The following is a 57671-nucleotide window of genomic DNA, read 5'->3' as shown; positions in this document are numbered from 1 at the left end:
TCCGGCTGCGGTTTCAATTGGGGAACCGCAGTTTCCGATCTGTATAAACTCATATGGACTTTCAGGTTCTTGCACTAAATGAATAGCTTCATTCCAAATGTTGATATAATCGGAATAGGCGATATAATTATTTTCACCATCAATACGACATAGCATAGCATATTTCCCTTTGATCTTTCGCGGAAAAATCGCGGCACCTTTATTTGCAATTTCTCCATGGATGGGCTTGACTGTAAAATGATAAAAATCCTTAGTTGTCAATAGTTTTGGTAAAATACTAAATCCGTCATATGCAGTATAAGTTGCATAATAAATAACCTCTCCCTTCGGTGTTATAAAACGAACAAATCTCGCATCTTCAATCCCCCTTTTTTCAGTATCAGAAATTGGAAAAATAACCCTTTCAGATATTGAAGTATCCAAAGAGAAAGTCATCTCATAATGCGATGAAGCGAGCCATATCGCTTGCTTCAATATACTATCATTATCCTCTGTATGCTCTATTTCAGCACGTATTCCCTCCACATATCTCTTCAGCTCCTCATATGTAAATGTTTCTGTTAGATTTTCGCTAAGCTTTTGCATAGCCGTCGCATCTTTTGGATGCAACTCAACCAATTTAGAAATGAAGCTATTCTTATTATACCGATGATTCTTAATATTGATAGGCTTGTCCAACAATGTTCCCACAACATCTAGATGAATATTATTTTCCGTATCAATATAACCAGAGCGGAATACGATCGAAGATACATGCCCCTCACCGGTTGCTCTAAAACTGATAATAACCCTCTTCTCCCCTTTATAAAGCTCGCTCTGATCTGGATGCTCAACAATAGATGGATTAAACAAAGCTGCCGATTCTATGGAATATTCCATCGTAAAATAAGAACCAATTAATAATTTGGCTGTCATCGATATTTTATCCGTCGGCATTTCTAATCTTTCCAATAGATGTCTTATGCGATCAAAATTACGCTCAAACACCTTCACAATACTGCGGTGTCGCTGAGAATAACTTCGCAAAACCTGTCCAAAAACTTCCTTTTGTTTTTCATCCGATAATTGTAGTACCCGACGAATTACTTTAATGGAACGTTCATCACCTAGTGAAAAAAAACGAGCAAGGACACGTTTGGTATCAGGCCTAAAATAAATATCTTTCCGATTAACTTGAACGGGTTTATACATACATATCAACAATAAAAGTGACTAATAAATTCTTTTTATAAAACACATCAATGATCACATTGTTATACAATTTAAGCACAAAAGATTATTAACAGTTATAAAAATCTTATTTTTAATTATTTAGAAGTACTTTCTACAGAGAAATATCATTCAAATTATAACGATTGTATGGTAAGTATAAAACACGTATTCGCTAAAAAACGGACCATTTATAAGCAATTTCGCAAAAAATTAATCCAGTTCAAATGTGCTATTTTATCTAAAGCATCCTCACTATATCCCCTTTGTGACAATATATCAAAAACCAACTGCATATCAGCAATAGTTTTCAGGTCATATGGACATTGTTCTTTACCAAAAGCGCCGTCAAGATCACTTCCTACACCGACATGATTTGTATTACCGGCCAATTGACAGATATGGTCAATATGATTGGCCATTACCTCTAATGAACAATTCATTGTCTTAGGTTCAGATACGCCTCTTACCCATCTGGGAACCATCATCCAGGCATCTAAAGCCACCCCAATTACTGCTTTTTTCGAAATCAAGATTTTGATCATATCATCGCTAAATTGTCTATTATGGTTGACAAGTGCGCGACAGTTGTTGTGACTAGCCCATATTGGACCATTAAATCTATCCATAGCATCCCAAAAAGCATCATCATTAAGATGAGTTGCATCTAAAATAACATTAAGGCGTTCCATCTCCCTTAATAACGCTATTCCCTTTGCATTTAGTCTCCCATTTGAGTCCGTACCATTCGCATACCTTCCTGGTCCATAATGAGCTGGCCCAACCGCACGTAATCCCTGCTCATAAGCATATTCGAGATAAGATAAATCAATTAAAGAATCGGCTCCCTCTAAACTTAGCAGAAAACCGATTGGTTTATTTGATTTATTGGTCTCATCATTCCAAAGAATGATATGCTCTTCTAAATCCGTTTTAGTTTTGATCATGCGCATATGCCCATCCTTTTCCATTGCTCTATACCAAGCTAATTGCCCTTGTGTTTGTGCCCAAGCTTGTTCTGGAGAATACCAACCAGGCAAAGAACTTCCCTTCTCCACGTATCTTGCAATTTGAGTAGCGACAACTAGGCCAATATTCCCCCTTTTCAGTTCACCAAAAGAGACTGTTGCATTTCCACGATCAGGTTTATCGTCCATCCCCTGCTCTCTACTATTTAGTTCAGCAATCGGAAGTCTTAAATCCCGATTCCATTCCATTGCATTCATACTAAGATCTAAATGCGCATCAAAAATCAATCTTTGTTTTTTCATCCTTTAGAAATTAATCTTTCTATCTCTAGCGGTAACATACCAATAATTATCGACCTCTCCATCAGTGATGACCACCAATTTTTCGTACAATGCCACAGTTGGACATATATGCTTTGGTACAGCATAGAAAGCTGCACCTATTTCGTATACTTGTGCATTTGGAACCTTTACGACCATATGTTCTTCACTTTGGCTTACGACTTCAAGATCGGGTTGATCTAAAAATTTGACACGCGGTAAAGCTGATTCACTTGCGACAGCTTTATATCCCAAATCCAAACAAATATGATGCTGATCAACAATACTTATAACACGGGTTAACAGTAATGCCGCATAATCAAAAGGTTGCTCTTTTAGAGTTTCTCCATAACCATAGTCCCAAAATACAAACGTTCCTGGACTACAAATCACATCAGTTCTATCTGCGTGAAAAGTAAAAGAAGGTGAACCTCCGATAATCATCCTTGATATTGAGCTACATAATTGGTTTAATAATAAATGTGCTTTACTTAATAATGCATATGATATAGCACTTTGTTCTTCTCTGATTTTGAGATCAGGGTCATGGATATGACCATCATATCCATGTACCCCCATCAAACGAAGCCCTGGAAGTGACAGTATGGTCACGGCTAACTTCTCGACCTCTTCCAATGCTACCCCCGTCCTATTCATCCCAATATTTACATCAATATACACATCCATAGAGCAGTCTGCTAAAACACATGCCCTATTTAATGCCCGAGCGCTCTCATTATGATCGATTAAGCACGAATAATTGGTTTTACCATAATGTTTTTTGAGCTTAATCAGACGCTCAATCTTAGGACCTGTTGGCTGATAAGCCAATAGGACGTCTTTAGCTCCTACATCTCCCAAAATTTCAGCTTCAGCTATAGTAGCACATTTAAATTGATTTATACCCGCTTTCCTTAAAGCAATACAGACATCTGTCGATTTATTTGTTTTGACATGTGGACGAATCCGGCTACAATCGCCCCCTACCATCTCAATAGCTTTTTGAATATTATCGACAACCCGCTCTTCATAAACCAGGAGTGCGGGAGAGTCTACTTCAGAAACATCATTTAATTCATACCAATGCTTAATCATACTGTTTCATGTAATTCAAACAAAGCTTCTATTTCTACAGGAATATTATCCGGAAGTGATCCAAATCCAACCGCACTACGCGTTCCTATTCCATTCTCAGTTCCCCAAACAGCAGCAAACAATTCACTGCAACCATTAATAATAGCTGGATGTGCTTCAAAATCAGAAGTACAATTGACCATTCCCAACACCTTGATTACACGTTTTATACGATTAAGGCTACCTAGATTAGTTTTTATAGTAGAAAGCATTGTTAATCCGACCTGTCTTGCGGCAAGTTTACCTTCCTCAGGATTAATGCTTGCTCCTATTCGACCGATAATTAATGATGCATCATCTTGTACAGGCCCATGACCAGATAAATAGAGATATTTACCATCAATTACAAAAGGTTTATAAACACCCTTAGGTGCAGGTGCCGGAGGTAATGTTAAACCTAATTTTTCAAATTGTTCATCTGCGTTATAATTCATAATATGTTATATATTTTATGTTATTCAAATTATTATTTAAGGTAATTAAATTTTAAGTAATGATCATATCCAACGCTAGGACAGCAAGTAAACCGACAACAGATACTATAGCTTCCATGATTGACCATGATAAAAGCGTATCCTTAACACTCAACCCAAAGTATTCTTTAAATAGCCAAAAACCAGCATCGTTAACATGTGAAAACATCAAACTGCCTGCTCCAATTGCGAGAACCATCAAACTTGGATGAATATGCCCACCTGTAGCTAGTGGCAATAACACACCAGCCGCTGTTAACGCAGCCACTGTTGCTGAACCGATACATCCTCGTATCACAGCAGTTATTAACCACGCTAAAACCAATGGATGAATGGGTAAAGTCTGTAAATAATTAGCGAGTGCCAAACTGACCCCACTATCTTCCATTACTTGTTTGAATACACCTGAGCCTGCAATAATAAATAAAATCATTGCTATATCTCTCACAGCTCCATCAAAGATCTCCATAATTGACTTGATACTTCGCCCCTGTTTTATGCCCAAGCTATATCCTGCAAATAAAATAGCCAGTAACATAACGAGGGTTGGATTTGAAATGAATTTCACCCAAGACAATAATTTTTCATTATCCGTATCAATTACATATGGAAGAACAGTACCGATAATCAATAAAAAAACCGGAAATAGCGAGGCTAAAAAACTAATCCATGCACTGGGCACACTATAATCACTACCTACTTCAGTACCAACCGGTTTAAAAAACAGCTCGTGCTTTGGTCTTATATTTCGTAGTGTCATTCCAAAAATAGGACCTCCTATAATTATTGCAGGAGTTGCAATTAGCAGCCCGTAAATCAATGTTACTCCCATATCGGCATGAAATAATGCCACTAGTGCCACAGGAGAAGGATGCGGGGGTATGAATCCATGTGTCACTGATAATGCGGCAAGCATAGGAAGACCAATATATACGGCAGGAAGTTTATAGCGATAGGATATTGAAAATATCAGTGGCACTAACAGGACAAATCCTACTCCATAAAAAAGAGGGATTCCGACTATAAAACCAGTCAACATCAAACCCCATTGGATATACTTCTCTCCCATTAATCGTACCATGACTGCCGCTATACGCTCGGCGGCTCCAGTATCTGCAACAATTTTCCCAAGCATAGCACCTAGTACCAAAATTAACATGAGGCTTCCCATTACTGAGCCAATACCTTTTTCAATAGCGAGAATAAGACGCTCCAAAGGCATGCCTAGCAAAATTCCAGAAATAACAGAAACTATTAAAAAAGATAGAAAAGCATTTATTTTTGCCTGTGTAATAAGAACAATTAGCAAAAACAAGCTTAATACAATGACGGTCAAGATCATTAGAGCAAGTTTAGGTCTATCCCAAAAGCATGTTTGCTTCAGAATATTGGTTCAATAAATCATTTTTTTCAATAATGAAGTTAGTGAACTAAACTCATAACTCCTAAAAAATATAAAAATAAAATCCTTTCAAACCTCTTCCCCAGTACAATAATGAAAAACTATATCAATCGTAATTTATTACAAGAAACCATTAATTTAATATATGTTGATGATTATTTTTATATCATAAAATTTATGACAAAAAGAACAATAGCTATTTTAAAACGAATAAGAAGGATGAAAAATAATTATCCGACAAAATTGAATGACAAATATTAGTGATTGAAACGCTTATTTGCATATCCATCTACAATTATACGAAGTTTATCACCTAGACTTGGATGTATATGAAAATAACCAGAAGGTTTACCTTTAACACGATAACTATTTAGTTTTTCATTCACACGCTTACTTCTAATATTATGTAAATTTCGATCGATGGCGGGATTTAAAACAACATAATTATCTTCAAAGTTAAAAATATACACTTGATCTATCCTAAAATATAAAGCTATATTAATATGTAAAAAGTGACACTCTGCTAATACTATTTCCGGATTTTCATCACCAAAGATAAACGGAATATCCAATCCGGAATCTAACAAACAGTAATCAAAGCCATCACCGTAAACATAAATTACGATATTAAAATTAACATCTCCAATGGGTTCAACTTCCAACTCTTCTGTAGAATTAATTAACTTCTCAACCCTTTTAATCAATTCGTCATTTGGATTTTCCTCACACTTTGGCCCTTCATTTTCTTTTATTGGAAGCTTTCTAAAATCATCTAAACTAAACTGATCTCCAGCTTTACCATAACTTTGATTATAGGCAAAAACCATCGCATTTTTAAAAATAGACTGAAAACCTTTTATAAAATGTAAAACAATAACACCAGCAATCAATACAGTGACTCCAGACAATATTATATAAACAGTATCTATCAAACCCCACTTATCCTCACTAGTAAATTCATTATAGCCAGGTCCAAATAAAAGAAAATATATACAAAATACACTAACCATAGGCAAATAGGGTAACAATTTCACCAAAGCATAATCAACATTTTCATTTTGTAGATATTCAAAAAAGAATATGGGAGAAACAAAAAATGTCGTTACAAGAGTTAATGAACTTATTACAAGCAAAGAGTAAAGAATATAAGTCCCATTTATAGAAGCTTTATCTAAAGCATTTACAATTATGAGTTTATGATATTGAAGAAAAACAACACTGATAACGACAACGAGTATACATAGCAGAATGTACAATACTATAGATCTTAGTCCAAGATTATTTTGAAATAACTTTCGCATAAGCTTTGATTTTATTGGTTATATAAATTTATTAATTTTTTATTTAAAAATCAAATATTAAACATGAACACAGCAATCTTACATGATAGTCAAAAAAAACAAAATAAAAATTAACTACTTAAGAGATATTTTTTTGATCTGTAGTTTTTAAAAAGTAATGCTTAATGTTACAGGCTGCAAACCCTAATAAATTATCAATGTAAATAGTATATTCAATTCTTATTGAAAGTATTCAAGAATCTGCTACTAAATGTTAAAAGCTCAAAAAATCTATTTTTAAATGCAGTAGGATATCTCTATATTATAAATTAATTTAATCTAACATTAAAACAATAAATAAAAACAACAACACCAAAGATTAACCACAAATCAAATGCATAAAAAAGGTCAGAACTAAAACTTCTGACTCACCTCTATGTTGCAATACAAAGTAAAACAATTTACCTTTAAACATTATTACTAATTTTATAGATAAAAAAACTCGCTAATATTAATAACACCAGTCTTTCCATCAATACCAATTAAATAATTCTGAGGAATTGCTTTGATACCCTATAGTTTTGATGCCTCATTATTGCATCCTTTCAAATCCGACACTTGAAGAAAAATTAAAAGCATTTTTTTTAAACTCCTCCCTTATGATTAAAGCCAATTCACCTCAAGTACTTTATAAAAGCACCACCATAACAAATATGAATAAATAGCTATAACCATATGTAATACCCAATAACAAATCGCCATTTCTATTAAGATTTTGTGTTTACGACATTTGTACCATTCAAAAATACAAATAAGAGAAGGATTAGTAACGAAAGGATAAGGATGGAAATAAAAGACAAAATAGTACTTCGAAAGAATAATCGTCTCCAACAAATTATATTTGTAACAATAGCTATCTCTTGCTGTATACCAGCACTCATCTCACCTCCTATAGCACTCCTACTAGGAATAATTATTGCCCAAACAGTTGGGCATCCTTACCTCCATCTCAATCAAAAAGTAACACATATTTTATTACAGGCTTCTGTGGTGGGCTTAGGTTTTGGCATGCAAGTAGACAAAGCGCTAGAAACAGGAAAAACAAGTTTTCTATTTACGTTGACCTTCCTCTCATTTACATTAATTATTGGTTATCTCCTTGGTAAACTTTTGAAAATAGAAAATAAAACATCTTTCCTAATAGCTGTCGGCACAGCTATTTGTGGTGGAAGCGCAATAGCGGCTATTTCCCCTGTTATCAGAGTACAAGAAAAACAACTTTCTATTGCATTAGGGACTATATTTACCCTTAATGCTGCTGCACTGTTTATATTTCCTGCAGTTGGACATGCGCTTGATCTTTCTCAACTTCAATTCGGAATATGGAGTGCTATCGCTATTCATGACACCAGCTCGGTAGTCGGCGCTGCCAATAAATATGGTCCTGAGGCATTAGCAATAGCAACAACAGCTAAATTAGGTAGAGCATTATGGATCATACCTGTTGCTTTTTTAGCAGCTTATTTGTTTAAAACCAATGATCCAAAAGTAAAAATTCCGTGGTTTATAGGACTTTTTGTAGTAGCCATGTTGGCAAATAGTTATATACCAAGCATCCATAACTATCAGCATATCATTACTTCTTTTGCAAAAACAGGTTTAACACTAACTCTTTTTCTAATAGGTTGTGGACTAAGCCGTAAACTCATTATCGAGATGGGTATCAAACCATTACTTCAAGGAATAATACTTTGGGTCATCATTTCCCTGCTTTCTTTAGGGGCTGTACTTTACTTTTTTTAATTTTTCCCATCATAAATGAAGAGAACAGTAAATCTAAATTTCTTAAAAAGGAACGCAGAAGATTATGTACGGTATAAGCATTATTCAACTCTTTTCATTTATCGAAACAGCCTAAACCGATTCTTATCGATTATGCTTTTACCTGCCATTCCATTATTCAGTCAGTTCCCTTATACTGCTCAAAATCTTCACATATACCCATCGATACTATACAAATTATTGTCTAGTATTTTCGCGACATTTAGAAGATAAATAATTGTAAATTTTGATAAATACCATCTTTAGTTTAGTAAAACTTTTACATCAAAATAATCCGTAAAACAATTTAAAAATAACATATTAAATTAAAACCATTTACAGATCAATATGTTATATATTTAAAGGATAGCAGTTATCATTTATTTAAAGCTATACCAAATCAGTCAACAACGAAAAACATCAATATTTAATTTTAAAGCTATGAGCAACACTGACTTAGATTCTGTACAAATGCCAGAGGGTTATCTTGAAAAAGTATACCTTTCGGCGCTAGAAATTGCACGAAGAGAAGGATTTATAGAAGGCGAACGACACCTAAGAGAAGCCTTAACGCAATTTCCGGAATACATCGATCAAGTATTAAGGAGGCTAAAACAGACTTGCTCCCTATAAACTGGAAATAAACTTTTAAAGAATTTAATTCCTAGTTGTAAACAGTAAAATTCATTCACTATGCGCGCTATTTGGACGGGAGCTATAGGATTTGGGCTCGTTAATATTCCAGTAAAATTATACAGTGCTACGGAAAGTAGCAGTCTAGATCTGGATATGCTCGATCGTAAAGACCAAGCTAATATTAAATTTAAAAGAGTAAACGAAAAAACCGGAAAAGAAGTTGTTTGGGAAAACATTGTGAAAGGATATTTTCTTAAAGATCATTATGTCATCTTAGAAGATGCTGACTTTGAAGAAGCGAGTCCAGAAAAAACAAAGATTATTGGCTTACATGCTTTTGTACAACTCAACGAAGTTGATAGCATCTATTTTGACACTCCTTATTATCTTGAACCTCAAAAAGGTGGCGAAAAAGCGTATCAATTACTCACAAAAGCACTTGAAAAGAGTAAAACTGCTGGACTTGGATCATTCGTCATGCGCAATGTTGAACACCTTGCCATAGTCAGACCCTACAAGGGCACATTATTGCTTAATAAGATCCGATATGAGCAAGAGATTAGGGCTATTTCTGAGTTAAAGTTACCCACTACAATCAAAATTCAGAAGAATGAAATGGATATGGCTCTTCAACTCATAAAACAACATAGCAAACCATTTGACATCAGTAAATACAAGAATGAATATACTGAAGATCTGCTAAAAATAATCAAACAAAAAGATAAAGGAAAAAGAGCAACAATCAGAAAAATTAGTATAGACAATACGAAGGCCAGCGATCTACTCGCCAAGCTAAAAGCAAGTCTCGCATAAATGACCATATTTTACGAAAAGAACTTTTGAATAAAAAATACATGTTATCTCAGCGTAAGAAACGTCTTATCAATAAATCATAATTTCACAAGCATTCTCAATCATCTATAAAAGACAATTTCTAGAATTAGGTAAAAAAGACTTATCTTACATCTGTTTATTGTTTGTGAATCAACAGGCCATAATTTTGGATTAAAGATCAAGCATCAAGCATTTTAAATAGATATTTTTAGGATTTACCCCAATTGATTTATTAAACATGATACATCTTGAATCTAGTTTTCATGAGATTACAGATACCATAGGCGGTACACATGACATCTTTAAAACTCTTTACTTCCCCACGGAAAAAAAAGCCAAAGCAACAATACTCATATTGCACGGCATGCAGGAACATAGTGGACGTTATGATGATTTTGCAAGATTTCTCGCAACAAACGGCTTTTTAGTAATGACCTATGATCATCTGGGACATGGTCGCTCCGTTAAAAATAAAGATGCATTAGGATTTATACAACGCGAAAACCCGGGAGTTAGATTAGTAGACGATGGTATTGAGATGGCAAAATTAATTGCAAAACAGTATCCCGATCTACCACATTTTATTATAGGACATTCTATGGGTTCTTTTATTACCCGTTGTGTTTTACAAGAAATTGGTGATCTATTCCATGGAGCCGTACTCATCGGTACAGGTACAATGGATAAATCCGCTGTTGTAGGAGAAAGACTACTCGCTTTATTGAACAAAATGTTTCCTAAAACCAGATCAAGTTTTATTAACTATTCATTTGGTGCATTTAATAATAAAAAATTTAAAAATGAACCTAACCAAAAAAATAGCAACTGGTTGAGTTTAGCAAAAGAAAACCGTGACCATTTTTTAGCTGATACACTATGTGGAATTCCATTTTCCAACAACGCTTTTTATGCGACTGCATATGTTGCCAATCGTGGTTCCGGTCCAAACTGGACGGATGGCATTCCAAATCAACTTCCATTTCTATTAGAAAGCGGTGAAGAAGATCCTATAGGTAATTTTGGAAAAGGTGTTATTAAGACCGCTGAAGATCTTATTGATCACGGCAATCTGGATGTAAAATACCATCTGCATCCGATGATGCGTCATGAACTTCTCAATGAATCGATCAAAGAAAAGGTATATATCGAAATCTTACAATGGCTTGAAAGTAAATTGCCTTTTGAATCGATCTCTTTGACTGAGCATCCTTAAGTCTCAAAAAATAAGGATCACTATATTTAGCGATCCTTATTTGATTAGAGCTTCACTTATTTTTGATTTCTCACAAATGCTGTGAATTTATCTTTGTAATCCAAGAAAGTAAACTCTTCTAACAAGGTTGCATAATTACGTTTATCTATACAATTCGGATACAGCTTTTGTGCTGCAGATAGCTTTCCCTGATCCCAACTTAGTTCTTTGAGAATTCTTTTAATCGAAGCAACAGGAAAAGCGACCTTTCCACTTACAGTTCCGAGTACTTTAAGTTTATCGTCATCAAATCCATTCTGTCTCATTGCTTTAATCAGATCATTCAGCTCAACCTCAGTCATTCTCTCCAGATAATCACGATCGACAGGTTGATTTTTTATAAAATCCATCAATTTATTTTTACTATCTCCAAAAGCAAGTTGATCAGTTAAGTTCATATAGTTTCTTTTTTCCGGGCAATTAGGATAGGCCATTTTTGCAAAAGCAATCTTACCCTCATCCCAAGAAAACTTCTTAAGTACCTCTCTGATTTGATTCACCGAAAATGCAACCTGAGGAGCAGTCATACCAGCTATTTTCAATTTGTCATTATCGAATCCAGCTTGATCTATCGTTTTCAAAAAAGCATTAAACTCTGCATTCGTCATGTGTTCTCCATAATAATCATCACCACCAGATCCTGGATCAAACTCTCCCTCAATCATTTGCTTAGGGCGACCGTAAATAAATACATGTGCTGTACGCGAGTCAGGCATATCCTCTTCTGCAGGAAATAAAGCATACAAAGTCAAACTACGAGTTCTGTTACTTCTGGAAGCATTAGCCAAATAAGTCAAATCCAAAAAAGAACCTTCTTCATTAACCATTGAAATACCCCTTTTTAAAAGTGTCGATTTTTCTCTTCCGACAAAATCAACCTGAATATCGTAGCTATGGTCTTTCATCCGCTCCACTCTGATTTGTTTCGTGGGCCGTTCGTTATACTGAATTCCATTGATGTATAAGTAGAATGCTTCCTGATCCGAAAATACAGTTACATTTCCTCCTCGACTACTTCGATTTTGACCGTGAACAAGGCAAAAGCAAAACAAAAAAACAGCAATTAAATAAGATTTCTTTAACATAAAAAAGGATTGATGGTGTCTATATTCGACAGACATAAATATAAAAGGATTAACGCAAGTAACAATTTATTTTAATAGAGATGATTGATTGGCATTCTTATTAAAAATGCTTTATTTAAAAATTTCATTCATTTAGATCTCTCGTCATCTTTAATAATCAATATATTATACAACTAAATTTCCCCATTAATGAGATATAGTGAAATTTAATCTTTATATTCATTTAGTGATAAGAAATATATCATTATAAACCAATATAAAATCCTATTAATATATGACACAAGTAGTCAAAATTATCTTGTTTATTATTTTTTGTCAGGTAACTGCGCAAGCACAAGAAGTGACCATTTATGGCAATATTTATGGAAAAAATCCTATTCCGAAATATATTTATCGGTTATATGAAGGTAGCAAATTAGATCAGCAGCAAATTGTCAATAAGCGTTTTAGCTTTAAACTAAAAAAAGAAATAACGAAAGATATTTCGGGTTCAGAAACTTTTATCGTTTCTGATTCGATTTATAAAGATTTTAATGCATTAAATATAGCTTTTAGCAATGGGGACATTAATCCCAATAGAGATTTAATCTCCGTAATTATTGATCGTAAAAATATAAACTGCAGTATCGATAATGACACAAAAATTATATATGTTAAAAATTCGATTTTAAATGAGAAGATGCAAAAAATCGTAGCAATAAATAGGGAATTTGGCGATCCGCTATTACAAACTGATAATAGCCGTCAAGAAGAATGGGATCGTAACAAACTAGCGCAATATTTAATTATTTTGAATAATTATCCTCAATCATTGGTATCCTATGAGATGTTATTATCTATGATAGCTAACCCCTCGTTTTACTATGTAAATTCGGGGCATGTATACAAAAATCGAGAACAAATTTTAAACACGGTTTTACGCATCGATACTGCAACTATTGGAAGTAAAAAAGCAACCTTACTCTATAATGCCTATGACAACATGGTTTTAACCTATAGTGATAAGAAAAACGCTCTATTTCCTTTAATCACATTAACATCGCAAAATAATAAGGTTAAAAGTCTAAAAGAAGTTAGTGGTAATTCAAACTATCTAGTTATTGATTTTTGGCACACTGCATGTGGCCCTTGTAGACAGCAACATCCCGAATTCTCAAGAATATCAAAAGCATATGCAGATCAAAGTCAATTAAAGTTTATAAGCATATCGATGGACAGTAAAATGCAGGATTGGAGATTATATTTACAAAACCACAATTTTAACTTTATCAATTATTGGTTAGATTCAAAGCAATACCCGGCTTTCCAAGTTGAAGCCGGCATAGTGTCATACCCTCGTTATATTCTAGTCGATATGAGAACCAATCGGATTGTGAATGGTAATATCAAAATAGAACATCTAACAACATTATTAGAAAATATACTTAAAGAAAACTCATAAACATTTCAAAATACTAATAAGTCATGGTCAAGAGCTATTAAAAAAATGCTTCCATGTTTTTTGTAATTTCATTTTTAATGAAATAAAACACTTTGTTTCATTATATTTGACATAAAGTAATAAAAATCATTTATCATGAAACACTTTATATTGATGAGCGATGTGATTGGAAGCGGTCAAAAAAATCAAGCATTGTTGATGCAAAACTTTAAAGAAACAGTAAGCAAAATCAATCATGATTATGAAAACAGTCTATTATCTCCGCTTACCATCACACTTGGCGATGAATTTCAGGGACTAACAAAGGATTTAGAAACAGCATTAAATATCATTATTGCACTAGAAGAAGAAATTATCATACAAGGGTTTGATTTTCAATTACGCTACGTGCTTATTTACGGTGATATTGAAACCAACATTAATAAGAGAATTGCCTATGAAATGTTAGGTGAAGGATTACGCGATGCACGATACAAACTCAACAGTATGAAGACCAATTCTCAAAGATTTTACATACAGATCGGAGATATTAATTTAGACTCTCTTCTAAACAATACATTTCTTATCTTCGAAAATATCATTGACAAATGGAATCCCGAGAAAGATTATAATTTAATCTCTGCATTTATTAAATTTAATGATTATAAGATTGTTGCTGAAAAAATAAATAAAACAAGATCGCAGATTTGGAAACGTGAGAAAACTTTAAATATTTCATCTTATGAAGCAACTAAAACAATTTTAAAATCAATAAGTAAACTGCCCCATGCACTTCGTTTATAAAATAATAATCATTCTTTTTTCAGAAGTCCTTCTTAGTCTTCTATTTTGGCTTTTCACGCCTAAATCGGTCAACAACAAAAAGTTTGATCCTAAATCTACAGTAAAAGGTATTTTGGAACGTTTATTTATGACTTATAGTTTATGTCAAGGTTTTCCACATGTGCTCACACTCTTTGGCGCTTTAAAATTAGGAACGAGACTTAAACGCGCGGATAAAGAAGACACTCCTGAAAACATCAAAAAAGAAGCGGCTTATAATGACTATTATCTGATCGGAAATTTAATTTCTGTAGCCTTAAGCATATTCTATTATACATTATTTAAGTAAAATTGATCATTGCACTGCCATCCAAATCTAAAGAAAAAATTAGACAGTTGTCAGAGAACTTCCTTTGCTAACATGATGATAGGCATTTATATAAGCTTTTGGTGATTGCCCAACCACACTTTTAAAAGCCCGGTTAAAATTTGTCAAGCTATTAAATCCCACTTGATATGCAACGCCAGATATACGGTCCTTATGTTTTCCTGTCAATAAGCTTTTGCAGGCATCATTAATTCTGATCTCATTAAGAAAGGTAACAAAAGTATTTCCGGTATGTTTTTTAAAATAACGGCAAAAAGCCTGAGGTGTCATATGTGCCTCATTTGCAACATCCTCTAAAGTAATCTGACTATTAAAGTTTTGCATGATATAATTGATAATAGCATCAAATCGCACTCCTTCATTCGCATTAAGATCAGACGAATACACATCGTTGCTTAATGGTAATAAATGAGGTGACATTTCTTTCAATTGGTTCAATAAGACAAGTAACTGTAACAGTACATCCACACCACTAGCATTATGAAGTCGGAGCATTAGATTTGCAATATCGGCTGTATACCTGCCTGGTATCTGAAAACCTTGCTTATTCTGATTTAAAAACGAACGTAACACATACATCTCTGGCAATTGGAATAGACCTGATAATATCCCCGAAAGATTAAAGTATAATGAACATGCCTTTACTTTTAACCGATCTTTCATTTTGAAATATTCCGGATTAGATTTAAATACATGAGGGACATTTGTTCCAATTAGAAAAATATCTCCTGAACGAAAACTATGCATATTATTTCCAACTAGCAAAGTTCCTTCACCTTGTTCAACCCAAGTAATTTCATATTCATTATGATGATGCATATGCTGATAAAAATGTGGCAATTCAACCCTTTCCGATAGCATACTCTTACCATCAGGTATTAGCAAAGTAAATGGAAGTACTTTCATATTAATTGATCTTATTGGTGGTTTAGTTGGTGATTAAATTCCCTATTTACAATCACATGTTGCACATTTTCCCTCCTTATAATTTCTATCGACTTATAGCGCCACTAAACTAAAGAATAAAAAAATGTATTGACAACGCTAAAAATAGCACTAAAAAATATGCGACATGTTTAATATATATCGTTGTTAAATAATGAACATATTTTCATCCATCAAAAACCACAATTCCGCTTTCATAAATAGAAATCAGAATTTAAGCAATCTTTCCCACATATCCATTATTAAATCTGTTGCGGTACTCGCTCGGACTGCACTTAAATCTTTTTTTAAAGGCAGTAGCAAAATATTGAGAACTAGTAAAACCACAAGAATAACCAAGGTTGGCCACATGTTCTTCCTCCTGATCAATCAGCATTTTTGCCGCAGCTTCCAATCTGATATTAATTAAATAATTGACAGGAGTCATATTTGTTAAATGCTTACAATATTTTGATAGACTCGTTTTTCCAAGTCCACAGTGTTCAGCCATATCTTCAAGTGTCCATGATTTTTCAAAATCAGTACGCAAGTGGTTTAAAAAGATTTCAACAGTTCTTAGATTGTGTGTTAACGATTGGTCAAACTCAATATCCCCCTTTTTAAAGAGACTTAAGATCTCTAGCAATAAGCTGTTGATTAAGATATTGAGCCTAGATTGCGGAATTTCTATTTCCGCATGATCCAGACACTTCCCTATCTCGATAAAACATTCTTGTATTTTCTTATCCGATTGCCAAACCCTAACATCATTCTCACGTAAGATCTTTGTCAGATATTCTAAATCTTCTTTTGAAAGAATGATCCAGTCAGGCCACTTCCATTCTTGATGAGGTTGCCTCACACCAACATCAATAATAATCCAGTATTGCTTACCTATCGTTACGATCGGATTACCGACCTTATGTAATTGCCACGGTTTAGTTATGGTTAAGCTACCGGGGTGAAGATGAACAGTCTCACTTTCAGTAGAAAAATATAAACTACCAGACTCCATAAACGAAAATTCTATTCCTTCATTCCGATGCCAGTCCAACCCCCAGTTCTGATCAGTTTTAGCATCCCAATAACCCATACTATAAATTCCCGGCAAAATAGCATCCGGTAATTCCTGTCCTGGATAATCAAATCGACTAAGACCTTTCATCTGCACGGCCCCGTTTTCCGAAGCATGAATTAACGGTTCACAACGATCAGGCTGATAGTAATCATAAAAATTCTTTATTTGCGTTTTTCTCATAAATTAATCCAATTGGCATCGATCTTCTAAATTTAATCATCATTTGACTATCATTCCAAAAATGCGACGATAATATTACACATCGACACGTAAAAACAATTTAAGGAATACGAATAAGGGGTGTCTATTAAAAATAATAGACACCCCTTATTAAAGATTTATGAATAAAAATAGACTAACCCAATCCAATCAATTTTCTATTGTAAGCTTCATCACTCCCTGTTGAAGCAAAATCGTCAAAAGCCTTATCTGTAACGTGAATGATGTGATCGGCAATAAATTTAGCACCTTCTATTGCACCATCCTCAGGATGTTTCAGTGCACATTCCCACTCCATCACAGCCCATCCTTTATAATCATAAGCTGCCAGTTTACTGAATATCGATTTAAAGTCTACCTGTCCATCACCAAGCGAACGAAAACGGCCTGCGCGGTCTATCCAATTGGAATATCCGCCGTATACACCTTGCTTACCTGTTGGATTAAACTCGGCATCTTTGACATGAAACATCTTAATCCGTTCATGATAATGATCGATATAAGACAGGTAATCCATTGCTTGTAAAACAAAGTGCGAAGGATCATACAATAAACAGGCTCTCGCATGGTTATTTACCTTTTCAAGAAAACGCTCATAACTTACCCCATCATGTAAATCTTCTCCAGGATGGATTTCATAACAAAGATCAATCCCGTAATCCTCGTAAACATTTAAGATTGGAAGCCAACGCTTTGCCAATTCATTAAAACCGGTTTCAACTAATCCATTAGGACGCTGAGGCCAAGGATAAACCGTATGCCATAAAAGAGCACCACTGAAGGTCGCAACGGCATCTAAACCCATATGCTGAGAAGCTTTAGCAGCATATTTCACCTGCTCTACTGCCCATTCTGTTCTTGCCTTAGGATTTTTATGATACTTTTCGGGAGCAAAACCATCAAACTGATCATCATATACCGGATGTACTGCAACCAATTGTCCTTGGAGATGTGTACTCAACTCTGTTACTTCGAGTCCATAGCTATTGACAATCCCTTTTATCTCTTGTGCATAATCCTTGCTTTCAGCAGCAAGTTGCAGGTCAAAATAAGAAGTTGCCCAAGTTGGTATCTGTACGCCTTTAAATCCAATCTTTTGCGCCCACTGACAAATGGATTCTAAATTATCAAATGGAGGATTTTCTCCCAAAAATTGCGCTAAAAATATACCAGGTCCTTTAAGTGTTTGCATTTCTAATTATTTATTTCAAAAACAGTCCATTTTTCATTACTATCACCACTTTTAATAACCGTATCAATAAAAGCCATTCCTCTGATACCCTCATCGACTGAAGGAAAATCTAATAAATCTGAAGGATTCTCACCATCCAATCGCGCCGATAAAGTCAACGAGAAACTACGATACAAATTTGCGAACGCTTCAAGATATCCCTCTGGATGTCCGGCAGGTGTTCTGCAATTAAATTTCGCAATATCAGAAAGAAAACCATTTGTTCCTGCCCGATACGTTTGGGTGGGTTCTGTATGCCATTTTACAAGTAAAGTGTTGGGCTCCATCTGAGCCCATTCAATTCCGCCTTTTTCACCATATATACGAATCTTTAATGCATTTTCTTCACCTGCAGCGACCTGAGAAGCCATAAGTACACCAGCGGCACCATTGTCAAATTTCAACAAAACATTTCCATCATCTTCCAATCTTCGTCCCTCTACCATCGTATTCAGATCTGCACAAAGATGTGATATTTTCAAACCAGAAATATACTCCGCTAAATGTGCTGCATGGGTACCGATATCACCCATAGCTCCACTTTTCCCTGATTTTGTCGGGTCAGTTCGCCAAGCGGCACCTGCATTACCTTCACGTTCGGTGAGCGTACTTAGCCATCCTTGCGGATATTCCACATATATTTTACGGATTTTACCAAAAGCATTATCTTCAACCATCTGCTTAGCCTGCTTTACCATAGGGTATCCAGAATAAGTATGTGTCAACATCAGAAGCAAGCCCGTTTCTTCTACCTTCTTTTTCAACTGTAGAGCTTCGTCTAGACTAAAAGTTATCGGTTTTTCAATAACGACATGGAAGCCATTATCCAATGCCAACATAGCAGGGGCGAAATGCGCAAAATTAGGTGTCACGATTGTCACAAAATCCATACGTTCATCAGCAGGTAATTGCCGCTCCTTCTCAATCATTTCTTCAAAATTGAGATAAGTTCGGTTTTCAGGAAGAAATAACGCTTTTCCGCTCTCCTTAGCTATTTCAGGATTAATACTTAAAGCTCCGCAAACGACCTCTACTAATCCGTCCATATGAGCCGCAATTCGATGTATTGCACCGATGAAAGCATCCTTGCCTCCACCGACCATTCCCATTCGTAGTTTTCTATTCATTTTATTGGTTTAATATTTTTTGATGTATTGATACTATTTCTACTTTTAATTTTCAATAGATACTATTTTACCCCAGGTTTATTTTCATTTCTGAAAGACAATTTTTCACAGCCTCTACAAAGTAAATGATGGTTTTGATTGATTAAACAAACTAATAAAAATAAAGATACCGCTAAACAGCATGTAATTAATTCATTATATTAATAGAAAACAGGCAAATATTAACCTAAATAAATTTCAACAAATAAGTTACAAACCTAAAGATGGGCTTTAAATAAGTTTGAACGCATTATTGCAACACGATCTCACAAGAATGTTCATATAACATTAGTTTGGGGTAATATTGAGTCAGATTCTCCAGTTTGATCTGATTAAATTTGATTAAACCAGTGATTTATAAAAGTCACCAATTATAAACAAGCAAACCAATTGCGTATCACACGCAAGTACTAACAACTCGTAAATATGTATCGAAGACCTATTTATTCTATGCTCGTGATCTTCGCTTGTATATATATGATACAGGCATGCCATAGACCGTCATCAAATCAGATGAGTGAAGAACCTATACCTGACAGTATCAGCTATAATTTTCATGTCAGACCTATTCTTTCCGATAAATGCTTTGCTTGTCATGGTCCCGATGCAAATAAACGCGATGCAGATTTACGCCTCGATATACCTGAAGAAGCCTATAAAGCATTAAAGAGTAATGCCGCAGCGCACGGTATTGTACCATTTGAACCAAAAAATTCTGAAGTATTTTTGAGAATCTCATCAAAAGACACATCTTATATAATGCCACCCATAGCTACAAACCTCACTTTAACCGCAACAGAAATCGCTATTATTGAGAAGTGGATCAAACAAGGTGCTAAATATGAAAAACATTGGGCCTTCACAGCACCCAAAAAGCCTGCGATTCCCAAAGTAAAAAACACAACATGGGTAAAAAATGAAATCGATTATTTTGTACTTGATAAACTGGAACATAAAAAAATAGCACCAAATCCCGAAGCCGACAAAGAACGATTACTTAGAAGAGTTAGTTTGGATATTACGGGGCTACCTCCATCATTGCAGATGATGGATAAATTTATGGCAGACAACAGTCCCAATGCCTACGAAAAGGTAATAGAAACCCTACTGGCAAGCACTGCTTATGGAGAACGGATGGCTTTACACTGGATGGATGTTTCCAGATATGCAGATTCGCACGGTTACCAAGACGACAATTACCGTAGCCAGTGGCCATGGAGAGACTGGGTTATTCACGCTTTTAACAACAATACTCCTTATAATAAATTTATCAGCTGGCAACTCGCGGGCGACCTGATGCCTCAATCCTCTAAAGAACAGGTTTTAGCAACAGCTTTTAACCGAAACCATAAAATAACAGAAGAAGGTGGTGTAATCGATGAAGAATACCGTGTAGAGTATGTAAAAGATCGAACAAATACACTTGGAAAAGCAATCTTAGGAATCACCTTAGAGTGTGCACAGTGTCATGATCATAAATATGATCCCTTCTCACAAAAAGAATATTTTCAAATGACCGCTTTCTTCAATAATGTCAAAGAAGTGGGACTCGAATCAACGGTTGGTGGGCCGGAGACATTCGCTAAAAAACCATTCATGGAAATCAGTAATGCTGATGTCCAAGACATCCTAAAGTTTGTCAACAAACAAGATACCAATAAGTTGATCGTATCTGTGATGGGTGATCAAGACACCCTCCGTAAAACCTACGTACTCAACAGAGGTGTGTATGATGCCCACGGAGAAGTCGTACAGGCAAGCACACCTAAGTCAGTATTGGGATTTAGTGAAAAATACCCTAAAAACAGACTTGGTTTAACACAGTGGTTATTTGATAAACAAAATCCATTGACCTCCCGTGTATTTGTTAATCAGGTATGGCAGGAATATTTTGGAAGAGGCCTGGTCAAAACATCAGGAGATTTTGGAATGCAGGGAGAATTACCTTCACATCCAGAATTATTAGATTGGCTAGCAGTTGATTTTATGAATAACGGTTGGAACATTAAGCGGCTGGTTAAGCAGATCGTCCTCTCAGCAACATATAGACAATCTGCGGTAGTAGATCCTGACAAATTCAACGTTGACCCCGACAACATTTTTCTTGCTCGTGCTCCCCGTTACCGTATTCCGGCAGAACATGTCCGTGATGTCGTCTTATCCAGTAGCGGATTGTTGGTTCCAACCATCGGTGGTCCAAGTGTCAAACCCTATCAGCCGGCAGGGCTATGGGAAGCGGCCACATCAGGTCGTGGATTATTGGCCTCATACCGACAAGACCATCAGGCAAGTTTATACCGACGAGGATTATACACATTCATAAAAAGAACGGTACCTCCTCCAGTGATGGCCATTTTCGATGCCAGTAATAGAGATCAGTGTGAAGTTAAGCGGCTTAATACCAACACTCCTCTTCAAGCACTTGCGATGTTGAATGATCCAACCGTACTTGAAGCTTCTCGCGTACTGGCCGCTCGCTTACTACAAGACAAAGGAACTCCGGAGACCAAAATAATAACCGCATTTCGTCGCATAGTCTGCCGTAAACCCAAGGAACAAGAAATAAAACGGTTAACAACTTATTATGCCGACCAGTTAAATACATTCAAACAAAAAGCAAATGGTGATAAAGTCTTGGCTGTGGGAGAGTTTCCTATAGATCAGAAAGTCAATAAGACACAACTTGCTGCGTTAATGGGCGTAATTACCATTATATACAATTTAGAAGAAACCATTACAAAATCCTAAATTATGGACAAAAATATTTTAGAACATGGTCTTAATTTCAATAGACGTCGATTCCTTTCAAAGCTAAGTTTAGGCTTAGGCAGTGTAGCATTAGGGTCTTTGCTCATTCCCGATCTATTTGAAGGAGGCTTTGAGCAAGCAGGACTTCCATCGGGTATTCCAGATTTTGCTCCTAAAGCAAAGCGTGTAATTTACCTCTTTCAGAATGGGGCTCCATCACAACTCGAATCTTTCGATTATAAACCCAAACTCAGAGAAATGATGGGTCAAGAGCTTCCTGAATCCATACGGGGAGCACAAAGGCTTACAGGTATGACTGCCAATCAGGCGTCATTCCCTTTAGTAGGTTCCTACTATGATTTCAAACAATACGGAGAGTCGCGTGCATGGATCAGCGATTTATTTCCACATACAGCAAAAGTTGTTGACGATATCTGTATCATTAAATCTATGTTCACAGAAGCGATCAATCATGATCCCGCACTGACATTTTTTCAAAGTGGTGCACAACAAGGAAACAGACCCAGTATGGGTGCTTGGCTTAGTTATGGTCTAGGAAGTGAAAATAAAAACCTCCCGGCGTACACCGTATTATTATCACGCGGAAAAGGTAATGGTCAGGGTGTCTACTCCAAGTTGTGGAGCAACGGTTTTCTAGACTCGACCCATCAGGGCGTACAGTTCAGCAGTGGTGAAGATCCGGTGCTTTATCTAAAAGACCCTGATGGCTTAAATCGCTTCGAACGCAGAAAAATGCTTGATCAATTAGCTGAAATGAATGATCTCTCCTATCAGGAATTTGGTGATCCAGAGATCAATGCCAAAGTACAGCAATATGAAATGGCCTACCGGATGCAGACCGCGGTTCCAGAAGTCACCGATCTTTCTAAAGAACCCGATGATATCATCAAACTGTATGGTGCAGATTGCCTTAATCCCGGTACTTTTGCGGCCAATTGCCTACTCGCAAGAAAACTTAGTGAAAACGGAGTCCGTTTTGTTCAACTTTATCATCAAGGATGGGATCAACATGGTAACCTCCCCTCAGAAATGGCAGGTCAGGCAAAAGATGTAGACCAAGCATCGGCAGCATTAATTACAGATCTCAAACAAAGAGGTCTATTGGATGAAACACTCGTCATCTGGGGAGGAGAATTTGGACGGACCAATTACAGCCAAGGCGCCATGACCAAAGATAATTATGGGCGTGATCATCATCCCCGTTGCTTCAGTATATGGATGGCAGGTGGCGGAGTCAAACCAGGAATAGTATACGGTGAATCCGATGAACTAGGATATAATATCATCAAAAATCCTGTTCATGTGCATGACTTTCATGCCACAATCCTACATCAGCTCGGATTAAACCATGAAAAACTCACCTATAAACATCTAGGCAGACGTTATAGATTAACCGATGTAGCAGGAAAAGTAATCAATGACATTTTAGTATAACCTTATTTTTTATGGAAAGAAGATCATTTATCAAAAATACAGCAACCTTATCTGCTAGTTTCTTCATTATGAGGGACCTGATGGCCAAACCAAAAGGTCCAATATACGGCCATCATAACATGCGCTACACACTTGATAACAAATGGGGACAATTAAATCCGCTCAAAAACCCAGTAAATGACTGCCATGAAATGGTCCAAGATAAAAAAGGACGTATTATACTATTAACCAATGAAACTAAAAATAATATCTTAATTTATAACAAATCGGGTAAATTATTAAGCTCCTGGGGCCATGATTTTCCAGGTGCACATGGATTGACCATCGCCAATGAAGGCAAACAAGAATCGCTATTTATTACAGATACCGATAGACATCAGGTTTTTAAAACCACATTATATGGCAACATATTAAAAACCATCGATTGTCCTATGGAAACCGGTTTATATCAAAAAAAAGAAGAATTTGTGCCGACTGAAGTCGCTGTTGCAGACAATGGCGATTTCTATATTGCCGATGGTTATGGCTTGCAGTATGTCTTTCATTATAATGCTGACGGAAAGCTACAGGGCTACTTTGGAGGAAGAGGAAAAGAAGTAAAACATTTGGACAATGCTCATGGGGTTTGCGTAGATAAAAGAAGTGGAAATCCGACCTTACTGGTTACTGACCGTACACGCAACTGCTTTAAACGTTTTGATATGAACGGCAATCTCCTAGAAGTCATCGCATTACCAGGAGCATGCATCTGCCGGCCAGTCATCAAAAATGAAAATCTTTATGCTGCTGTTTTAAGATCTCCTGATCTCAATAAAGCAGACAGTGGTTTCGTCACGATTCTAGACAAAAACAATAAGGTAATATCCAATATTGGAGGTACCGTCCCAGTATATAGCAATGGCACCTTACAGCCCATGGCCCAAGAATTACAAATATTACATAACCCACATGATGTTTGCATCGATGACGACGAAAATATCTACGTAGCACAATGGGCATCAGGAAAAGTATATCCCTATAAATTTACACGAGTCTAATTTTTATATGAAAATTACCTTCAAAGGATTTACAGAACATGCACTATTTGCGCTAAATATTTTTATCATCTTTTTATTAATATTTGGAAAACAGATCTCGGTACCACTATGGCTTCAATCATTTGGAAGAATGCATCCCATGCTACTACATTTTCCAATTGTGCTATTGCTATTGGCGATGCTGCTTGAAATTTTTCGTTACAATAAATCCTATGCAACATTAACCCTATATCACAAATTTACATCGGGACTACTGCTAAGTGGTATTTTCCTAGCAACTGTAACTGTTATTATGGGTTTATTACTATCACAAGAAGATGGTTACAGCGGAAGTACTTTACAGTGGCACAAATGGACCGGCGTAAGTCTTGTCTTTATATCTTCTTTCATTTATTGGATACGGGAAAAATCATGGTACAATTCTCCACTTTCAAAGATGTTTGCCGTGCTCACCATTATTTCACTTCTTCTTACGGGGCATTATGGAGCCATATTGACCCATGGCGAAAATTTCGTGCTCGCTCCTGTCACACCCGCCCCAGAAAAAGTCTCAATAGAGAAAGCGATGATCTATCAAGACGTGATTCTACCTATTTTTACAGCCAAATGCGCCAGTTGCCACAATATGGAAAAAGCAAAAGGAAGCTTAAACCTCACTGACGCAGCATCTATGCTAAAAGGTGGCAAAAATGGAAAACTATTTGTTCCCGGCAATCCCCAAATCAGTTTATTATTGCAACGCCTCCATCTTCCAGTTGAAGATGAAAAACGAATGCCCCCAAAAGGAAAGCCCGAGCTTACTGCCACAGAAATAGCTGTGCTTACCCTCTGGATAAAAGGAAATGCACAATTGGATAAAAAAGTAATCGATTTACCACAGCAAGATTCTTTACGCATACTGGCTTCTACAACGTTAGGCCCATCACCTTCAATGGTACAACAATATGATTTTGCAGCGGCATCAGAGGCAACGGTCAAAAAACTAAATAATGATTATCGGGTTATTTCCATCCTCGATAAAGGCTCCCCTGCTCTGTCTGTTAATATCTATAACAAAACGATTTACAAACCAGAAGCCCTAAAAGAATTGACAGAAATAAAAAGACAGATTGTATCTCTCAACTTAAACGGATTACCTGTGCAGGACGAAGACCTAAAAACGATCAGCACATTTGAAAATTTACGCAAACTGAATCTCAACTTCACAGCTATTAAAGGCGACGGACTGAAGCATTTACTTCCATTAAAACAGTTAAATACCCTATCTCTATCTGGTACAGCAGTAAATTTCAATACCGTGAAGCAACTTCTTGCTATGAAAAACCTAAAAGAGCTATCATTATGGCGAACTGATATAAAGGAAAATGAAATTGGCCAATTGAAACAATTAGCAAAAGGAATTCGCATTATTACAGGCTTTAAAGACGACGGAAAGAGTCCCATAAAGCTAAACCAGCCACATTTAAGTACAACCGTTTCTATTTTCAAAAATAGAATACCATTACAGATTAAACACCCCATCAACGGTGTAGAGATCAGGTATACAACCGATGGAACCGAACCCGATAGTTTAAAGTCACCTCTTTACGACAAAGAAATTGAAATTAAAGAGTCCATTACATTAAAAACTAAAGCATATAAAACCGGATGGTACGGTAGTGATGTCTTGACTTTTAACTTTTATCAAAGTCGCTACAGTCCCGACAGCATTGCATTTATAGTAGCGCCAAGTGAAAAATATAAAGGTGACGGACCGAAGACGTTGACAGATTTACAACTCGGCAGCTTTGACATCCAGAATGGCAAATGGATCGGTTACAATGAAAACATGGCACTAATGCTATTTTTCAAAGAACAGCTACCCCTCAAATCTATATCGATCAACATGATGAAAAAAATCCAAACACATATCCTTCCCCCACAGGAACTTGAAGTATGGGGTGGTACTAACGAAAAAAACATGCGCTTATTGCAACGTGTAAAAAATCCAATGCCACAAAAAGATGAAGCAGATGCATTTATCAAGATGGAAGTAAAATTTAAATCGCAACCAATCTCCTGCATCAAAATTGTAGGTAAAAACTTCAAAAAACTACCAGAATGGCACGCCGGAAAAGGACAACCAGCTTGGATATTTATGGATGAAATACTTTTAAACTAATCAATTTAACCTAACTATATGCATCAAATTCAAACATCTAAACTATTTTGGGCAAGTTGTCTCGCTCTTTTAGTCACTTCGCTTTCTTTCGGTATCCGTGCGGGTATGATGGATCAACTCGGCATTGATTTTCAATTAAATGCCACACAGTTGGGAACCATCACAGCTACAGCTTTTTGGGGATTTCCACTTGCCATCGTGATCGGTGGTTTTGTGGTTGACATCATCGGCATGAAACGCCTTTTGGTGATGGCTTTCCTTTTCCATTTGACAGGTATTGTATTGACCATCTTTGCACAAGGGTATTGGACTTTATTTTTCTCCACCCTATTAATTGGTATTGCAAATGGTACGGTTGAAGCCGCTTGTAATCCATTAGTGGCCGCCTTATATCCGCAAGAAAAAACAACTAGGCTCAACTATTTCCATCTCTGGTTTCCTGGAGGTGTTGTGATAGGTACTTTATTGGTCACGCTATTTGTCTATCTAGGTATCGGATGGCAGTTCCAAGTTGGGATGATGTTAATTCCAACGGTCATTTATGGCTATATTTTTTCAAAGCTGGATTTCCCGGTTACAGAACGGGTATCCTCAGGATATTCCACTACAGACATGTACAAAGCAGTAGGCTCTCCTTTATTTCTATTCCTATTTCTATGTATGTTTATGACCGCTATTACAGAACTATTTACCGGTCAATGGATTAGTTTACTGCTTAAAAATGTAACCGACAACGCCATTTTATTACTTACTATCACCACCGGAATTATGGTAATAGGCCGAGCTTTTGCAAAACCAATTGTTCAAAAACTTGCCCCTCAAGGTGTACTCCTTTTTTCAGCAATCTTTGCCGCAGCAGGTTTATATATGCTTGGTAGCTTTACAGGTAACGCTGTTTTCTTTGCAGCAATTATTTTTGGTATCGGTGTTTGTTACTTCTGGCCAACTATGATCGGTTTTGTTGCCGAAAATATTCCACAGTCTGGGGCTTTGGGTTTAAATCTTATCGGTGGAGCTGGCATGTTTGCCGTTTCCATCTATACGATGATCATGGGCAGCTATTATGACGGATTAATCATCAAGCATCTACCCATTGGCTCCAATCTCGACCTGTATAGTTCAGCAACAGAAGGAACAGCAGAAGCTTTGGCATACACAACAGCTAAAAACCTAGCTGGCCCCGAAGTATTACAGATCACATTAATCCTTCCTATCCTATTGATCTTTGCTTTTGGAGGATTATACCTTTACATGAAAAACAAGAAAGAGGTGGTGCCTATAGGCAGTGTAGTGAATTAAAAAGTTGAATAAAACGCAAAGACTATACTATCAATAGCCCTTACATTTTATCAATTTAAAGCTAAGATATAGCTGATCATCGTTTCATATAAAACGTCATATACTTAAAAAAACAATTCATAGTTGACCATACATGACCGTATTTAATGACAACATTTCCGGTCGTTTCATCTTGTTTTACGTTTATTTTATTTATATATTTGAGTTAAACCGAACGGCATAACAAACTGGTTTCTACAGTACTATTTGTTCCTCGTTTATACAATTAAACCTAATTATAAAACCATAATGAAGCATCTAAAAAGCATTATATGTTTAATTACAATAGGCATATTGCTATCAAATGTATCTCCATCGGCTGGTCAAAGCAAAAAGAAAACAGTCAAAAAACCTCTAGTTGTATTTGTAACGGGCGACCACGAATACAGTGGCGAAGAAACCCTGCCTATGCTAGCTGCCGAACTTGAGAAAAACTATGGCATGCGAACTTTGGTACTAAAAGCAAGTCCTGACTATAATTCAGAAGAAAATATCCCGGGACTAGAAGCACTAAAAGATGCCGATCTTGCTATATTCTACCTTCGTTGGAGACGATTACCTGCCGATCAAGTTAAACATATCGACGATTATTTAAAATCCGGAAAGCCAGTTATTGGTTTCAGAACCAGCACACATGCTTTTAATTATCCCAGTGGACATCCCTTAGAGAAATGGAATGCTTTTGGTGAATTTGCTTTAGGAGGTCCTCCAGGATGGGGCAAAGGTGGTCATACCCATTACGGTCATAATTCCAGTACCGAAGTATCCATTATTCCCACACAAAGTAAAAATCCGATCTTAACAGGAGTAGATCCAAAATTTCATGTACGCTCCTGGTTGTATCATGTAGTACCCGATTATCCTTCAAAAGGATCAACTTGGTTATTAATGGGGACAGCTGTAGATCCAGATAAAAAAGCAGTTGAAAACCCTGTGGCTTGGACCTGGCAAACCGCTGCCGGAGGAAAAGTTTTCACCACGACACTCGGTCATCCAGATGATTTTAATGTAGCAAGTTTTCAGCGGTTACTGATTAATGCCATACATTGGACGTTAGGAAAACCTGTGCCTAAAAAATGGGCAGGAAAAATAAATATCAATGTTCCGTACAGACAATAATAGCATCAATACACACGATATATTTTATCCGAAACATTATATACCCTATGGAATTATCAATACATAACTGGATGCGATCCGAAACAATAGAAACAACAATTCGCAGAGCCTCCAGTTTAGGCTATACTAAAATTGAAATTGCTGGCAGTCCAGAACATTATGACACTAAAGAGGTCAGAAAACTTTTAAAACAATATGGATTATCCTGCTGGGGCTCTGTCACATTGATGTTAGGAGATCGAAATTTACTGGCTAAAGATGAAGCTCAGCGCTCCAAATCCATACAATATGTCAAAGATGTGGCGCGCATGGTTAAGGAACTCGATGGTCACATTATCTCTGTGGTGCCCGGTACGGTGGGTAAAATCATACCCGATGGCAGACCCGAAGAAGAATGGCAATGGGCCATTGACTCATTACAAGACGTATATCACTACACACAGTCATCAGGCGTATTGATCGGTATTGAACCAATCAATAGATTTGAAACCTATTTCGTTAACAGAGGTGATCAAGCACTAGCACTTGCTGCGGCCGTAGGTCCCGATTGCGGTGTGTGTCTTGACACCTTTCATATGAACATCGAAGAAGATGATCTCTATGAAGCAATCAAACGAGCCAAAGGAAAACTTGTTGGCTTTCATGTTGCCGACAACAATAGGATGGCTCCGGGAATGGGCACGCTGAATTGGAGTAAAATACTTGAAACACTCGATCAGATTGGTTATAACGAAGTGCTGTCTGTAGAATTTTGTTCTCCTTTGGACCGCACTCCTGCAAACCCTTACCCCAATTCTATTGATGAGCATCCCGAAAACCTCTCTCCGGAACAAAAGAAATTTCTTGAAGACCATGGTAGTGCATCAGTTTCGGAAGACTTTTATACAATGCTCACTCAGAAATCATTCGAAACTTTGTCCAAACTTATTAAGTAGCTGTCATAAAAAATGTTGTAAACTACAACATCCGAACAGGAGTCAAAAATATAAAATGAGTTTTTCGCAACACCAGCAACAATGCAATTGAATAACTCATCGAACTTGATATCACAGACTAAGGAGCAATCAATATTAAAATTCGGTAAAATAGCTTTATTTACCATATTATAAACAATAGTAACAATGAAGATAACAAACGTAGAAGCATTCTGGCTTCGATGTCCTATACCAAAAGAAAAACAGCATTTTTCAGATTACGGTCTGCTAACCAATTTCGACATGACACTCGTAGTCATTACCACTGAAGATGGTCTTCAAGGTTTCGGAGAGGCAAAAGCAGCTGTCGGATCATCTGGAGTATGCGCATCCATAGTAAGCTGCATTGAAAATGAATTAAAACCCATTTTAATTGGTAAAAATGCAAAAAATATAAACCGTCTTTGGGAGGAGATGTACAACGGCACACGCGATCATTATGCACTCACGAGAGGTCGAAGATTCCCCATCCTTGGTCGAAGAGGATTGACTGTAGCCGCAATGAGCGGTATCGACACCGCTCTGTGGGATTTAAAAGGTAAAGCGTTGGGAGTACCTGTTATGGACCTTCTTGGCGGAGCCTGTCGTGAACAAATGCCTGCGTATGCCAGTGGTGGCTGGGCTCCGGTTGATCACATAGGCGAGCAGCTCAATAGTTATGTCGCTAAAGGATTTAATGCCGTAAAAATGCGTGTCGGTATCATGGATCAAACTGTCCAAAACAGTATTGACCGTGTCAAAGCCGCAAGAAAAGCACTCGGCCCTCACATTAAGCTCATGACAGATGCACACGGTACCTTTAGTGTACCTGAAGCAAAACAGTTTTGTCGAGGAGTAGAAGATTGTAATTTGTACTGGTTTGAAGAACCCATTAATCCCGACAATAGACACGGTACAGCAGAAGTCCGCGCTTCCACTACAATTCCCATAGCTGCAGGAGAAAGTGAATTTACAAGCTTTGACATCCGCGATTTACTTGAAGTCAGAGCGCTAGATGTTTTACAGCCCGATGCAGCGATTATTGGAGGCATTTCCGAAAACATGCGCGTAGGACACCTAGCAAGTGTTTATCAATTAGAACTTGCTCCGCACTGTTGGGGTTCTGCTTTCTCATTTATGGCAGGGCTCCATGTCGCATTTGCGTCCCAAGCGGCAACAATCATTGAGTTTTCACTTGGAGGCAATCCTATGATGTATGATCTGGTCCAAGAGCAGATTACAGTTACTGATGGCGTCATCGCGGCACCAGTAGCACCAGGGCTGGGACTAACACCCAACTGGAATTTTATTCATGAGTTTAAACAGAAAATCTAACTAACAAAATAAATCAATAGATATGGCACGGGCAATCAAAATCAACCACGTTACACTTATCGTAGATAATCTTGAAAAGGCAGCAGCATTTTATCAAAACGAACTGGGTCTGGAACCCCTTGCTGCCTTTAGATTTGATTACCCTGTGATGTTTTTTAAATTTAATGATGAGCAACAGCTTCATCTCTCGGAATGGGAAGATACGCCTTCATTTCGCGGACATATTTGCGTTCAAGTAGATGATTTTAACAAGATTTTTTTTCGCATGAAAGAACTCCAGCTGATCGATATTACACCCTGGGGGAAAGTAAGAAAATTACCAGATGGTGCCATGCAGCTTTTTCTACGTGACCCAGCAGGCAATCTCGTCGAAATATCATCCGCACCGGGCAGTGAAATTGATCCACTTATTCTAGAAGACGATCTCTATGAAGAAGGTATCTATATTTCCAATAGAAATGATTTCAGGGGATACAAATCTGATGAAGCTACCTTATATCATAAATAAACGCCAATAAAGAGTACTGCGGAATCCCATCATATGACAATCAAAAAAAACGTTTTATTACTGGAAACTATAGCTGAAGAAGCCTTAGTCATGCTGCAAGATCAAGTTAATGTACTGACAGGCTACGACAGTATTTCATTGCAGAAAGCAATTGACAAATACACCATAAACGCCATCATTACCCGTGGAAAGGGTCAGATCAACAAGGCACTATTGGATGCTTGTCCCGCCCTACAGGCGGTCGCCCGATGTGGCGTAGGACTTGATAATATTGATGTACATGAAGCAACTGCTCGCAATATCAGCATCATACATGCTCCTGCATCCAATGCTTCAACAATTGCAGAACATACACTAGCCCTCATGCTTATGCTCACACGCAACCTGTACGAGTCCATTCAGCAAGTAAAAAATAACAACTGGAACTGGCGTAACCAATATAACGGAGATGAGCTCCATGGAAAGACCCTTGGTATTATCGGTCTGGGCAATATAGGTCAACGTGTGGCTAAACTAGCTGATGCATTTGGTATGAAGGTCATATATTCAAGCCGATCTACCAAAGATGTTCCTTATCGACAGGTTACACAAACAGAACTCCTGCAACAGGCCGATATTGTCAGTCTCCATCTCCCCTATACTACTGTTATCGGAACCTTATTGGGTGCGCAGGAGCTCAATCTGATGAAACCTACGGCTTTACTCATTAACACAGCCCGAGGAGCATTGATCGATCATGAAGCACTTGTAAAGGCACTAAATACAAACAGCCTTGCAGGTTTTGCTGCCGATGTATTACCAGAAGAACCTCCAAAGCATCCGAACGCACTTGTCGATCATCGACATACACTCATTACTCCGCACTCCGGTAGCCTTACTGCTACGACCTATAGACACATGTGCGTCTATACCATCAGCAATGTACTGGCGCTTTTACGGGACGAAAAACCAGAAAGTAGAAGTGTCTATAATTTGAGTGCCCTACAGAAGCAAGCTTAAGGGTATCGGCGATATAAAAAAGGTTAAGTAGCATAACACTACTTAACCCTTAGTATCAAATAAGTTCGTAACATTACTTTTCTAATGGAAACTCCTGCAACAATTCCGCTGGAGCATAAAACCCCTTTTTGCTTTCTGAAGCTGCCCTGACTGCTTTTACTTTTTCTTTGGAAACTGCAGATGCTTTGTTCCCAAAGGAATTGCGTACATATGTTAATACCGCGGCCACTTCCTCATCACTGAGCATTCCTTCAAAGGGTGTCATCGGTACCTGACCCGGAAATTTTGTTCCATTGACTTCCATCGGCCCATGTAAACCTTTAAGTACTACTTTAATTAAACGATCTTGGCTACCTGTCACCCATTTCGTTCCATGAAGAGGTGGAAAACCAGACATCGGTAAACCATTGCCATCAGCTTGATGACAGGTGATACAAAATCCTTCTTTTGCAAAAAGGGCCTTACCTTTAATATACTGATCACGTTCTATTCCGGTAAGAGACGTTTTGACTTTATCTGGACTATCCTTCAATTCCTCCCTCCCAGTCAAATTAGCAACAGCCATTGTATAGGCAGGTTCGATCCAATCATCAACACCCTTTTTAGCTATTGCCAGCATGATCGGCATGCCTTTCTCCCTTGGCATCCAAGATGCGGCAGTAAGCACCTCAAGACGTACACGGCCGTGCGGATCAGATGCGGCCTGCATCAGCAACTTTTCCTGATCTTTTACCTGATGCCCCGTATAGCGCAATACCCTTACTGCTGCAGCCCGAGCATGATAATCATCCGATTTCAACACCTTACTCAATAACTCTTGATCAACCTGATTCAAACCCCAGCTTACCCATAATGCTTCAACCAGCTGATGCGCATATTTCGGATTACTTTTATCCAATTTCGCTACCCAGTTTTTTAATTGTGGCAGTACTTCTGAGGATTTCCGCCCCCGGAGTTCAGCACGGGTACGATAACGGGTACGGTATTCCGGTAATTTCAGATTATCAAGCAATTGAGAAATAGATGCTCCAGCAATTTGAGCCGGTTTTAAAAGTGGTCTTGACGGGTAAGTGATCCGATAAATACGTCCGTGTACATGATCGCGCAACGGATCACGGGCATTATGCTGCATATGCCCGATTAAGATATTGTGCCAATCCGCAATATATAGAGATCCATCCGGAGCAAATTCCAGATCAACAGGCCTAAAATTCTTGTCAGAACTCTGCAATAAGTCCTGTCGATGCGTACTTTTGTAACCCGTCCCATCATCATTCAACCGGTGTTCTTTCGTTCCTAAAAAGCCGATGGTATTGTTGATCAAGAAATCACCTTGTAGAGAATCGGGGAAATGGCGGCTTGAAACAAACTCAAGACCAGAAGTGGGACGCACCCGATGTTCATCCTGTACCAGATTTCGGGATTTAGTCGTTGCTACACCATATTTAGGTTTTATAGTCACGGGCAGCATCCAGCTGACATCAGGTCCGGAGGTTTCAGCATAAAAATTTTGCCCCCATTCATCAAAAGCTATCCCCCAGGGGTTGGGTACATTAGGCTGCGCCATCCGTTCCAAATAGCGACGTTGTGGACTATAACGGTAAAAACCACCATTCGTACCACGAACTGGCCCATAAGAAGTTTCTATATTAGAATGTAAAAATACTCCTTCTCCCATAATGATTGCTCCCGAAGGATCGACCGTAAAGGCATGAATATTATGATGGGTATCGTGATCATCAAAACCACTCAATAAAATCTCTCTGACATCAGCCCGATCATCGCCATCCGTATCTTTTAAAAGCATAAAATTAGTTCCTTGAGACAGATAAACACCGTCAGCCGTAATTTCGAAGCCTACAGGAAGATGTAGTCCATCCGCAAAAACGGTCTGCTTATCTGCTTTACCATCCTGATCAGTATCTTCGAGTATAATCAACTTGTCATTGGGTTTCGAGTCTCCTGGTTTATAGTGAGGGTAACTAGGCATTGTAGCAACCCATAAACGACCTTTATTATCAAACGTAATTTGACAAGGATTAGCCAAATCTGGAAATTCCTTTTCTGAAGCAAAAAGATCAATCTTAAAACCTGGGGCAACTTTCAGGGTTGCTAAAGCATCATCACCGTACAGATAAGCCAAATTGCCATTCTTTCCAGGATCATAGTTTGTTTTTACTTCAGGTACAGGGGTTGTCTTTTTATCCGCTGCCGCCACATCCATTTTCTTTCCATGCGCAGCCAGCCAGATTGCCGTATCTCTGATCGCAGTCATTTCTCGGATTTTCTTAATTTCAGCAGGGTAATTATCAGGCCCAAATGGATCATATCTTCTACCATAAGCATGTACCCCATTCGGAATTTTAATATCGTTATGCCACATCCAATTTTTTTCAAGAACAGCATGACGTACAAGATCACGGTTATCTTCATTTTTAACATCAGCCTTCCCAAAAATTAGGTCTGCCAACAAAGGCGCAAAACGCGCATAGCCAGCATCTGTAAGCTGCGATCCATCTATTGTTAGGGGCTCTTTTGTCCAGAAATACCAGCGCTCTGTAGAGTTATACACATCGACAAAGTGTACGTTATTCTTCGCTGCGATCTCTTTCATTGCAGCAGCATATAAAGACAAATTCCGATTCTCTTGCTTCCCGTCAGGGAGATCATACTGCTTAGAGAGGTTTTCAAAAGCAATCGGAGAAACTAATGCCAGTTTCACCGGAGATGTACCGTTATACTGCTGTTTAATCGTATGTTTAATAAAAGCATCCAGCTCCGACTTATAATTTTCCAAACCCTCAGCGCCTTCAAACGATTCGTTATAGCCGAAGAAAGCGATGATGATATCAGCTTTTAAACGAGCCAGCCATTGATCCTCAGTCTCAAAAAAACCTTCACTTCCTGAGGGTTGAGCAAGATCCGTTTGAAAATTTTCTGCTCCAGGAAAAGCCCAAGGCGATTTCCGGCTCGCATGAGGCCTAAAACCAGGCGTGTTGCCCCCATCGCACATGTTTCTGATATAGAGGTTTGAATCTGGATAACGTAACTGAAGCTCTGTTTCAAAATGCCCATAATTCATCATCAGAGATCCCAAATTATTGCCAATAAGAACAATATGCGCTCCTTTTTTTAAAGGTAAGGTTGGTTGCTTTGATCGTACTAGAAAAAGAATAACGCCAACTGCCACGGCAGCCACGATAATAAAAAGAACCCACGTTCTTTTCGTTACAATTTTCATCATTTTGTCATTTAGGTTATCGCTCAATCTTGATTAAGCTTGGTTGCGTCTACGTTGCAATATAACAAATTATCAAGCAATTACATTTTTAAAACAATGCTATTTTATAAAAAACCCTTTTCAAAAAAACCTCCGAATAATATAAAAACACACGCTTAGGAGTACTACAAGCCGAAAAACACAGAAAATGTAACAAATAATTTCTTTGTATCATTATTGAAACATAAAGATATAGCGGGATAAAAATAAAAGAGACTATCATCCCAAATATTCTTTTTTTTCATAGAAAGCGTATCACTCAATAACCAAAATAGAACCAGTTTCTGTATTCCACAATGTTCTTTTTATGATTTTGACTGACGACAATACAGAAAAAGCATTGCCACACTGTAATCTTGAGAAATCATTTTGCGCCATGGCGATAAAACAATGCGCTATGGCAGATTGACTTCCCATCCCTTCCAACTCTTATAGCAGTATGGCTGCTTGTATTCACGCTGTAGCTTAATCATTTTGCGCCACGGCGGTACAGCTATTCGCTGTGGCCAATTGATTCCGCACAACCGCCATCACATATTGGTGTAAAGCGGAATACATTTGCACTTCGGATAGTTCATATTGCGCTACGGAATATTGACAACACGTGAAGGCTGAAAGCTATCTCTACGCAACATGCCTTAAAAGAAACAGGATTTTATTATTAAGAAAAACTAATTAGGTAACATGTAAAAAGGCAGTATTATCTAGTCTTCCGTCAAAACCAAAAGAACTTCTGGCAGACAGCCTATCCAGCTAGGGGAAGTCTAATTTTTAGTTGAATCTGTTCGAAATCATCTCGTGGGTCTTATTTTTCCTACTGGCTTAATAAAAAACCCATAGGATTCCTTTGCATTGCGGTACGGCGAAATAAAATAAGTATAGGGATTTGTGCGTAAACCATACCGCGACAAGATAAACCACAAGCGCGTCCGCTCCATGTTACGTAGAAAATTGAGTAAATCTTAGTCTACAACCAAAGAAACTATTTCGTGATTTTTATTTGGAAAAAACACAATTATGAAGATCAACCTATCGAGCACCAACGATCTTTCTAAAATTGTTTTTAACAAGAAAGGCTGTCTCATTTTATGATGAGACAGCCTTACCATTCTTGACTCCAAGTAAATAATACTACCTATTCTCCTTACGCTGAATGAGCAACGAAGTATTTTCAAGCCATGGTGCTGAAAACTGTACGGCAACATCACCTTGCCCCGGATTCAATTGAATGTAAGCAATCATTTTGCCATGATACAAGCGTTGCTTATTATCGGTATAGTCTGTCATATCGCTGTTATTTCCAGCCTCCAGTCCCAAAAGCCTAGCGGCACCCACGATCCTACAGGTAACCTCATCATCTCCCAGCACAACAGGTTTGTTGTTTTTGTCTACCACTTGCAGTTCCACTTGGATCACCTCGCCTGCTGTTGCCGAGACGGAAGAGTCTGAAATGATCGCTAAAGCATGAGAACGTCCGGATGTTTCTAGAACTTGACGTACCAGCTCCTTTTTTTCCTTGTCAAATCCAATAGCTTCCAATCTACCATCTGCATAAGGGATATCCCAATAAACAATGCCCTGCTCATCATTATACGGCTTGATATCACCGACAACTTTACCGTTCAGTTCTAATCTTGCAAAAGCGGTATTCGTATAGCACACAACACGTATCAATTGACCTTCCCTATAGTTCCATATTGGCCAAGCATCCATTGATGGAGCTTCATTTTTCCGTTGCCCCCTTTCAGCTTCGAGATCCGACCACACATCAGTTTTGCCAACCTCACCTTTCAAGGCATAAGTACCTAGATAGGCCATCGGTGTTTCTGACCATAATGCTTGTCGAAAATATCCCCTTGGTTTAATAAAACCTGCGAAATCCAACATCCCAGAATAAAAACCACGGGATGGCCAACGACCTGATTCACCGAGGTAATCGATTCCTGTCCAGAGAAACTGACCAAAAATATAATTATTGTCTCGGACAGCTTTCCACGCGGCCACATCATGTCTATTTTCGCTACCAAATATTACTCGTTTCGGATAGCGAATATGATCTTCTTGATAACGACTCTCCGTGTAATTATATCCAGTGATATCCAGAGCATCCGGATATTCGGTTTCGTTGGACATGGCAACTCCTGCCAATCCGCCGGTAACAGGTCTGCTCCTATCATATTTCCTCACCACAGCGGCTAAACGCTTGGCGATATCACCCAATCGCATTGCATCTGGAGCATCTTTTTTATATCCCCCAAAGATCGGCTGTGTAAAACCACTGCCTTGCTCCCCTGCAAGTATCGGATGTGAATAAGGATCATTGGGATAGTCAACTTCATTCCCGATACTCCAAGCAAAAATTGAAATATGATTCCGGTCTCTCTTTACTATATCTGCAAGATCACGCTCGCCCCATTCTTTAAAAAATTGATAGGATCCCTCAAATCCCGGTGTTCCAACATTCCAACCCGAAAGCCATTTACGCTTCGGATATTCCCATTCATCATACGCTTCATTCATCACCATAAGACCGAGTTCATCACAGAGATCATATAATGAGTTTGCTTGTGGATTATGACTGGTACGGATCGCATTGACACCTAATGACCTTAAGGTCATCAATCTACGTCTCCATACTTCAGGATAAACTTCAGCACCCAATACACCAGCATCATGATGGATACACACGCCCTTTAATTTTGTCCACTTACCATTTAACGCAAAACCTTGATCAGGGTCGAACTTTAAGCTTCGGAAGCCCGTTTTTATTTCCGATCGATCAATCTCCTGACCATCTTGTAGCACTAAGGTTTTTAAAATATAACGATTTGGCTGTTCCAGACTCCATAGTTTTGGATTTTTAACGCCCATTTTCATTGGAACTGTCAGATGGCCATTTGCGGCTACAGTAATCTTCTTAGCATACTTAGCCACCACATTCCCAGCTTCATCGATCAACTGCTGGATGACCGCTACAGCGGTTGACCGGCTTGTTTCATTAGCAAGTGCGACTTCGACATTTAAAGTTCCTTGATTTCCATTAATTTCAGGATAAGCATATACTCCCCATTGTTCTAAATGAATAGGATTCGCTTTGACAAACCAAACGTCGCGATAGATCCCAGATCCGGTATACCATCTCGAATCAGCGCTGTGGCTATGATCCACTTTCACTGCAATGGTATTTTCCTGACCGAAGTTGACGAACGGTGAGATATCATAAGAAAAAGAAATATAGCCATTTGGGCGCTTACCAACTGATTTTCCATTGATAAATACCTCACTATGATTGTAAACACCCTCAAAATACAGGTATATTTTTTTTCCTTGATCTGCAATCGGTATCAGCAATTTCTTTTGATACCAGCCGATTCCTCCCGGCAGATAACCGGTAGCGCTTGCGAGATTTGGACTTAACGGATACTTCACACTCCAATCATGTGGAAGCTGCACCGATCGCCAATTTTGATTGGCTTGTGCATTTATCTTTGCACCATCCAGATCTCCCAGATGAAACAGCCAGTCTGCATTAATTTTTTCAGCGCTCCCAAATCCAGGCTGTGCAAATAAAGATCTTGATCCCAGCAGTAAAACTGGGATAATTAAGCGGATATGTTTTAATATTTTCTGCATTTTAAACCGAACTACTTCAATAAATATATGTTACTCTCCAACGATCAGAAACCCGCCGTCTGCTTGAAGAGTCACTTTTACCAACTTATTTTTTTGCACAGGTATTTCCTTGTATTGTGCTGTTCTATCCTTATTATCGGTGTACAATTGCCACTTTTCTCCCGAAAGCATCGGTAAATGAATCGTTAACTCTTTTTCCTTTTTCTCTGCATTGATGCCTGCGATGTACCAACGGTCAGCATGTCTTCGGGCTAATACCACATACTTTCCCGGATATCCATCTATCAAGACCGTTTCATCCCACGTCGTGGGTACTGCTTTCATAAAATCAATAACATGTTTAGGCATCTCCGTCAGATTGTTAGGTGTAATTCCAAAATTCTGAACCGGTGTCTGAAACAGAACGGCTGTAGCCAATTGAAATGTTTCAGTTGTCTTTCGGATCATCCCACCGTTGTTTTCACGATTATGCTTTTTATTGAGTAGAACGGGGCCGAAATCCATTGATCCTACAGCATTCCGAATAAAGGGATGTAAACTCGCATTAAAAGCTTCATTATCATTCGCATGCTGCGTAAAGATCAAGTTCTCTGAAGCAAGTACAGCCTCGCTCCCCACAAAATTGGGGTACATACGTTCCCATCCCCTTGGCAGAGTACAGCCGTGAAATATAACCGATAGACCATAATCATTCGCATCCGATAAAATATCTTCATAGAGCTTCATGGTCTCCTGTTTGTCACCACCAAAAAAGTCAACCTTGATACCTTTTATACCGACACTTTGCATCCAGGCCATTTCCTTTTTTCGGGCAGTGGCAATATTCATCATATTTTTAGGCGTTTGTGGCGCATCATTCCAAAAACCGTTGGAATTGTACCATAAACAGATGCCGACACCTTTGTCTTTTCCATAGCCAATCAAAGCTTCAATTTTATCACGTCCGATTTTGCTATCCCACCAATTATCGACCAAAACAAATTCATAGCCCATAGCGGCAGAGAGATCTACAAATTTTTTCTGATCTTCAAAATTAATACTTTCATCTTGCCACTCCAGCCAACTCCAAGTTGAACGTCCATAAGAATATTGTTTTGATGCCTTGTACACAGGCTCAACCACATCAAATGAGATGGTAGTCTCTACAATGGGTTTTAACGTACTACCAACAGTCAATGTGCGCCACGGTGTATTGCCCGGTAAAGCAATTGCCGGTTGCGCACTACCGATCCCGTTGTTTTCCCCGATCTCCGGAAATGCGACCTTATATTGTCCGTCTTCGCTTCCTTCACTCAACTTAGATCCACAGTATAGTGCTCCTACTCCAGTTTCAGAAACGAGTACCCAGCCACGGTCACCAACACGGAATAATCCTGGAAAGGTATAACCGTATCCATACTTAGAAGGAACTCCCAATTGCGCATCCACCGTATACTCCTCTTCATAACTTGGTTTCGTTTTCATCCAACCAGACATGGGTGGTGCTTGAGGAGTCAAAAAGGTGGTCGTCAGATTCGGGAATTTAAATGCACTCAATTCTTCTTCAATATATAGATTGGCAGCTTCACCGACCTGTGGCACATGGTACCGAAAAGCAATATCATGATTACTAACCCGAAACACCACATGTAAAGCTTGTTTATCGCTATTTTCTAATTTACAGATCAGCTCATTTGCCTGGTAATGTACCTGTTTTCGCTTTATTTTATCCTCCTCATACCACACATCAACTTGGTTATTGATCTGATCAACTAGTTTCAAATTAGTCGATAGATCAACATGACGTCCTTTTAATCCGAGTGAAGATCTTTCAAGCATCACCTTTCCATCTAAATGGACATCATAATAAAGCTTGCCCTTTTCCATAGAGACATTGACCACTAATCGTTTATCAGGTCCAGAAATAGTCAGATTTTGCGCAAAAACCAACAGTGAGCTCAAGCTAAGAACAGTGACGATAAGTAAACGTTTCATTATAGTGTAAGTTTTTTTTGTATAAAAAATTATAAAGAAAGCAAACCTTACTCGTGTGTAGGAATTACTTTTTTAATAGTTCCATCTGCTTTAAATTCCAGCTTATCCATACATACTTCCCGATTGTAACCTGCTGCATCGCCCATATGTATACCATTAGGATAATTAAATCGGTGATAGACGATATACCATTCATCGGTACCGGGTATTTGCAATACAGAATTGTGTCCTGTACCATAAATTCCTTGTGCAGGATCTTTCTCAAGAACAATATTATTCTCTGGGATATGGATCTCTCCCATTGGTGATGATGAAGTACCATAACGTACCCGATAGTTCTCACTTCGGGTATCATCCTCAGACCAGAAAAAATAATAAGTTCCATTTCGGTAAATGACATAAACACCCTCACGAAATGTACCATCAATCTTTAAGGTTTTCATTGTATGTTGTTTGATCGATACCATATCCTTGTTCAATTCCGCAACAGCGAGATAACCATTGCCCCAATACAAATAACTTTTACCAGATTTCGGATCGTTAAAAACTGCTGGATCAATTTCCTGTCCGCCTTTAATACCATCAGGTTTAAAATCGATCAAGGGTTTTCCTGAATCCTTAAATGGACCTGTAGGCAAATCAGCAACAGCAACACCTATCTTTTGCGCGGCTGTGAAATAGTAATAATATTTATAATCTCCCTTAGCCTTTTTTTCCGTTATGGTTGGAGCCCACGCATTACGAGTTCCCCAAGGCACTTCTTTTTTCAAATCTAAAATAACGCCTTCATCTTTCCACGCTTTCAGATCATCAGAAGAAAATGTCTTAAAGTAATAACCTCCCCAGCCATCAAATCCATCACTCGTCGGATAGATATAATACTTTTTCGTTTTATTGGAATACAGCACATCTGGATCTGCATAGAACCCATCCAATACCGGATTTTTTCGATTTGGCACTGTGATGTCCTTTGGTGTACCCCAACGATCTGTCACTGCTTTAAATTCACTTCTTGACAATGGAATAATAGAACCGTGTCGGGGATGAAAATCCATGTTAACCTCATGATCAATCACCTTGAAACGATCCAAATCATCAGATTCACAGAACTGATACTTACCCTTCCCATACACATCATACATTAAAATGTATCGATCTGATTGATTAAGTTTAAACACACTCGAACCTTCAACAGCGTCAGTAGTCTGTTGTTTATAACCAGGCTGTTCGATCCATTTTCCAGAAGTAAGAGAATCGGTTAAAGCTAATCTAAGACCGTTACTGTGTCCTTCAGTTTTGTAAAACATATAAAATAGTCCGTTCTTATTGATGATATCGCCATCTATACAAGATTTCCCATTTTTAGGAACAAACAAGACCTTAGGTTCTGCTTCAAAATCAGTAAAGTCGCTATTAGCGTAAGCATAATAAATGATATCAGCACCATCGCCATGCTTCATCGACCAGTAAACCATATATTTATTAACAGCGGGGTCATATATGGTCTGTGGAGCCCAAACGCGCTTCAAATTTTCATGACCTTTAAATCGATCTTGAATATTAATTACGCGATGTTCCCAATGAATAAGATCATTCGATTTTAACAATATCAAAGCACGATTAGAGTCCCAACCTTTTGATGAGGTCATATCGGTCAGCACCATATAGAAAGACTGACCGTCCTCACCCCGCAAAATATGCGGATCGCGTACGCCACCCGTTGTACTAATAAGCTTTGAATCCAAGATAGGCTGATTCTGGTTCAATGCGCGATAGGTATAACCATCGGTACTAACAGCAAAACAAACGGATTCATCTGCTACCGAATTGCCTTTAAAATAAGCAAATAGGTAACCGACAAAATCCTTTTCGGCAGGACCGAATTTATATTCCTGACCTCTGGCCTGACCGATCATATTAATGGCAAAAAAAGTAATTAAGATTGTGGCTAACGGCCATTTTCTTTTCTTCATGTAAAGTTTAAGTTATGAGGTTAATAGAATAAGGTTGAGCATGCTTTTTACGAATTTACAAATAGGATTGCATAAATTACTTGAGGACTATCTTTTGTACCGGAGTATAAGTATACTCTTCCGACGAGGAAGACTTCACACCCACACGCGCAAAAATATAATCTTGATCTTTCAATCCTGAAGACAACTGAGCGGAAACACGTGTTTCCGTTCCTATCACGATGTTGTTAAGATCAATTTTAATCTCCTGATCAAAGACAACATGATCGGTCAACATAGATTTACGTAAGAAAACCTTTACTTGATCCAGATTGGAAGACTCAGCGGTCTTTCTGATGATAAAGTTTGCCGCTATTTGACCGTTTGTTGCCTGAAAACTTTCATTTCCCACAGAAAAATAAGGGGTAACGGGTACATCAAGAATGGTATTTCCATCCACATTTACGACAATTGTGTCGGTCGATTGCCGTAACCAGGGTGAATTTCCTTTTCGGACTAATTTATACTTACCTTTAAATAGGCTGGCAGAAAACTCACCTGCTTGATTAATATAGACCGGAATCAATGATTTTAAAGGATAACCGTCCTGCCATAACTCCAGTTCTGGACCGTTATTCCTTACACCGACAGGTTTGCCCTCAAAAACCACTTTTCCGGTTAACGAATCTTTAGGTGCTTCAAAATTATCATATTCACAACCAACTACTAAAAGACCTAGTGTAGCAGTTAGTACTGTTAAAAATTTTATTTTCATGACTCAGTAGATTATTGTAATGGATTTCTAACAATTTTTGGATTATTGTCCAGTACTCTTTGTTCAATAGAGGAATAATAATTTGCTAAACGGAAAAAACGAGCTTTGCGGAAACGACTAGGTTTGATGCGTGCATAGATAAATTTACCATGGTCCACATGTCCCGGACGTACCACACGATAACCATACAGACCGAGCACCACAGCATTCGGATCATTTTCAGACCCATTCCATACCGTATGCGCTAAACGCCATCTTTTCAAGTCGAAAAAGCGGTGATCTTCAAAAGCAAGTTCTACCCTACGTTCATTACGAATGACATCCATGGTTAATGTGGTGACACTGTTGGCTGGAAACCCAGCACGTTCACGTAAAGTATTGATATATTGAGTCGCTTCACCGATTTGTCCAAGTTCAAATGTTGCTTCAGCAGCATTGAGGTAGACTTCGCCAAGACGGAACCAAGGCCACCAATTAGCAGCAGATGTCCCTCTGGCACTAGCAGCAGGAGCATCACTCACAAATTTACGAATGTAAAATCCCGTATTACTCACATCCTGTGCATCATCCTTCGGCCCATCAAAACCAGTCCACAACCCACCTGCATTTGCTTCCCCAAGTTGATTTCCCAATTGTTGTCCCAATTCTGGAGCTGTTGTAAGCTGGTAAGTTCCGTTTTGCCATGTAGCAACACCTGCCTGTATGCTCACACCACTATTTCGGAAAGAACTTCCTGGATAAACCACAGTACCATATAGACGAGCATCCTTATTCTTAAAAATATCATCAATACCAGTATAAGTGATGTAATTTCCATTCGCATCACGATCTTGAAGTGTACCTTTTCGTCCATCAAGGTAGTCGAAACTCTCGACCAAGCTGAGCGAAGGAGAAATGGTAGATGAGGACTCGTTATCTTCTGTCAGGCTCTTCACAATATTATCATAGGTAAAGCGATGGGTTTTAAGACCAACTGCAAAATCCTTTGCAAAAATCACTTCAGATCCTGTTTTTTTGTTCAGCATTTCATAGAAATTAGAACCCTTATCCGGATTTTCATTAAACAGACGATAAGGACCGCTCATCAACTCTTTTGAAGCTGCTAATGATTTACGATAATAATCATTGGCCATAGCTGCTGGGATTCCTACTTCACCGCCCGCTGTAACAATAGGTTCTGTCATCAAACCATTGTATTTAGCTAAGGATGCCGCATACAACATTGCTCTACTTTCCAAAGCAAGAACCGTATATTTATTGGCTCTTGTCTTACTCGTACTATTACCTGCGAGATCCTCTTTTATTGCTTCCATTTCCTGATATATAAAATCGTAAATCTCATGCTCTTTAGCCCGAGGCACTTGAAGTGGCGTGGGATCACCGCTAAAATCATAGATAAGTTGCGTCGTCACCAAAGGAACTCCTCCCATACGTTTTACCATTTCAAAATAAACCAGTGCCCGAATAAATCGCAGTTCCGCCAAATATTGCTTCTTTGTTACTTCAGTTAACTTGGTACTTAATGTTTCTACGTTTTCTAATGAAAGGTTGATATCACGAATTAACCCATAATCCCAATAACGGCCGTAATCATCGCCAAATTGAAAATCATTACGCCAATTCTGATCACGGTGCCCGGACCACATGGCATCATCCAGCTCAGTCATACCTCCCGTGTTAAAAACACCATGAAGGGTTGGTAAGCGATTATAATAATTTGCCAGTATAGAAGTCAGCAATTTTGGATCGTTCCAAAGCTGATCATCCGTGATCATGCTTTTGGAATCCCGATCAAACCATTCGTCGTGTTTACACCCCCCAAATCCAAGGCATACAAACAGAGCCAAACATGTATATAGCTTTTTCATTATTGATTTTCTTTAAAATGTAACATTAAACCCAACCATAAATACGCGCTGCTGCGGATATACTACGGCTGCCGCTGCTTCGATCTCTGGATCGATCTGAAATCTTTTCACGTTATCAAAAGAAAACAGATTAGATCCATTAGCATAAATGCGGATTTTCTCTGCTTTGATTTTTTTCACTAAACCAGTAGAAAAGTTGTAACCAAGCTCTAGATTTCTGATTCTTAAATAACGGACATTGGTTAACCAAAAGTCACTGTTTCTGCTATTGGGACCCGAATTTCCATTTCGAAGTGCCGGATAATAACCTGCAATCCATTCACTATTTGAATCATAAGGATCGGCACGATGCCAGCGATCTTCCAAAAGATAGGCAGGAGAATTACCGCCTCCGTGAAAGGCATTACGCAGTTCGTAATCCTGAAACCAGGACTGTACCGCACCCCCAGAAAAATCAACATTCATGTCGATACCTTTCCAGTTCAAGCCTATCCTTCCACCGAATGACATAATTGGAGCCCAACCTGTTGGATAACCAATAGGACGTTCGTCCATACCGTTGATAACACCATCACCATTAACGTCTTTATAGATAAAATCTCCCGGCAGTTGCGTACGATTATTGGCCCCATCGTTGTTGATCGGATGATTGCGAATTTCGTCTTCCGATTGGAAACGTCCAACCACTTGATAACCCCACCATACACCACCCCAACGGTCTTCGGCCGAACTCCGGTATTCATTCCACGAATTGCTGAACCTTGGTTTGTATGATTCAAGATTCTTAAAGCGTGAGTAAGTAAGATTAGCACTCACCACATAGTTCAATTCCCCGATCTTATCGGTATAGGTAATGATACCTTCAGCACCGTAGTATCCATTTTTACCCAAATTTTCATTAGGAAGGTCATATCCAATTTCTACCGGAAGTAGAACATCGTATTTCTTTCCTGGAAATCCAGTTCGGATAATCTTAAAGGCATCTGCCGTCATTGTCAATTTATTGTCCAACATCCCCACATCTACACCAATGTTATAATTGGTATTTTTCACCCAGGAAAGTTTCCTTACCGGCAAACCTCGAGGCTGTAAACCGGGTACGTAATTCCCGTCCAGTACGGCATCGCCCGAAGCCCAATTATAACCCGCTAAGTAGCCGTGCATACCTACGCCTTCTTCCAGACCGGTCTGTCCGATAGATGCACGGATCTTCAAGTCATTAACGACTCCTTTTAGTGGTTTAAAGAAGTTTTCATCGGAAATCCGCCATCCAAGAGAAGCACCAGGAAAAAATCCCCAGCGGCGATCTTTATAGTACAAATACGAACCATCGTATCGTCCCAGTAACTCAAGTAAATATTTTCCTTTATAATTATAGTTCAACCGACCGATATATCCGGCACGAGCTTGATAATCCCAGTTGTCCCCAAGTTCATTTAATTCAGAAAGACGTAGCAACGGAATATAATTATTCGATGGATTTGCTCCCAGTGTTTTCATCGTTCTCTCCCAATCGGAACGTTCGTACCCGAGTGTACCGGAGAACGCATGATCACCGATCTGCTTATTATAATCCACTAAGAACTGCGCAAAACGGGAAACAATATCCCGATTGGTATCATAGCGCCATCCTGAACGGCTTCCTCCAGTAGCTTTATACTCATTATCTTCAAAACGGTATACATCATAGGTATATTGAAATCCGTCGAACTTATTATTCGTGTAATTATAAGAAACAGTTCCTTTAGCAGAAAGACCAAATTTAGTTTTATATGACGCAAATAAATTTACATTTCCAGCTAAGTACCGATTATCTTTATAACCCGCAATATCGCGGTCAAAAACAGCGGGATTGTACGCAAAATCATTGGTGTGTGTTGGGTAATCGGGATTATCATTCACATAAGGTGACACCGTAGGTCTGTTTTTGAACATGGCCAAAATCGATGAAAAGTAGCCATCTCCCCCTGGTAAACCAACATCTTGGGTTCCCTCATGTCTTCCTGAAATTTGTGTACCTACTGTCAAACCTTCCAGAACTCGGGCTTCCATATTAGCCTGTAGATTGGTCCTTTTATAATTAAAATCCTTAATCATGGCATCTTGAGTAAGATGACCTATCGAGAGAAAATAATTAGACTTATCACTACCTCCCGTTACATTGGCACTGATGTTACGTTGCGGAATATTCTTACGTATAATCATATCGTAATAATCATAGCTTTTATAACCAGGATCTGTCCCCATTTGCCATTTTGCAAGCTCATCGGGGGTATAGACCGCATTCGGATCTTTTCCCTCATTTTGGGCAGCTTCCACTAACCCACGTGTATATTGCGCCGCATTTGCAAGATCAGGAAAACGTGTTAAATTCTGCCATCCTTGGTATCCATTGATATTGATTTTTGCCTTTTCACCTTTATTTCCTTTTTTAGTGGTGATTAAAACCACCCCACCAGATGCTCTGAATCCATATACAGCGGCTGCGGCATCCTTCAAGATGGATATGCTTTCAATATCCTCCAGATTTAGGGCATTAAAGATATCCGCACCAGAACCATTTTGAGTTCCTACCCAGTCCGTACCTGTTTGACCGCCATAAGCTATTCCATCGATGACATAAAGTGGATTACCCATGTTACGGATCTCGAGAGCTGCTCCTCTTCCTGGACGAGCATCCTTTCCACGTACAGAAATACCCTGCACCTTACCCGCTAGTGCACCCGCTGCGGTTGTTGAAGAAGAACGAACAATATCTTCCGATTTAATATTACTCACGGCTCCTGTAATATTACGTTTAGACTGCGTTCCATAACCAACCACCACCACCTCTTCCAGCGATTGATCACTCGTTTCCAGTGTAATGAAAAATTTGGTTTCATTACCGATCGCAACACGCTGTGTCTTGTATCCAACATAGGTAATCAATAGGAAGCCTTTTCCATCATTCAATTGGAAACGACCATCATAATCTGTACTTGTTATTAAATTGGGCATTCCTTCAACAAGGACACTGGCGCCTACAATCGGCTCTTTGTCCTTATTTATTAACTGCCCCGTAATTTTAGTTTGTGCATATGTCAATAAGGGTAGTAACCACATAAAGACATATAAAAAAAGAATTTTCTTGTTTTTCATAATTTAGTCGTTTTTGATAACTGGTTTCATTTTTTTAAAATTCCGATCAGGTAAAAAGGGTTCATGAGCAAAATCAAATGACATAAGCATCAGAACCAGTAAAAAAAATGAAATGTAAAAACCATTATTATTAAATGTTAAACATACACTTAAAAAAATGTGACAAATTTTTTTATCCTTGATAAAAAATTCAAGCATAGTATTAGGAATCCATAGTCGCTAATTGAAGGTGAAAAAACTATATTGGTTATAATTGTAAAACAAATATAAAAAAATAAATGTAAAACAAACATTTATTTTTTTATATTCAATAAGGGCATTATCTAAGCAAAATAACAACAACGCAAATACTTAAAAACTTGTAAAATAGGCAAAAATCGTATTCAATTTTTTTGTATTTTTAACAATACGATTAAGTCATGCCTTCTAAAATCCAGAAGGAATTCCAAATTTATCAGTCAGTTTTTGCAGCTCGCTACTGGTTATAGACATAACGGAACCATGTCTGGGAGTAAACTTACCGTGCAATGGTGTATTTTGAACAAAAGTAAAATGCGATAGGTCTGAACTTTTACAAAACTGATAATAGCCTTCGGTGTAGCAATCATACATCAAAATATACTCATCCGAGTCGATCAGCTTAAATACACTGGAACCTTCAACAGGTTTATGCTGATCCGGATTGAGATGACGATATTCGGTGTGATAGGGTCCTGTTAAATTTTTACTTAGTGCTCGCATCACCCCACTCTTTGTCTGTAAACCATTATTCACTGTAGATAATCCCTCATCCTTAAAAAATAAGACGTACTCCTTTTTCTGTTTATCGAACACAATATCACCATCAATAGCTGCTGTTCCGAAATCAAATAACAATTCCGGTGTACTGATATCCGTAAAATCAGAATTTGCATACGAGTAATAGATCTTAAAATAGGGCTGCTTTTTATCTCCTACAGCATACTCCCAATCGTGTCTACCGATAGAGTAATAGATCATGTATTGTTGTTTGTCATTGTCCCAAATGGTTTGCGGGGCCCAGACCGCATGTAAATTATCCTGAGCAAATCCTTCGAGATCAGGAAACCGCTTTGGGAAATCAATCGCTTGATGTTCCCAATGGATTAGATCGGTACTTTTCATCAAGATAATACCATCATTGCTTTGCCAGCCCTCGCTTGAACGCATATCGGTCAGTACCATATAGAACGTTTTTCCGTCTTCAGAACGCATGATATGGGGATCACGAATACCTTTTTTTAAAGCAATGCTATCAGATGCAATAACTGGTTTCCCCTCATTTAAGGGCTGATAATTTAAACCATCTTTGCTTATTGCATAACGGACTTGTTCGCCGTCTGGACTATTGTCAGAAAAATAAGCAAACAGATAAGCTACTGCTTCAGATTTTGAAGCTATACTGTGTTGTCCGAATACTGTGATTTTAATCAATACCGCCATCAATATCAATGGCAATCGGATTATAATTTGTATCTTTTTCATGTTATTACTTATTTTTGAGCAGGTATGCGAAAAACGGTGAACGAATAAGGAGACAATTTGCATCTGTCTAATTGAAGTGTTACTGCAACAGGTCTAGCTGTCTGATCTGTTGGTTTTCCTGAAATAACAGTTGCATTCACTTGTTGATTTGCAACACCAATAGTCGAAAGATCAAGTTCAAGATCAATTTCAACGGGTAGCAGATTCACCAGTTTCACGATAATATCACCCGATTTAGCGTCGCGTACGATTGATTTTCCAACTCGTTTACGAACCGTTTCATCTTGATTAGACAACTGTAAATCGCTAAACAGATAGGTATCGCCAGCATGTTGTCCAAATGCCTGTTGGATGTAGTAACCCACAGTAGGTTTCACTGTCGTATTATCGAAATAAATCAGATCTGGAGACCACTGCGTATTTCCTTCTTTTGCCAATAGGGGTGCATAAGAAGTCATCGTAACGACATCGGCATTCCGCTCCACGTTACACAAGTGCAGTGCCTCTGCCAATGCTGTTTCAATTGTACTGGCACGATCAGGAAGATGCGCAGCATACTCTCCAAGATATACCTTAGACTTGTTACGGTCATAACGATCGTAAAAGTCTTGATTATGGATGAACCATCCTGGAGGGTTATAGTAATGTTCATCAATTAAAGGTACATCCAATTTTGTCGCTAAATCCCACCCTTCCACATAATCCGATCCTTCGTAAAAAGGACCCGCCGTTCCAATAACTTTAACATCAGGATATTTCTCTTTTACGGCTTGATAGATCATAGTAAAGCGTTCTTTGAACATATCAGTAATCAGATCTTCATTCCCAATACCGATGTATTTCAAGTTAAAAGGAGCAACATGTCCCGCTTCAGCACGTTTCTTACCCCAAAAAGTTTTACTATCTCCATTAGCATATTCTATTAAATCCAAAATATCTTGAATATAATCGCCCATATCTTCCATTGGAATGCCACACTGCTGCCCACCAAGTTCGTGACCATGATGTCCTGAATTTTGGCATGGTACGCCTGCCGCCACAACAGGCACTGGTTCTGCACCTAAATCTTCACAAAATTGAAAATATTCAAAATATCCTAAGCCAAATGATTGATGATACCCCCAGAGATTACGCTGTGGCTTGCGTTGCTCCACAGGTCCTATCGTATTTTTCCAATGGTAGATATTATCGATACCATCTCCATGAGCGACACAGCCGCCTGGGAAACGCACAAACCGAGGTTTCATGTCAGCAATAGTCGTAGCAAGATCTGCTCTTAAACCGTTCGCTCTATTTCGGAAAGTATTTTTAGGAAATAACGAAATCATGTCCATATCGACTGCTCCATCGTGGGAATAAGTAATCTCCAATCGAGCATCCGATATGGTTGCGTTTCCAACCATATCTAATTTGTACTGTTCCCATTTTTTAGATATTTTTTTTGTTTTCGTTTCACCAATAGTATTCCCCTTCCCATCTACTAATCGAATGATCAGTTGCCCAAATTGACCAGATTTTGTTCGAGCATATACCGAAAACTTATATTGCTCGCCTTGCTGTATAGAAATCCCACCAAATCCCTCATTAACAATTCCTCCTCCATTTTTAGCATGCATGCTTACATAGTGGCGGTTATTTTTGTGAATCGGTGATACCGTATCGATCTCAAGAATCGTTTCCGTATTCGTCGTAATCCAGGCAGTCAGACTGTTCCATTCTTTTCGGTCCATAGCTGAGTATTCAAATCCTCTATTCTGGATTAATTCTGCATATAATCCGCCATCAGCGGCATAATTGATATCTTCAAAAAATGCTCCAATAAGCAAATCACTAATCTTACGATCAGCAATATGTTCATCTAATTTTAGTTTTCCATTCAGAGCCGGCAATGTAGCAAAGCGATACCCATCATCGGCCATACGTTCACTGTTCAACTTCCCTTTGTAAGTATCCAATTGCTGTTTTTTTAGCAAATTTTCAAGGGTTTGCCACGCAACTTTATGAACAGTCCCTGTGTAGATTCCATCCACTAGACGTACCTCAACTTTGCTGTTTTGCGTAACCATTACTTTCTTATTTGCTGAAAATATTTTAAAATCCTTTGTTTCTACAGCGTAATATCCTTGAACATTCCGATCCGTCTTCCAGACGACCTGGTAGATACCTGTCGTTTTGTTGTAATCAATTACAGGACTGAGGCAGTTACCTCCTGCAAATACTAAAGGGTAAGACTGGCTCTCCCACTGTATCAAATCGCGCGATGCACTGTGTGCAAAAGCACCATCTTCTTTATTCAAACTCCAGACACAATGCCAAGTTCCCGTTGGAGATAAAAACAAAAAAGGATCAATCATCTTCTTTTCCGATCCCCATCGACCATAGTCAGACCTTAAGAAACTTGCTTCAGCGCCAATGTTGTTCCATTTCTTCTTATCCAGGCTCCACGCAAAATGCAAACCATTATGGTGATCGTTCTTTCCAGAGCTATAGGCAAAAATATAAACCGAATCCGGTTCATTAGCATACAAGGCTGTATGTCGTACAAGAAAGAAAAACAATAAGCATATATAAATAAGCTGTTTTTTCATCAGAATAAAAATTAATATGAGTTATTTATTTGTAATAACACAACTCAATTATGCGATCTTTTATGAATCAATAATTAAGTTATGAATTTAAACAATGGTGTTGTACACCTTTCATTTTTATCGTGAAATGAAGAGTCCTAGATGGTGCCAAATAGAAATTAAAGTGACATTAGTATAACAGTCTGCACCCTATCAATACTGACTGCTTCACCTACACCTTAAAGCCCATATCGCTACTAAAAATACCTTGAAATAATCCGAAATAGATAACTTACATCAACCTAAAAGCGCCAACACAACCATATGCCTGCTTCACCTTTCGGTTTAAAGGTTATTTTGATGTAATGCCTTTTTCTAGATCGCATCGATTTCAAATGATGTCCGCCTACAGTACCAACAAAACCAAGATGTACTGTTTCGAACGGCTTTAAAGACCATAGTAATTGTAATCACTTTTCCAAATGGCACCAAGTAGAACTTCAGATCATATCTTCCCTCACCGGCTGCATCATGCTCATCACATCTCCGCAGACAAATAATAATGGAGTCAACAAAATGATACGATCACGAGTATATTTATAACCTGACGCCTAGGTGAAGGCTTCAGGCTTAATCATATAACTGCTTTGTCTAAGACAAAGCTTCGTTTAGTTCATGGTGATTTTGCACTGCATTGCGACCCATGACCGTATCATTGTAAAAAACTTATTTTATTGAACAGCCAGCTTAATGACTGTCAAAGAGTATGGTGCAAACGTATCTGCTATCTTTTTCCCTTTATAATTAACTTGTTCCACTTTAGGCTGTATTTTCAATGGTTCTTCAAAACTTGTTGATATACTCAAGTCCCCATTTGCCAATGTCGTTTTCATAGCATTTTGTTTAAGTTTTTTCTTCGAGTTGATATCAAAGTTAACCTGTACCGGTTTACTATTATAATTCACAAATTTGATAATCAATTCCTTCGTGATACTGTCGTAAACAGACGATGCGAATAAACTATCTTTACCTGCGACAGCAGCTCCATTCCATTTAACGGGTACGATATCCGTACCAGTATTGGTGGAATACAATTTCTGCACCTGATAACTTGGTGTTCCATATGCATTTAAATTATCCACCCAAATCAAATCTGGAGTCCATTGCCAGCCATCCACATGGCCAAATAATGGTGCATACGATGCCATTTGCACAACATCAGCATTTCGCTCGAGTCCAGTTAAGAATGCTGCTTCTGATAGAGCTGCTTCCCAAGTACTCCGACCAGGACCGTTTGGTCGCGTAGTGTGTGAAGCATATTCACCGGCAAACACTTTAGGACCGTTACGGTCATAATCATCATAACGAGATACACTTGACAAAAACCATGATGGCGGTCTATAATAATGTTCATCAATAATATCAATCTTCATCTCCCGTAATTGTTCATCCAGATAAGCAAAACGCTCGCCATCGGGATCTGTTCCTGAGCTTGCTATAATGGCGATTTCAGGATGCTTCTCATTTAAAACCTTTTTAAATGCAGCTAAACGCTCTACATACTGAGATCCCCAATTTTCATTCCCTACACCTAACATTTCCAGATGGAAAGGAGCCGGATGCCCCATGTCTGAACGAAGTTTACCCCAAGTAGTCGTCACAGCCCCATTGGCAAATTCAATCAGATCCAAAGCATCCTGAACATATGTGTCCAACTCATCCATTGGAACAAGCTCTGCCGTATTAAACTGACATGCCATCCCACAGTTTAAGATGGGAACTGCTTTAGCGCCAATATCTTCAGCCATTAAGAAATATTCATAAAATCCCAATCCAAAAGTTTGAAAATAATCCGGAGCCGGTCTGTGCTTAAATTCAGTATTCCAACGGTTAATGATCAATTCACGTTCCTCGATCGGACCTACTGTTTTTTTCCATTGGAACCGACTCGCTAGATCCCTACCTTCCACTATACAACCTCCAGGAAAACGGATAAATCCAGGTTTCATATCTGCCAATAGCTGCACCATATCCTTACGTAAGCCTTTAGATCTATTTTTCCAGGTATCCATTGGGAAAAGAGAAATCATATCCACTTCCACATCGCCCGCTCCTTCGATCCAGACATTCAACTTACCTTTAGCAACAGTCTCTAAAGCCGTAAATTTTGATGCCCCACTTTGCCAATCACTTCCACTAGCCAATGTTAACTCACTTGATCCAATCACTTTATCCTCTTCATTTAACAATTCGACACGAATACGCATTCCGCTAGAAGCTTCTTTAAAAAGAAGTGAAAATTCATACTGCTCCCCTTTCTTAATTCCCATACCTCGGAAACCTTCATTTTGCACCCCAAGCTGGACACCCTTTGGATTATGAATCTTCAATGAGCGCGGATTTCCTTTTCGTTTACTGTTGTTTGTAATTAGAAAAGTGCCTTCTGGTTCTTTAGTCAGTTTTTTCCATCCCATCCAAGGTTCGTTAAACTCGAAAGATCGGTTTTTAACTAATTCAGCATATATTCCACCATCGGCACCCATGTTAATATCTTCAAAAAACACTCCCCACATGTCTCGTGACATCTTTCCAGCAGATTGGTCAAGGTCCACTTTAAAACTTATAGGGGTTTGTGCAAATAATGCCGTAGATCCAGCCATCATAGCTGCTAGTAATAGCTCAATTTTTTTCATCCTATATTATCTTATGGTAAATCTATATTCCGATTTCGTGCTATAAGTTTGTTCTGGTTTCAACACCGTAGAAGCAAATGCTGGATGGTTAGGTGCATCCGGATAATGCTGTGTTTCTAAACAAAATGCAGAACGGAACGGATATACCAAACCACCTTTCCCTTTAGGATCAGTGTCCTTCATGAAATTGCCACTATAAAACTGTAAACCCGGTTCTGTCGTTAATACTTGCATTTCTATTCCCGTTTTCGGAGCATACACAGAAGCAACCTTTCTAAAACCAGACGCTTTACGCAATTCAAAGTTATGGTCATAGCCTTTTCCGATCTTCAGCTGTGCATCTTCTGTTTCAATGCGCTCACCGACGACAAATGCTTTACGAAAATCAAATGGTGTTCCCTCCACTTGAATACTTTTTCCTGTTGGTATCAAAGTATCATCAACTTCCGTAATTGCTTCCGCATCGATTTGCAATTCATGGTCCAATATTGTTGCAGATCCTGCACCACTTAAATTAAAATAAGCGTGGTTTGTGAGGTTTAATACCGTTTCTTTATCCGTAGTCGCTTGGTAATCCATTACCAGTCCGCCGGCATGACTTAATGTATAAGTTACTTGCATTTTCAATTCACCAGGATAACCCGCCTCTCCATCAGGAGAAAGATACGTGAAGGTAATGGAAGAATCTGAACTGTTCGCGACATCCCATACTTGATTGTAAACACCATGAGTGCCCCCATGCAGGGAGTTTTTTCCATCATTCTTCTCCAGTTCGTATTTAACTCCCTGCAAAGTGAAAGTTGCATCCCCGATTCTATTTCCATAACGACCTACGATAGCCCCATAAAAATTACTTGCATTAGCTTTATACGCTGCAACACTGTCATAACCAAGGATCACATCTGTCAAGTTGCCGGCTTTATCAGGAACCTGTAAATTCACTAACCTTGCACCATAATTTGTCAGCGCAGCTTTAAGCTTGCCATTCGTTAATGTATACAATTTGACATC

At 38.3% G+C, this 57671-nt stretch carries 39 protein-coding genes (2 of these 39 only partly in view); 17 read left to right on the top strand and 22 right to left on the bottom strand.

All coding sequences use genetic code 11. The features are described from left to right. The 6 genes from EDF66_RS10570 to EDF66_RS10545 form a co-directional block, all read right to left on the bottom strand. Window positions 1–1191 carry the 5' portion of a glycoside hydrolase family 130 protein gene (locus EDF66_RS10570; protein ID WP_132842510.1) on the bottom strand. It extends 288 nt beyond the left edge of the window, so only the first 1191 of its 1479 coding nucleotides appear in the window; its start codon is at window positions 1189–1191; the stop codon falls past the left edge of the window. Window positions 1192–1400: 209 nt separating this feature from the next. Next, complete coding sequence (locus EDF66_RS10565; RefSeq protein ID WP_132842508.1) at window positions 1401–2480, bottom strand: dipeptidase; 1080 nt, start codon at window positions 2478–2480, stop codon at window positions 1401–1403. Window positions 2481–2483: 3 nt separating this feature from the next. Further along, window positions 2484–3593: a D-TA family PLP-dependent enzyme gene (locus EDF66_RS10560; protein WP_207898586.1), complete on the bottom strand. Its 1110-nt coding sequence runs from the start codon at window positions 3591–3593 to the stop codon at window positions 2484–2486. After that, window positions 3590–4066 (bottom strand): RidA family protein, encoded by a 477-nt coding sequence (locus EDF66_RS10555; protein ID WP_132842507.1) that lies wholly within the window; start codon window positions 4064–4066, stop codon window positions 3590–3592. Before EDF66_RS10555 ends, EDF66_RS10560 begins: the two co-directional genes overlap by 4 nt. Window positions 4067–4118: 52 nt before the next feature. Continuing rightward, complete coding sequence (locus tag EDF66_RS10550; RefSeq protein ID WP_132842505.1) at window positions 4119–5447, bottom strand: gluconate:H+ symporter; 1329 nt, start codon at window positions 5445–5447, stop codon at window positions 4119–4121. 317 nt (window positions 5448–5764) lie between these two features. After that, window positions 5765–6808, bottom strand: coding sequence for a hypothetical protein (locus EDF66_RS10545; RefSeq protein ID WP_132842503.1), 1044 nt, complete (start codon window positions 6806–6808; stop codon window positions 5765–5767). An 822-nt stretch (window positions 6809–7630) separates the two neighbouring features. Between EDF66_RS10545 and EDF66_RS10540 the strand changes: the two genes are divergently transcribed. The 4 genes from EDF66_RS10540 (at window position 7631) to EDF66_RS10525 (ending at window position 11291) form a co-directional block, all read left to right on the top strand. Then, a complete protein-coding gene (locus tag EDF66_RS10540) occupies window positions 7631–8590 on the top strand; it encodes a YeiH family protein (RefSeq protein WP_132842502.1) in 960 nt (319 codons plus the stop codon). 459 nt (window positions 8591–9049) lie between these two features. Next, window positions 9050–9241 carry a hypothetical protein gene (locus tag EDF66_RS10535; RefSeq protein WP_021190072.1) on the top strand — a complete coding sequence of 64 codons (192 nt, stop codon included), beginning with the start codon at window positions 9050–9052 and terminating at the stop codon, window positions 9239–9241. A 60-nt stretch (window positions 9242–9301) separates the two neighbouring features. Continuing rightward, the gene (locus EDF66_RS10530) at window positions 9302–10057 is read left to right on the top strand and encodes a Ku protein (RefSeq protein ID WP_021190073.1); all 756 of its coding nucleotides are present in this window, start codon (window positions 9302–9304) and stop codon (window positions 10055–10057) included. 259 nt (window positions 10058–10316) lie between these two features. After that, window positions 10317–11291 (top strand): alpha/beta fold hydrolase, encoded by a 975-nt coding sequence (locus EDF66_RS10525; protein WP_132842500.1) that lies wholly within the window; start codon window positions 10317–10319, stop codon window positions 11289–11291. 56 nt (window positions 11292–11347) lie between these two features. On the opposite strand, the gene EDF66_RS10520 is transcribed toward EDF66_RS10525, so the two are convergent. After that, entirely contained in the window at window positions 11348–12415 is a 1068-nt protein-coding gene (locus EDF66_RS10520) for a DUF4476 domain-containing protein (RefSeq protein WP_165902418.1), read from the bottom strand. Window positions 12416–12713: 298 nt separating this feature from the next. On the opposite strand from EDF66_RS10520, the gene EDF66_RS10515 reads away from it, so the two are divergent. The 3 genes from EDF66_RS10515 (at window position 12714) to EDF66_RS10505 (ending at window position 14967) form a co-directional block, all read left to right on the top strand. Continuing rightward, complete coding sequence (locus EDF66_RS10515; RefSeq protein WP_165902417.1) at window positions 12714–13856, top strand: TlpA family protein disulfide reductase; 1143 nt, start codon at window positions 12714–12716, stop codon at window positions 13854–13856. Between the two features lie 135 nt (window positions 13857–13991). Further along, entirely contained in the window at window positions 13992–14639 is a 648-nt protein-coding gene (locus tag EDF66_RS10510; RefSeq protein WP_132773922.1) for a SatD family protein, read from the top strand. After that, window positions 14623–14967, top strand: a complete 345-nt coding sequence (locus EDF66_RS10505) for a hypothetical protein (RefSeq protein ID WP_132773924.1) — start codon at window positions 14623–14625, stop codon at window positions 14965–14967. Before EDF66_RS10510 ends, EDF66_RS10505 begins: the two co-directional genes overlap by 17 nt. A 39-nt stretch (window positions 14968–15006) precedes the next feature. Here EDF66_RS10505 and EDF66_RS10500 read toward each other — a convergent pair whose 3' ends face one another. The 4 genes from EDF66_RS10500 to EDF66_RS10485 all read right to left on the bottom strand — a co-directional run bounded on the left by EDF66_RS10500 (window position 15007) and on the right by EDF66_RS10485 (window position 19585). Beyond that, window positions 15007–15912: an AraC family transcriptional regulator gene (locus tag EDF66_RS10500; protein ID WP_132842496.1), complete on the bottom strand. Its 906-nt coding sequence runs from the start codon at window positions 15910–15912 to the stop codon at window positions 15007–15009. Window positions 15913–16165: 253 nt separating this feature from the next. After that, on the bottom strand, window positions 16166–17188 hold the full coding sequence (locus EDF66_RS10495; RefSeq protein ID WP_132842494.1) for an AraC family transcriptional regulator: 1023 nt from the start codon (window positions 17186–17188) through the stop codon (window positions 16166–16168). Window positions 17189–17363: 175 nt separating this feature from the next. Continuing rightward, window positions 17364–18419, bottom strand: coding sequence for a sugar phosphate isomerase/epimerase family protein (locus EDF66_RS10490; RefSeq protein WP_132842492.1), 1056 nt, complete (start codon window positions 18417–18419; stop codon window positions 17364–17366). Between the two features lie 2 nt (window positions 18420–18421). Beyond that, on the bottom strand, window positions 18422–19585 hold the full coding sequence (locus tag EDF66_RS10485) for a Gfo/Idh/MocA family protein (RefSeq protein ID WP_132842490.1): 1164 nt from the start codon (window positions 19583–19585) through the stop codon (window positions 18422–18424). Between the two features lie 465 nt (window positions 19586–20050). Here EDF66_RS10485 and EDF66_RS10480 point away from each other — a divergent pair, with 465 nt between their 5' ends. The 10 genes from EDF66_RS10480 (at window position 20051) to EDF66_RS10435 (ending at window position 33277) form a co-directional block, all read left to right on the top strand. Beyond that, window positions 20051–22372 (top strand): PSD1 and planctomycete cytochrome C domain-containing protein, encoded by a 2322-nt coding sequence (locus tag EDF66_RS10480; RefSeq protein WP_132842489.1) that lies wholly within the window; start codon window positions 20051–20053, stop codon window positions 22370–22372. A gap of 3 nt (window positions 22373–22375) precedes the next feature. Next, on the top strand, window positions 22376–23827 hold the full coding sequence (locus tag EDF66_RS10475; protein WP_132842487.1) for a DUF1501 domain-containing protein: 1452 nt from the start codon (window positions 22376–22378) through the stop codon (window positions 23825–23827). 11 nt (window positions 23828–23838) lie between these two features. Continuing rightward, window positions 23839–24864 (top strand): 6-bladed beta-propeller, encoded by a 1026-nt coding sequence (locus tag EDF66_RS10470; RefSeq protein ID WP_132842485.1) that lies wholly within the window; start codon window positions 23839–23841, stop codon window positions 24862–24864. Window positions 24865–24871: 7 nt separating this feature from the next. Then, window positions 24872–27025: an FN3 associated domain-containing protein gene (locus EDF66_RS10465; RefSeq protein WP_132842483.1), complete on the top strand. Its 2154-nt coding sequence runs from the start codon at window positions 24872–24874 to the stop codon at window positions 27023–27025. An 18-nt stretch (window positions 27026–27043) separates the two neighbouring features. Further along, a complete protein-coding gene (locus EDF66_RS10460; RefSeq protein WP_132842481.1) occupies window positions 27044–28324 on the top strand; it encodes an MFS transporter in 1281 nt (426 codons plus the stop codon). A 288-nt stretch (window positions 28325–28612) separates the two neighbouring features. Then, entirely contained in the window at window positions 28613–29482 is an 870-nt protein-coding gene (locus EDF66_RS10455; protein ID WP_132842479.1) for a ThuA domain-containing protein, read from the top strand. A gap of 47 nt (window positions 29483–29529) precedes the next feature. Continuing rightward, entirely contained in the window at window positions 29530–30417 is an 888-nt protein-coding gene (locus EDF66_RS10450; RefSeq protein WP_132842477.1) for a sugar phosphate isomerase/epimerase family protein, read from the top strand. A 186-nt stretch (window positions 30418–30603) separates the two neighbouring features. Continuing rightward, complete coding sequence (locus tag EDF66_RS10445) at window positions 30604–31770, top strand: mandelate racemase/muconate lactonizing enzyme family protein (RefSeq protein ID WP_132842475.1); 1167 nt, start codon at window positions 30604–30606, stop codon at window positions 31768–31770. Between the two features lie 22 nt (window positions 31771–31792). Then, a complete protein-coding gene (locus EDF66_RS10440) occupies window positions 31793–32278 on the top strand; it encodes a VOC family protein (protein WP_132773946.1) in 486 nt (161 codons plus the stop codon). Window positions 32279–32311: 33 nt separating this feature from the next. Continuing rightward, the gene (locus EDF66_RS10435) at window positions 32312–33277 is read left to right on the top strand and encodes a 2-hydroxyacid dehydrogenase (RefSeq protein WP_207898584.1); all 966 of its coding nucleotides are present in this window, start codon (window positions 32312–32314) and stop codon (window positions 33275–33277) included. 73 nt (window positions 33278–33350) lie between these two features. Here the strand turns inward: EDF66_RS10435 and EDF66_RS10430 are convergent, their stop codons facing one another. From EDF66_RS10430 to EDF66_RS10380, 11 genes are all read right to left on the bottom strand, one after another. Further along, window positions 33351–36521, bottom strand: coding sequence for a PVC-type heme-binding CxxCH protein (locus tag EDF66_RS10430; RefSeq protein WP_132842473.1), 3171 nt, complete (start codon window positions 36519–36521; stop codon window positions 33351–33353). 1167 nt (window positions 36522–37688) lie between these two features. Beyond that, window positions 37689–40190 (bottom strand): sugar-binding domain-containing protein, encoded by a 2502-nt coding sequence (locus tag EDF66_RS10425; RefSeq protein WP_132842471.1) that lies wholly within the window; start codon window positions 40188–40190, stop codon window positions 37689–37691. Between the two features lie 30 nt (window positions 40191–40220). Next, window positions 40221–42164, bottom strand: a complete 1944-nt coding sequence (locus EDF66_RS10420; protein ID WP_132842470.1) for a glycoside hydrolase family 97 protein — start codon at window positions 42162–42164, stop codon at window positions 40221–40223. A gap of 47 nt (window positions 42165–42211) precedes the next feature. Then, window positions 42212–44137: a family 43 glycosylhydrolase gene (locus tag EDF66_RS10415; RefSeq protein ID WP_132842468.1), complete on the bottom strand. Its 1926-nt coding sequence runs from the start codon at window positions 44135–44137 to the stop codon at window positions 42212–42214. Between the two features lie 76 nt (window positions 44138–44213). After that, a complete protein-coding gene (locus EDF66_RS10410) occupies window positions 44214–44891 on the bottom strand; it encodes a DUF3823 domain-containing protein (RefSeq protein WP_132842467.1) in 678 nt (225 codons plus the stop codon). Between the two features lie 11 nt (window positions 44892–44902). Then, window positions 44903–46759, bottom strand: a complete 1857-nt coding sequence (locus EDF66_RS10405; protein ID WP_132842466.1) for a RagB/SusD family nutrient uptake outer membrane protein — start codon at window positions 46757–46759, stop codon at window positions 44903–44905. A gap of 12 nt (window positions 46760–46771) precedes the next feature. After that, complete coding sequence (locus EDF66_RS10400) at window positions 46772–49897, bottom strand: SusC/RagA family TonB-linked outer membrane protein (RefSeq protein WP_132842464.1); 3126 nt, start codon at window positions 49895–49897, stop codon at window positions 46772–46774. A gap of 426 nt (window positions 49898–50323) precedes the next feature. Continuing rightward, complete coding sequence (locus tag EDF66_RS10395) at window positions 50324–51400, bottom strand: glycoside hydrolase family 43 protein (RefSeq protein WP_207898582.1); 1077 nt, start codon at window positions 51398–51400, stop codon at window positions 50324–50326. An 8-nt stretch (window positions 51401–51408) separates the two neighbouring features. Next, on the bottom strand, window positions 51409–53988 hold the full coding sequence (locus EDF66_RS10390; RefSeq protein ID WP_132842463.1) for an alpha-L-arabinofuranosidase C-terminal domain-containing protein: 2580 nt from the start codon (window positions 53986–53988) through the stop codon (window positions 51409–51411). 710 nt (window positions 53989–54698) lie between these two features. Then, on the bottom strand, window positions 54699–56660 hold the full coding sequence (locus EDF66_RS10385) for an alpha-L-arabinofuranosidase C-terminal domain-containing protein (protein ID WP_132842462.1): 1962 nt from the start codon (window positions 56658–56660) through the stop codon (window positions 54699–54701). A gap of 6 nt (window positions 56661–56666) precedes the next feature. Beyond that, on the bottom strand, window positions 56667–57671 hold the 3' portion of the coding sequence (locus EDF66_RS10380; RefSeq protein WP_132842460.1) for an aldose epimerase family protein. 138 nt of this gene lie beyond the right edge of the window; 1005 of the gene's 1143 nt are visible here — the last part of the coding sequence; its start codon lies beyond the right edge, outside the window — the gene reads right to left on this strand; it ends in the stop codon at window positions 56667–56669.

It is taken from the genome of Sphingobacterium sp. JUb20, assembly GCF_004342035.1.
GTDB lineage: Bacteria > Bacteroidota > Bacteroidia > Sphingobacteriales > Sphingobacteriaceae > Sphingobacterium > Sphingobacterium anhuiense.
The sequence above is the reverse complement of the archived record's forward strand: the minus strand, read 5'-3'. Positions and strand labels throughout refer to the sequence as shown.

Bases quoted from the DNA above. Each gene is read 5' to 3' on its own strand.
- EDF66_RS10550 (WP_132842505.1), bottom strand. From the start codon at position 5,447: ATGATCTTGACCGTCATTGTATTAAGCTTGTTTTTGCTAATTGTTCTT.
- EDF66_RS10425 (WP_132842471.1), bottom strand. From the start codon at position 40,190: ATGCAGAAAATATTAAAACATATCCGCTTAATTATCCCAGTTTTACTG.
- EDF66_RS10505 (WP_132773924.1), top strand. From the start codon at position 14,623: ATGCACTTCGTTTATAAAATAATAATCATTCTTTTTTCAGAAGTCCTT.
- EDF66_RS10545 (WP_132842503.1), bottom strand. From the start codon at position 6,808: ATGCGAAAGTTATTTCAAAATAATCTTGGACTAAGATCTATAGTATTG.
- EDF66_RS10390 (WP_132842463.1), bottom strand. From the start codon at position 53,988: ATGAAAAAACAGCTTATTTATATATGCTTATTGTTTTTCTTTCTTGTA.
- EDF66_RS10385 (WP_132842462.1), bottom strand. From the start codon at position 56,660: ATGAAAAAAATTGAGCTATTACTAGCAGCTATGATGGCTGGATCTACG.
- EDF66_RS10465 (WP_132842483.1), top strand. From the start codon at position 24,872: ATGAAAATTACCTTCAAAGGATTTACAGAACATGCACTATTTGCGCTA.
- EDF66_RS10395 (WP_207898582.1), bottom strand. From the start codon at position 51,400: ATGAAAAAGATACAAATTATAATCCGATTGCCATTGATATTGATGGCG.
- EDF66_RS10490 (WP_132842492.1), bottom strand. From the start codon at position 18,419: ATGCAAACACTTAAAGGACCTGGTATATTTTTAGCGCAATTTTTGGGA.
- EDF66_RS10500 (WP_132842496.1), bottom strand. From the start codon at position 15,912: ATGAAAGTACTTCCATTTACTTTGCTAATACCTGATGGTAAGAGTATG.
- EDF66_RS10555 (WP_132842507.1), bottom strand. From the start codon at position 4,066: ATGAATTATAACGCAGATGAACAATTTGAAAAATTAGGTTTAACATTA.
- EDF66_RS10440 (WP_132773946.1), top strand. From the start codon at position 31,793: ATGGCACGGGCAATCAAAATCAACCACGTTACACTTATCGTAGATAAT.
- EDF66_RS10415 (WP_132842468.1), bottom strand. From the start codon at position 44,137: ATGAAGAAAAGAAAATGGCCGTTAGCCACAATCTTAATTACTTTTTTT.
- EDF66_RS10495 (WP_132842494.1), bottom strand. From the start codon at position 17,188: ATGAGAAAAACGCAAATAAAGAATTTTTATGATTACTATCAGCCTGAT.
- EDF66_RS10560 (WP_207898586.1), bottom strand. From the start codon at position 3,593: ATGATTAAGCATTGGTATGAATTAAATGATGTTTCTGAAGTAGACTCT.
- EDF66_RS10475 (WP_132842487.1), top strand. From the start codon at position 22,376: ATGGACAAAAATATTTTAGAACATGGTCTTAATTTCAATAGACGTCGA.
- EDF66_RS10470 (WP_132842485.1), top strand. From the start codon at position 23,839: ATGGAAAGAAGATCATTTATCAAAAATACAGCAACCTTATCTGCTAGT.
- EDF66_RS10420 (WP_132842470.1), bottom strand. From the start codon at position 42,164: ATGAAACGTTTACTTATCGTCACTGTTCTTAGCTTGAGCTCACTGTTG.
- EDF66_RS10460 (WP_132842481.1), top strand. From the start codon at position 27,044: ATGCATCAAATTCAAACATCTAAACTATTTTGGGCAAGTTGTCTCGCT.
- EDF66_RS10540 (WP_132842502.1), top strand. From the start codon at position 7,631: ATGGAAATAAAAGACAAAATAGTACTTCGAAAGAATAATCGTCTCCAA.
- EDF66_RS10435 (WP_207898584.1), top strand. From the start codon at position 32,312: ATGACAATCAAAAAAAACGTTTTATTACTGGAAACTATAGCTGAAGAA.
- EDF66_RS10480 (WP_132842489.1), top strand. From the start codon at position 20,051: ATGTATCGAAGACCTATTTATTCTATGCTCGTGATCTTCGCTTGTATA.
- EDF66_RS10410 (WP_132842467.1), bottom strand. From the start codon at position 44,891: ATGAAAATAAAATTTTTAACAGTACTAACTGCTACACTAGGTCTTTTA.
- EDF66_RS10535 (WP_021190072.1), top strand. From the start codon at position 9,050: ATGAGCAACACTGACTTAGATTCTGTACAAATGCCAGAGGGTTATCTT.
- EDF66_RS10530 (WP_021190073.1), top strand. From the start codon at position 9,302: ATGCGCGCTATTTGGACGGGAGCTATAGGATTTGGGCTCGTTAATATT.
- EDF66_RS10405 (WP_132842466.1), bottom strand. From the start codon at position 46,759: ATGAAAAAGCTATATACATGTTTGGCTCTGTTTGTATGCCTTGGATTT.
- EDF66_RS10455 (WP_132842479.1), top strand. From the start codon at position 28,613: ATGAAGCATCTAAAAAGCATTATATGTTTAATTACAATAGGCATATTG.
- EDF66_RS10565 (WP_132842508.1), bottom strand. From the start codon at position 2,480: ATGAAAAAACAAAGATTGATTTTTGATGCGCATTTAGATCTTAGTATG.
- EDF66_RS10445 (WP_132842475.1), top strand. From the start codon at position 30,604: ATGAAGATAACAAACGTAGAAGCATTCTGGCTTCGATGTCCTATACCA.
- EDF66_RS10485 (WP_132842490.1), bottom strand. From the start codon at position 19,585: ATGAATAGAAAACTACGAATGGGAATGGTCGGTGGAGGCAAGGATGCT.
- EDF66_RS10525 (WP_132842500.1), top strand. From the start codon at position 10,317: ATGATACATCTTGAATCTAGTTTTCATGAGATTACAGATACCATAGGC.
- EDF66_RS10430 (WP_132842473.1), bottom strand. From the start codon at position 36,521: ATGATGAAAATTGTAACGAAAAGAACGTGGGTTCTTTTTATTATCGTG.
- EDF66_RS10400 (WP_132842464.1), bottom strand. From the start codon at position 49,897: ATGAAAAACAAGAAAATTCTTTTTTTATATGTCTTTATGTGGTTACTA.
- EDF66_RS10520 (WP_165902418.1), bottom strand. From the start codon at position 12,415: ATGTTAAAGAAATCTTATTTAATTGCTGTTTTTTTGTTTTGCTTTTGC.
- EDF66_RS10510 (WP_132773922.1), top strand. From the start codon at position 13,992: ATGAAACACTTTATATTGATGAGCGATGTGATTGGAAGCGGTCAAAAA.
- EDF66_RS10450 (WP_132842477.1), top strand. From the start codon at position 29,530: ATGGAATTATCAATACATAACTGGATGCGATCCGAAACAATAGAAACA.